Origin of the sequence: Corynebacterium sp. MSK071 (assembly GCF_030232125.1) — a bacterium.
GTDB classification, from domain to species: Bacteria; Actinomycetota; Actinomycetes; order Mycobacteriales; family Mycobacteriaceae; genus Corynebacterium; species Corynebacterium kefirresidentii.
On the sequence record NZ_JASPJA010000015.1, the window covers coordinates 1 to 44,380 of the forward strand.

Below are 44,380 nucleotides of genomic sequence, written 5' to 3' on the forward strand. Positions count from 1 at the left end.
TCCTTAACATCCTTCGGAGTCCAACGCGTCACAACTACCTCCCGGTCGAAGTGGCGCATTCACCCCTTGACAGCACGGAGTTCTCTTCTTCACTATCTTGTTCCTCTCGTCAGAAAGTGAGTGCGCGAAGGATTGTTGTGAAGCGTCAGGTAACCGTAGCAACGTTGATGGTCAGTAGCTCCGTTGTGCTGGGTAGCTGCGTTGCGGACATCGGTACGAGGAGCGCGTCAGAGGAAACCACGAATGTGGACGAAACTGGCGGCATTAGTTCGGCCGACGGTGCAGGGGAACCAACGGGGACCTGGGGGATGACGCGGACAGCAATCGGGGGGAATCGGCACGCACCGACGGTGAGAAAAATGTGAAAGGCGCCGGCCAATCGGGGGAGGCCGGCGCCACGGGGTCGGGGGAATCTTCCGGCGTCCTACCGCCACTGGGGGAATTCGACCCGACTCAGCCAGGGTTCCAAGTGTTCGATCCATGTGTAGAGATTTCGGAAGCCAAATTGCAAGAGCTTGGGCTGGAACGCTATGAGGACCCGGATATTGCGGAGTCTGGTCATAAGGGGTGTAGCTACAAAGCAATTTCTGAGGAGACAGTTCTTTCCATCAGTTCTACTTACGAACCATTTGATGATTCGAAAGTAAATCCAAATTTGGTGGTAGAAACTACAGATAGCGAATTGTCTGGAGTTGTAATTCAGCGGGGAGAAATTTTCCCGGAGCTCGCGTGCAGTGCGACGCTATCTACTGTGCGAGGAGTGGTTACGGTTTCAGCGAATAGCTTTGGAAACACCGAAAGTAGCGCTTGCGAAAAAGCTGGAAAAGTGACGAAAGATTTAATTTAACTGAAATTCGGGGGAATAAATGAAAATTAATGTTGCTAATGTAAGCAGAAATATAAATCAAATTGAGCGGTTGAATCAAGGCATTGCTGGCAACACTATTGCTGCTGAAAGCCCTCTAACCGGCAGCTTTTCTTCGGTGACTGGAATCGATCATGTTGGTGCAATTCATGACCGAGTTTTGAGTTCGGATCCTGGATCTGCTCGGAATTCCATTTCCAGCTTTGTTAAACAGCTTGATTGGCTTTCTGATTCTTTGGGGAGGGAAGCACGTGGCTTTCAGGCGCAGGAGGACGCGAATAGCAGGGGAATGGAGATTGCGGATGCGGGTGGGGACATAGGCATTGAGTCTATGCCGATTATGAACCAGCCGGAGCCAGGGTACAGTCCCTTCGGGTTTTCTATGCCGGTGGTGAATGTGGGTACAGACATCGTGAAGCTTGCGACGGACCTGATGTCGACACAGATTTGGAATGTGTCGGAGGCAAATGCGCGGTGGAGCTCATTGGCGTCGGAAGTCGACGATATTGTCAGCGGGTTAGAAGAAGCAGCCGGGTCTTTGGAAAGCGAGAATGATAGCGAGGCTACGTCGAGGGCTGCGGCGAAGATTCGGGAGGTGGCGGCGTCGGGAAGCCATTTTGTGGCAAATGCAAAGGTCATGGGGGAGAAGCTAACCGGATTCCATGCCAAGCTCATGGGGATGCAGCCGGCGGCGATGGCTATGGCTATGGAAGTGATGGCAATCCCAGAACCGGTGGAGCGTGAAATTGCGGAAAAGGCCGCATTGGCCATGCTGCAACCAGACCTGCAGCGGTTCGCCATAGAGGCCATGCCTTACCAGCATGCATTGATGGAGCAATCGCCGGCGTCGGGAGGCGGAGGCGTCGATGCGGGACTCGTCGGAGTAGAAGGTGATGGTCAGCGCTACACTACCGAAGCAGTGGTGTGGCCGAAAAAGATTGCGGAGGCGATTGCGCGAGGCGATTTGGGCCCCGGAAACTTTGACGTTGTCAATGGAAACGTGAACGGGTTGGATGCTGTGGGGATGAGCCCGCAGGAAATCAGCGATTTTCACCAGCAGATGCATACTAGTGGCAGAAATGCGCTGGAAGGGCTGGGGCTGGGAGAACAAGTAACCATTGGGGGTAACGAAGTTTCCACCCAAGGGGCATCGATGCCGGGGGCTGTCGCAGCGAATGGGGTGATGGGGCAGGTTCCTAGTGGCACAGCACATCCCGTTGGTGCTGGAGTGAGTACGGGGGCGCTCAACGGTAGCGGCCCGGTTGCGCCACCAGCTAATGCGCATTCCGCGAGCGGGAGTATGGCACCGATGATGGTATCCGGAAGGCCTGCAGATGCCGGTCGCGGTGCTCTTGGTAAGCAACAGCCACTGCGTGGTGGGTTCGGAGCCGGCCCGGGAATCTTAAGCAGTAGCGCCGATATAAGGCATGCCGGAAGAGGTGCGCAACTGGGCCAAAGCCTTGGACGCGGAACTGGCGCGGCAATTCCCTACGCTGGAGTTGGTTCGCGCGCAGGTCTTGGCGCCAGTACAGGAACCGTAGGAGGACCCGGTATGCGTGCCGGTGCGGGCGGCAGCCTTGGTATTGGAACCGGAAGCGGCGAAAACAGCGCGGCAACGCGCGGGGGCAATGCCGGTCGTTCTACTGGCGGGGCGCGGGCTTATGGCCCGATGATGGGGATGCGCGGTAAGGATAGTGAGAAAAAGCGCGTAAAGTCCGTGACTACGCAGGTCGAAAGGGACCCCAATAAACGCGACCTATTAGGCGAGCCGCCCGCTGTAGTGCCCGGCGTAATCGGGGACTGGGTGCGGGAAGTAAACGTGGAAAAATAACATGAAAAAGGGCCGAGGAAACCCTCGGCCCTTCCGTCTTTTTACTGCTGCGGCAGCTCGGTGGCGGTACCATTCAGGTGCGGCTGTGCTGGCTCCTCAGGGACACCGGACTCAACTACAGGCTGCTGCTCTTGAACAACGGACTCAGGTGCGGAAGAGCTGGTGTCAGCGTCCTTTTGCATTGGGGCCTCACCAGTGAAGGTAGAAGCATTTTCTACCTTGGAATCAGAGTCCTGCTGGTTGGGTGGGTGGCAAGCAGCGAGGGAGAGGCCGGCGGTGAAGACGAGACCAGCGGCAGCGTAACGGGAGAACTTCTTCATGGGGATATGCTCTTTCTCCAAAGTGGTAATTGGCTTAAAGTTTAGGACTCGCGCGGAGTAGCGGCCTTAGCAGAATCATACGGCGCAGCGGATTCGATGGTGACGGAAATGGTCTTGCCATTCGGAGCGGTGTACTCGCGGGTCTCACCTTCCTGCGCGCCGAGGATGGCAGCGCCCAGTGGCGACTGCTCCGAATAGGTTTCCAAATCCTTGTTGTCAGAAGCAGCGGCGCGGGTACCGATGAGGAAGGTCTCCTTATCGTCCTTGTTGCCGTTGTAGTAAACGTGAACTACGGAACCAGTGTGGGCTACACCCTCCTGAACAGCACCGCGCTCGGTGGTGGCATTCGCGAGGACCTCAGAGATCTGCTTGATGCGGGCCTCTTCCTGGTCCTGCATTTCACGAGCAGCATCGTAACCGGCGTTCTCCTTGAGGTCGCCTTCCTCACGGCGCTCGTTGATCTCAGCCGCGACTACTGGGCGATGATCGATAAGCTCCTGCAGCTCGGCCTCGAGCTTCGCCTTGGTTTCTGGGGTGATGTACTGCTTTTGCTGCTCAGCCATTCTGCAACCTTCCGTAGATAGGAATTGTGGTCAAAGCCCCTAGTTGTCCCTGGGGCCATAAGTAAAAGTGGAACTAGGCAAATGCCCAGTTCTAGGCGCTACAAATCCTAGCACACGCGGCTAGCGGCTTTCCGCGTAGTCAGGGTTATCCATATCCAAGTATTCGGGGATATTGCCAGAGCAACCATAAGCGCCGCCAGCGACGGCGCGGGCGTTGGTCGGGACGTCAACAGCGATACGCTGGGTTTCATTTCCGCCAGCGGGAACAGGAAACTCGCGTCGGCCTACTTCGGACTTGGAATAATCAAAGGCTTGGACAATGCAATAAGCCTCTTCATCGGTGTGGTTACGGGTGACGTCGACCCAGACGCGGGTGGTGTCATCGCTCAAAACCTCTTGGGTCACGATGGAAACCTGCGCGTTCACGCGCTCCTTTTGTTGAAAGTACCGGAAGCCAAAGAAGATGAGCGCGATAAAAATGGCGATAAAGATCAGCACCAGCGCCTTATTAGTCCAGCTACCTGAGTTCTTTTCAGAAGGCCCCCGAGAGCCATAGCGGGCGGCTGAGCGAGATTTTCCGGCGGAAGTCATGCTTCCCACTCTAGCCGAGGACCACTGTTTTCCAATTATCTACTAGGATAATCATCTGTTCAAAGAACCTAGATTTATAAGGGGATGGATTTTCAGTGAGCGATTTTCGCCTACTAGCTATCCACGCGCACCCGGACGATGAGTCTTCCAAGGGGGCTGCAACCACCGCGCGCTATGCCGCAGAAGGCAACGAGGTTTTGGTGCTGACCTGTACCGGCGGCGAGCGCGGCGATGTGATTAACCCCGCCATGGACCGCCCTGGGATCAAGGAACATATGGGCGAGGTTCGTCGGGAAGAAATGGCTAAAGCTGCGCGTGCGCTAGGCGTGCACCATCGCTGGCTGGGCTACGTCGACTCCGGTTTGCCGGATCCGGTTGAAGGCAAGTCTATGGAAGAGCTGCTACCGGAGGGCTGCTTTGCGTTGCAGGGAGACGACACCGTTGCGCAGGAATTTGTCCAGGTGATCCGCGAGTTTCGCCCACACGTCATCATCACCTATGACGAAAATGGCGGGTATCCGCACCCAGATCATTTGATGGTGCATCGGGCCTCGATGATTGCGTGGGAAAAGGCCGGCGATGCCGAGTATCACCCAGAGTTGGGTGAGGCGTGGACGCCGCTAAAGCTGTACTACTCGCATGGCTTCGTCTATCAGCGCATGAAGATATTCCATGATTTGCTCTTGGAGGAGGGCAAAACTAGCCCCTATGGGCCGATGCTGGCGCGCTGGGACACCGCGTTTGGAGATATCATGGCGCGTGTAACGACCCAGGTGGAATGCGCAGACTATTTCAGCAATCGCGAGGAGGCTCTGCGTGCGCATGCCACGCAGATTGATCCGGCTGGTGCTTTCTTGGCGACGTCGGTGGAGGTACAGCAACGCCTGTGGCCCACCGAGGAGTTTGAGCTGGCGAAAACCCGCGTTTCTACCTCCTTGCCAGAAAACAACCTTTTTGCAGGCATCGAAGAAAAAGAGGAGGCTTAAGACATGAGCGTGTATGGCTCTTTCGTTCTAGCCGCAAATGATGCATTTGTACTTGCTCAAGGCACCCAGGGCGCCGAAGGCGGTCCAATGGGTCCTGAATTTGGCAAAGCTTCGCCCATCGGCTTGCTGATCTTGGCCCTAATGGGAGTTGCAGTGTTAATCGCGGGATGGAATTTTCACCGCCGTTACTCACGCTTCCGCCGCCGCATGATGTTTGCGGAAGACCACGGTATCGATCCATTTGATGAGGAAGCCGTGGATGAGGCGATGAAAGAAGCTGGCATTTACGATAACCGCAAAAAGTCCATTTTCTAGGCGGATAGACTAATGAGCGTGAGTTCTCTCAAACAGCTGGCTTACCCGGCTTATGAAGCGCGTCTGGCGCGCCTTATTAAAGGCAAGCCGCAGCCCAAACACATTGCCATCATGGCCGATGGCAATCGCCGGTGGGCGCGCGAGGCTGGTTTTACCGATATCAGCCACGGTCACCGCCAAGGCGCGAAGAAAATTGGAGAGATGATCTCATGGTGCAGCGATACCGATATCGAAGTAGTCACCATCTATTTGCTGTCCACGGAGAATCTAAAGCGCAGCGAACAAGAAGTAGAGCTGCTATTTGACATCATCTCGGATGTGGTTATGCACCTATCCCACAGCGATGTCGGTTGCCAAGTCCGCCTTGTCGGCCACCTTGATCTGCTCCCGGATGATATTCGCCAGCGCATGGTGGCGGCGGCAGCGGAAACTAAGGACAATACCGGAGTCATCGTCAATGTGGCAGTGGGATATGGCGGACGCCAAGAAATCGTAGACGCAGTGCAGAACTTGGTGCGCGCGGAAGCCGAGAAAGGAACCTCTGCTGCGGAGATGGCGGATCGCGTCACCGCAGAATCTATTGGTGAGCACCTGTACACTAAGGGGCTTCCGGACCCAGACCTGGTTATCCGTACCTCTGGTGAACAACGACTTTCGGGCTTTCTCCTATGGCAGGCCGCGTACTCGGAGATCTGGTTTACAGATACCTACTGGCCGGCATTCCGCAAGGTGGATTTTCTCCGTGCCCTGCGGGACTATTCCCAACGTTCGCGCCGCTTTGGTAAATAAGCGCTAGAGCTTGCGCATCCGCACTTGTTCCACCAAGTGATGCGAGCCCTTTTTGAGTACGAGGGAGGCTCGTATGCGGGTGGGCAGGATATTTTCTACGAGGTTGGGCAGGTTGATGGACTGCCAAATTTCACGGGCTTGGGCGCGCGCTTCCTCATCGTCCATATCTGCAAAGGCAGAGAAGTGGGCATTAGGTTCGCGGAAAGCGGTGTGGCGCAGGGTGAGGAAGCGATTAATATACCACTGCTCGATATCATCGGTGCGGGCATCAACGTAGACTGAAAAGTCAAAGAGATCCGCCACGGTGAGCGTAGGGCTTGTTTGCAACACATTGAGACCCTCTAGGATCAGGATGTCAGGTTGATGGACTTCCTGGTATTTTCCGTCCACGATGTCATAGCTGATATGCGAATACAGTGGAGCCTTGACCAGTGGCTTTCCTGATTTTACGTCGGTGACAAAGCGGAGCAATGCGCGCCGGTCATAGGATTCCGGAAATCCCTTGCGCTGCATGAGACCGCGTTCTTTTAAGGTCTTGGTGGGGAAGAGGAAGCCGTCGGTAGTAACGAGCGCGACCTCGGGGTGAGAATCCCAACGCTGCAGAAGCACCTGTAGAAGACGGGCAGTGGTGGATTTTCCTACCGCCACCGAACCTGCCACGCCGATGACAAACGGAACGTGCGTTGGAGGATTTCCTAAGAAGGATTCAGTAGCTGAGGTGAGCTGCTGGCGCGCTGTGACCTGCATGTGGATAAGGCGGGAGAGAGGGAGGTAGACATCAGCCACCTCATCTAGGTCAATGCGGTCTCCTAGGCCGCGAAGTTTTTCAACCTCGGTCTCCGTGAGCACCTGGGGCATGGATTTACGCAAACCACGCCAGGTCTCGCGGTCAAAATCTAGGTAGGGACTCGAATCCAATGTGCGCGCCATGGCTCTATTGTCGCACTTGCCTAATCCATGGGTAAAAGTATGCCCCCTTCGGGTGCTGGGCACGATAAGATATGCAGCAGCCCATACCGCTTGATATTGAGAAGGGGACCACACTTTATGGCTTCTTTTACCTCTGACCTCCGCGACCTTGACCCGGACGTATTCGGCGCTATCCAGGGAGAGATTTCCCGCCAGCGCGAAACTCTGGAAATGATCGCTTCTGAGAACTTTGTGCCTCGCGCCGTGCTCCAGGCGCAGGGCTCCGTGCTCACCAATAAGTACGCTGAAGGCTACCCAGGCCGCCGCTACTACGGAGGCTGCGAGCATGTCGACGTCGTGGAGGACCTGGCTCGTAACCGCGCGAAGGAGCTTTTTGGCGCGGAATTCGCCAATGTTCAGCCACACTCCGGTGCGCAGGCGAACGCTGCGGTGCTGTCCACCATTGCTGAGCCAGGAGACAAGATTTTGGGCTTGTCCCTCGCTCACGGCGGTCACCTGACTCACGGCATGAAGTTGAACTTCTCCGGCAAGCTTTATGATGTTGCCGCCTACGAGGTGGACCCAGAGACCATGCGCGTGGACATGGATAAGCTGCGGGAGCAAGCGCTGAAAGAGAAGCCAAAGGTTATTATTGGTGGCTGGTCTGCTTACCCGCGCACCATGGATTTTGCGGCCTTCCGTGAAATTGCTGATGAGGTCGGCGCTTACCTATGGGTAGATATGGCTCACTTCGCTGGCCTCGTGGCCGCCGGCCTGCACCCGAGCCCGGTGCCGCACGCTGATATCGTGTCCACCACCGTGCACAAAACCCTGGGTGGCCCACGCTCCGGCATGATTTTGGCCAAGCAGGAGTATGCCAAGAAGATCAATTCCAACGTCTTCCCAGGGCAGCAGGGCGGACCGCTGATGCACGTAGTCGCTGCGAAGGCCATTGCCATGAAGATTGCCGCGACCGAGGAGTTTAAGGAGCGCCAAGAGCGCACCTTGGAGGGTGCTCGCATTCTGGCGGAGCGCCTTACCGCGGAGGATGCTAAGGCGGCTGGCGTGGACGTGCTCACCGGCGGCACCGACGTGCACTTGGTCTTGGCTGACCTGCGAAATTCCGAGTTGGATGGCCAGCAGGCAGAGGATCTGCTGCATGAAGTAGGCATCACTGTTAACCGCAATGCCGTCCCGAATGACCCTCGTCCGCCGATGGTCACGTCTGGCCTGCGCATTGGTACCTCTGCGCTGGCAACCCGCGGTTTGGATGCTGAGGCCTTTACCGAGGTCGCAGATATCATCGGCACCGCCTTGGTACAGGGCAAGAACGCCGATGTGGAGGCCCTCCGCGCACGCGTGGACAAGATTGCCCAGCACTACCCGCTGTATGAGGGCCTCGAGGACTGGAAGCTGGTCTAGTCTTTTACCTCATGTCCACGGGCCTGCGCCATGGTGGCGCGGGCCTGCTGGAGCCATTCTGGTTGCTCTTGGAGGAGCTGATTGATTTCCGCTGTGGTTAGCGGCTTATCCATATCGTTTTTCTTGAGCGCGGTAACAGAGATGCCTAGCTTATGAGCGACTTCCGGGCGGGGGTGAGGACCCTCGCGACGCAAGGTTTGCAGCCACTCGGGCGGGTTATGCTGCAATTCGCGCAGCTCTTCGTGGCTAATGGCACTATTTTGAAACTCGTCCGGCGCAGCGGGCAGGTAGATGCCAAGCTTCTTCGCTGCGGTCTGGGCACGCATGGCGGTGCCGGATGGTTGCTTATGTTCTTCAGTCACGTAATTACCGTAGCACTTTCAGTAGACTGTCCTCTATGCTGCGCTTAGCTTTTGCCACCGGTACGGAGCCTGGAAAGTGGTTCCGCCGATTCGAAGAAAATACTGCTCATGGTGGTTTATACACCGTTGATGCAGACGATGCGCTAGCTCCGCTGCTAGGTGGAGAGGTGGATGTGGCCCTCGCGCGTCTGCCGGATGCCCGCGTGGATGACTCCTTTCATGTGGTGCGCCTTTATAAAGAGGCTCCAGGAATTGCGGTTCCGAAGGACTCGGTCTATGCCGAAGTAGGCGAGGAACTCACGCTTGCCGACGTCGCAGATGAACACCTCAACTACCGCCTCGCCGATTCCGGGCTCGTTGATGTCCCCGCGGTCCGCGATGCCCTCCAAGTGGTGGCAGCCAATGTGGGAATCGCGATTGCACCGCGCCCCCTGCTCAAGGTGCTCAGCAAGAAACAGGTGGTGCCACTCGGGCTAAAGGATGAGTCCGTGCCGGTGACGGAGATTGCCCTGGTATGGCGCAAGGAGGATGACGGAGAGGCAATTCAGGACTTCGTGGGCGTCGCCAAGGGCCGCACCGCACGGTCCTCACGGCAGGAGAAACCGAAGCGAAGCGCCAGGGAAAAGGCGAGGGCTAAGCAAGCGCGAAGAAACGTTAACAATTCGTTACAAAATAAAAAGAAGGCTTTTAAGCAGCGCAAACGGAGGTAGTACTTTAGTATTTGCTGTCTGCTTCCTGTCCGTGTGGGTGGCGCCCGCTGGGTGGTGTCATTACGGTGGGTTTCGTTCGTCATGAAGGGCGATTTAATAAAAATTAGAATTAACTTACTTTCTTGATGAAAGGATGATGCAGAAATGCAGAAGATGACTCGTCGTATCGTAGGTGGCTTTGCTGCCGCAACCCTGTCCGTTGCTCTCGTAGCTTGCTCCGATGCTGAGGATGCAGCTAACGACGCTAAGGACACCGCCGGTTCCGTAGCAGCTGATGCTTCCGACGCTGCTGGCTCCGCCGTTGATGAAGCTACCTCCGAAAAGGATAAGGACGCGGAATCCTCCGAGTCTGAGGATGCGGATGGTTCCGAGTCTGAGGATGCTGATTCCAAGGACGGCGACACCAAGACCGTCTCCACCGCCAATGGCGACCAGGAGGTTCCGGCAGCTCTGGCGTCTGCCATCGAGGAGAAGAAGGCTGAGTGGGGCGACGTACAGAGCGTAGAGTCCTCCGATAAGGGTTCTTTGGCAACCTTCGATGGCGGCAACCTGCTGGCTATGGCTAAGGATGACGATGAGGCTCAGCCAATCGTCGGCAAGATCGCTGAAACCTGGAAGGAGCAGGGCGGTCTGGACGCAGAGGTAGGCCTGCCTAAGGCTGCCGAGGAGAAGGCTACTGAGGGCAAGGGCTGGACCCAGCAGTTCGACAATGGCGTTATCTCCTGGCTCCAGGATGAGAGCGGCAAGTTCACCTCTTCCGTAGAGAAGTAAAAAGCTCTTTTTGAGGTAATCCCTTCGCAGCATCTGCTGCGGAGGGATTTTTCGTTTTCTTAAAGTTCATCTTGCACCCATGTAATTTCAACCTTCGGTGCCTACGTTGGGTGGCAACCCCGGATTTTGGGGCTATACGGAAGAAGTTTGATCTACCGCATTTCAAGGGAGAACCCTGCCACCATGACTCGTCCCTCTGTACTTTCTACTCCGCTTGCCACAACCGATAACACCGTCGCTACCAAGACTTATGTAGTGGATACCTCGGTCTTGCTTTCTGACCCTTGGGCTCTGCGCAAATTCGCAGAGCACGATGTGGTCCTTCCCGTTGTGGTTATTTCTGAACTGGAAGGAAAACGTCATCACCCAGAGCTTGGCTGGTTCGCCCGCCAAGCTCTTCGCTTTTTGGAGGAACTGCGCGCTACCTATGAGGCGCTAGACCAGCCTGTCCCCGTGAACGTAGATGGCGGCACCCTGCGCGTGGAATTGAACCATCAAGACCAATCCTTGTTGCCCTCTGCCTTCCGTGGCCCAGAGGGGGACCACCGTATCTTGGCCTGCGCCCTCAACCTTGCACACGAAGGTAAAAATACCGTGCTAGTCACCAAGGACGTGCCACTGCGCGTGAAAGCCGGCGCAGTGGGTGTACAGGCGGATGAGTACCACGCCCAGGATGTGGTTCTGACCGGCTATACCGGAATGGCAACCGTGCAAACCAGCTCGGATGTCATCGACGCCCTCTACCGTGATGGGGAAGTCATGCTAGACGGCATTCACACTGAAAAGGGCACTGCCGTGGAGGAGCTACCAGTCCATTGCGGACTTACCCTAGTAGCGGGAGCGCAGTCCGCGCTGGGGCGCATCACCGCGGAAGGTGTGGTGGAGCTCGTGCGCGGCGATAGCAATGCCTTCGGCCTGCAAGGACGCTCCGCGGAGCAGCGCATAGCTTTGGACTTGCTGATGGATCCAAATATCGGAATCGTCTCCATTGGCGGACGCGCCGGCACTGGTAAATCGGCACTCGCCCTGTGCGCCGGATTGGAAGCTGTACTCGAGCGCGGCGAACACCGCCGTATCGTAGTCTTCCGCCCGATGTATGCGGTAGGTGGGCAGTCGTTGGGATACCTTCCGGGCACCGAATCGGACAAGATGAACCCATGGGCGCAGGCAGTCTATGACACCTTGGAAGGCTTGGTGTCTGAAAACGTCATGGAAGAAATCCATGAGCGCGGCCTGATTGAGGTCTTGCCCTTGACGCATATTCGCGGCCGCTCCCTGCATGATGCCTTCGTTATTGTGGACGAGGCACAGTCCTTGGAGCGCAATGTTTTGCTCACCGTGCTTTCTCGGCTAGGCAAGGGCTCACGGGTGGTGCTCACCCATGACGTAGCGCAGCGCGACAACCTGCGCGTGGGCCGCCACGATGGCGTCCAGGCAGTGATTGAAAAGCTCAAGGGGCACGAGCTATTTGCGCATATTACGCTCCAGCGCTCTGAGCGTTCCGCCATTGCGGAGCTCGTCACCGACCTGCTGGAAGGTGGCGATTAGGCCAGACATGTTCGCGTATGGCGATCGTGATGTGTACAGCGTGGCGAAGCTGGGCATTGCCCAGTAATAATGTTGCATATGAGCGATAACGCCAAGCAGACGTCTTCGGACGAAAAGAAGAAAGATTTCCGCATCCGCCCCTTTACCGCGGCGGACTATCCCCAGATGCGAGAGATCTATGAACAGGGACTCAATACTGGGCACGCCACCTACGAGACCCGTTCCCTGACCTTTGAAGAATTCAAAGCCGGCAAAATCATGCCCTCGGTGCATGTGGCTGTTGAAGCCGATGATGATTCGAAGGTCTTGGGATGGGTGTCTGCGGCGCCGGTATCTACCCGCACCGTCTTCCACGGAGTAGTGGAGGATTCTATTTACTTGGGCTCCGAGGCGCAGGGCCGCGGCATCGGCGGCGCGCTTTTGGATCGCTTGATTGAGGTATGTAAGGACCTGCACAAGTGGGCTATCCACTCGTGGATCTTCCCTGAAAACGCCGGTTCTGCGGGGCTGCATAAGTCCCGTGGATTCGTGAAGGTGGGCACTTACTCTCACATGGCGAAGATGACCTACGGCGAGCTTGCGGGCCAGTGGCGAGATACCGATGTGTACGAGCTGCTTTTGCCCAAGCCGGAGGAAAAGAAGCGTTAGCTTTTCCCAGCGCACAGGAATAAAGTTAAGAGAGTATTCGTACGCTATCTCTCTAAGGCTTTTAAATGTCTGTGCGTACTCGTGCCCTTGCTTTGTCCACCGTTGCGGCTATGACGGCAGGGGCGCTTTCTGTTCCTACAGCGGGAGCCGTGTCCTATCCCTCCGCAGGCTCGGTGCCTGTTGCCCAGTTGGACATCGGTTGATGGTGGTGTGGCCTATGTGTTTGCCACTCCTGAGCTACAGTCCCATATCGAGACGGTGACCCGCCAGTTGCATGAGTTGCGCGCCAAGGCCTGGGATGCCAATCTTCCGTTTGCTGGTGCTAGGCTTCGCGACGTCGCACCGGACCGCACCGCATATATCAACGGCATATCCTGGAGCAGGGGATTGAAACACTCCGCGATGCAGCGCGCTGCGGAGGAAAACTACGATTTTGATCATCGCCGTGGAGACAGGGAGGAGCCGTGGACGGTAAAGTCCGGCGCCTTTTTCGCAGAAAACCTCACCACTTCACCGATGGAACGCGCCATTGCTAACTGGTCTACTGATGGCGGTTCTGGCAGCGAGTGGAATCAGCTCATTCGCTCTAACGGTTCCTATTCTGACGGTGCGGGGTATATTTACAGCTTGCTTAACCCAGCCAACCACTATTTTGCCCAGGCACAGGTTGGCAGCACGACGGCCGGCCATTATTCCGAGCACGCGGTGTCGGGCGCCCCAGAGCGCCTCGAAGGACGGCACGCATTTCCCATTGTGGTACCGGAAGCCGCTCTGGCAAGCGCGGCTATACGTTTTAGCGGCGGTACCCATGTGGGCGATTCCGGCAGCATTGGCGTAAGCATTGCGGGATGGGACGGTGCCCGGTTAGGGGTGCCGGGGTCATCGCTAACCTCGTCCGATCCGGAGGTTCTTGCGGTGCATTCTGACGGCACATATGAGGCTTTGCAGGAAGGCACGGCCGAGGTGCGTATTACTCCATACCTGCTGCGCAACGGGGAAACTCGCCCGGCTGGAGAAGCACTGAACCAGACGGTAGCGGTCACCAAAAAGCCAGCGATAAGCGGCAGTGGTGGAGGATCGAGCGCCGGCGCGGCTATCGGCATCATTGCCGCCATCGTTGCCATTTTGGGAATTGGGTCCCAAGTTCTGCGGCAGATGGGTTTCTGGCAATAAAAAACACCCCGCCGAGAGCGGGGCGTGTGGGGCGCTACACCGTAGGAACGTCCCAGGGGCCGAACCAGCGCTGCGCCGATGAGCGCATGTTATCGCTCAAGCGGCTAAAGCGCGGGATCGGGATACCGTGTGCGCGGGCTAAGGAAACTAGATAGTCCCTAGTGCGCCATACCTCGATGGGGTTGGCATGAACATCCAATGCCGCCTGCAGGCCGCCAGGAGCATAGCCGAGGGCGGATTCAATGGGGGCGTCGGCAAGCGGGAGTGCATCGCGCAAGGCATGCAGTTCTTGGCTTGTAGCCTCAGTTTCTGCAGGTGTGAGCGACATTAGTCAATGGTTTCCTTCAGTCGCTCCTCGCGCAGAGGCAGGAGGAGAAGGAGCGCGACGATGACCAACGGAACCATCAGAGCGATAACCGGGGTCAGGCCGTCATTATAGGAATTGAGGATTGCTTCCTCGATTGGCTTGGGGAAGGACGCGACCAAATCTGGGGTGAGGCTATTGGCACCGCCGTCGGCATTGCCAAACTTTTCTGCATAGGCGGCGCCCTCAGGGCCCATCTTTTGGAAGGCTTCTGGCATGCGGGTGGCCATCTCATCCTTCATATTGTGGATGAACATGGAGCCAACCAGGGAAGCACCCAGTGCGGAACCGATCTGGCGGAAGAAGTTATTCGCCGCGGTAGCTGTACCCACCTGGGACAGTGGGAAGGAATTCTGGACGATGAGCACGAGTACCTGGATAACCATGCCCAGGCCGATGCCGAAGACCAAGAACTCGCAGCCCAGCTGCTTCAGGGAAGTCTCTACGGTCAGGTGAGACATCCAGAACAATGCACCAGCGGTAATGGCTAGGCCGATGATGGGGTAGACCTTGTAGTGGCCAGTGCGGGCGATGATGAAGCCCACACCAGTGGAGGTGCCGATAAGGCCCACCATCATCGGAATCATCATCAGACCCGCCTTGGTCGGGGTCAGGGTGTGCACCATCTGCAAGTAAGTAGGCATGTAGCCCAGAACACCGAACATTGCCAGGCCCAGTACCACGCCGGACAGGGTAGTAAGGGCCATGTTGCGGTTTTTGAATAGGCGAACTGGAATGAGCGGTTCCTTGGCGCGCAGCTCCACCAGGATGGTGATGATGGCGCCAACGATGGTGATGGCACCCAAGGTGAGGATCATGGACGAGCCCCACTCGTACTCGGTGCCGCCCCAGGTGGTCATGAGAATAAGGGAAGCGGTGGTGATGGCGATGAAGGTGGCGCCGAGCCAGTCGAAGCGCTTCATGTCGGCCTCACCGACGCGCAGGTGCAGCACCAAGGTGCAGACGATGATGGCGAGGATGCCAAGCGGGATGTTCATCCACATGCCCCAGCGCCAACCAGGGCCATCGGTGAACCAGCCGCCGAGGACGGGGCCGAGGACGGAAGACAGGCCAAAGACGCCGCCCATGATGCCCATGAACTTGCCGCGCTCACGGGAGGAGGTGACCTCGGCGATGATGGATTGGGAAGAGATCATCATGAATCCAGCGCCAAAGCCTTGCACGGCGCGGGCGATAATCAGCAGCGTCATGGAGTCAGCAAAGCCACCGAGGGTGGAACCCACGACGAAGGTGGCGATACCCCCAATGTAGAGCCACTTGCGGCCCAACATGTCACCCAGCTTGCCGGAGATAGGCATGGCGATGGTCATGGTGACAAGGAAGGCGGAGATGACCCAGCTCATGTGGTCGACGCCGCCGAGCTCACCAACGATGGTTGGAAGAGCAGAAGAGAAGATCATTTGGCCCAAGGAGCTCATCAGCATGGTGAGCATTAGGGCCGAGAAAATAAGCCCGAGGTTATCGGCGCGGGACTGGCCCTGCGAGGGGGCCTTAGCAGCCGTATCTACCATCGCATTCCTTTCATAAAGTCTGTTATTAGCGTGAGGGAAGTATCGAGACGCGCGCTGAGGTCTAGGCTGCAATCTGCATCCGGGGATGCCATCGCCAACCAAAGTGCCTCACGGACGAGGCCGGCGATGAGCATCGCCTCGGTGCTAGAAGAGCAGCTGTCAAGGACGCGAAGCTCCGGTTCTTTGTTAAGGCGCTCTTCAATGAGATCGATGAGCTCAATGGATTTTGCTCGCTTCCGGCTTATTGCCGCCGCAGCTGCATCTGGATCATTGGAGATGCGTTTGCGGCGATCCCGGATAGTCGGGTTGATGTGGTGGCCTTCCATGTGCTGTCTGACCAACTGGAGGACGAGGTCTACCATGCTGGTCGTTGGCTCATTAAGGAAGAGTTCCCGCATCTCTTCCGTAAACTCGGTGCTTGGAGCGCCCAAAACGGCGGATTCCTTGGAATCGAAGTAATTAAAGAAGGTGCGCCGAGAAATACCGGCTACTTCGCAGATCCGCTCAATGGTGACTGCGCTAAAGGACTGTTCATCCACCAGTTTTGTGGCGGCATCCTCTATGCGCAGGCGCGTCTCGAGACGTTTCTGCTCGCGTAGTGATAGTTCTTCTTGCACGTCATGCAACGTTACACTCGGTGCAAACTTGCACCAAGTGCAAAAAGGGTGATTTTAGAGGTGCATCCTTCTTTATGTGAGATGTGCCATTGCTCTTGCCGACGTCCCCCTTACCCCAGGCATGCGAAACCCCGCCCGGGTCCTGCCCGGGCGGGGTAGCGGTGCGGCGGATACTTAGAAGTTATCGCGGTCGCGGTTAGTCATGCTCAGCACATCGAGGCGCTTATCCAGCTCTTCCTCGGTGAGGTTTTCGCCATCGACAAAGCCCAAATCAATGACGGCCTGGCGAACAGTGATCTTCTCATGCAAGGCATGCTTGGCGGCCTTGGCCGCGTTCTCGTAACCAATAGCAGAGTTGAGCGGGGTCACGATGGAAGTGGAAGACTCCGCAAAGTGCTTCATGCGCTCCTCGTTGGCCTCGATGTGATCGATGCACTTATCGGCGAAGACGCGGGAGGCATTGGATAGCAGGCGAGCAGACTCGAGCACGTTGCGTGCCATCATCGGGATGAAGACATTGAGCTCGAAGTGGCCCTGGGCACCGCCGAAGGCGACTGCGGCGTCATTGCCCACCACCTGGCCGGCAACCATGGTGACGGCCTCCGGAATGACCGGGTTGACCTTACCCGGCATGATGGAGGAACCTGGCTGCAGGTCCTTCAGGTGAATCTCTGCCAGGCCGGTCAGTGGGCCAGAGCCCATCATGCGGAGGTCATTAGCAATCTTATTAAGGGACACAGCAACCGCGCGCATGGCGCCGGAGAACTCCACCAAGCCATCGCGTGCGGCCTGTGCCTCAAAGTGGTTCCCTGCTTCCTTTAGTTCCGCAACACCGGTGAGCTTCTTGAGCTCTTCGGTGACCTTAGCGCCAAAGTCCCCAGAGGTATTCAGGCCGGTGCCGGTGGCGGTACCGCCGATGGCCAGCTCGCCCAAGCGTGGCAGGGTGGCCTCGATCCGCTCGATGCCCAGCTCAATCTGGCGGGCGTAGCCACCGAATTCTTGACCGAGGGTAACCGGGGTGGCGTCCATCAAGTGGGTACGGCCCGCCTTGACCACGTCGGCGAATTCCTTGGCCTTCTTGCTCAGGGACTCGTGCAGAACCTTCAAGCCCGGAATGAGGTCATTAACGGCGGCCTCAGTAGCGGCAACGTGGGTGGCGGTGGGGAAAGTGTCATTAGAGGACTGGCCCATATTCACGTGGTCATTCGGGTGAATCTCCACGCCATTCTGGTGTGCCAAGGAGGCGATAACCTCATTGGTATTCATATTGGACGAGGTGCCCGAACCAGTCTGGAAAACGTCGATAGGGAAAGCATCATTGTGCTTGCCCTCGGCGATTTCAGTAGCGGCGGCGATAATGGCATCGGCCTTGTCCGCGTCCAACTTGCCGGAATCCTTATTTACCTGAGCACAAGCTGCCTTAAGGAGGCCAAGTGCGCGAATCTGCGCATTTTCGAGGCCGCGGCCGGAAATAGGGAAGTTGTCCACTGCGCGCTGGGTCTGTGCTCGCCACAGGGCATCTGCAGGAACCTTTACTTCGCCCATGGTGTCATGTTCGATGCGGTATTCAGTCATGTGAAGATCACCTCAGTTAATTGGGTAGTGTGTGCTTTCCAGTATGGCGGAGATCTACCAGGAGGGCCGCCTTCGGGGGTGCCCCCTAGTTTTTGGTCGGGGTGGTGTAATCCACTACGGAATATTCCTGCAGCTTGGATAGCTTATGGATGGAGTCGATGTAGCGGATGGTGCCGGACTTGGAACGCATAACCAGTGAGCGGGTAGTAGCGCCGGAATTGCGGTAGGAAACACCGCGCAGCATGTCACCATTGGTCACGCCGGTGGCAGCGAAGTAGCAGTTTTCGGAGGAGACCAAGTCAGTGGTCTTAAGGACGCGGTCCAAATCGTGGCCTGCTGCGCGGGCCTTTTCTGCTTCCTCTTCATCCTTTGGCCACAGCTTGCCCTGGATTTCGCCGCCCATGCAGCGCATAGCGCAGGCGGTGATGATGCCTTCTGGGGTGCCGCCGATGCCCATCATCATGTCGATGGAATTGGAATCCTGGCAGGTGGCGATGGCGCCTGCAACGTCGCCATCCATAATGAGGCGCACCTTTGCGCCGGCGGCGCGAATTTCAGAGATGAGCTGCTCGTGGCGCGGGCGGTCAAGGACCACGACGGTCAGATCTTCCGGGCGGATATTCTTCGCCTTGGCCACGGAGTTGATGTTCCACTCCACTGACTCGTTGATGTCGATAGCGCCGACTGCTTCTGGGCCAACAGCAATCTTTTCCATGTAGAAGACTGCGGAAGGGTCATACATGGTTCCGCGCTCTGCGGCCGCGATGACGGAGATAGCGTTGGGGCGGCCTTCTGCCATCAAACGAGTTCCGTCAACGGGGTCCACGGCGATATCCATGGCGGCGCCCTCGCCGGTGCCTACCTCTTCGCCGTTAAATAGCATAGGGGCCTCATCCTTTTCGCCCTCACCAATGACAACGACGCCGTTCATTGCAACGGAGTTGATGAGCTTACGCATGGCGTCGACCGCCGCGCCATCGCCCTCATTCTTCTGGCCGCGGCCTACCCAACGGCCGGATGCGAGCGCTGCTGCCTCAGTGACACGGACCAGTTCCATCGCCAGGTTGCGGTCAGGAAGATAAGACGTATTTTCGGACATGTGTAGTGGTTGCCTTCCATAGTTTTCTCATCGAGGGGTGTTCCCCTTGATGCTCTACCTTTCCATTCTCGCACTTTTTTGCTCTAATGGGTCTGATTTTGCGCCCCATTTGTGGGGGATTCATCAAACTTTCGGGGGAGAATGGGCCGTGTGGCTTTTTGGAAGCACACCGTGCGATACTAAGGCGCGTGGCTGCAGAAGAAAGACCAAAGATTTTTGAAGGCGCGAAGGATATCTCCCTGTCCCTCGCCGTCGTGGTGATCATGATGCTGCTGGCCGTAGGAGCGACCGGCCTATGCTCGATCAATTCCGAAACTCAACAGGGAGCGGTGCAGGAAGTGGATGAACAAACCTTCCTTGAAACCCAAGCTCGCGCAGGAATTGGCGCTATTCGCAATCCTGATATGCCAGAGGGCTGGGAGGCTAATGCTGCCCGCCGCGTTGATATGGGAGGAGAAAACGCCACCGTGGTCAGCTGGGTGACCGCTGACCAAGGGTTTGTGGAGTCTACTCAGACACAGGTGGCGGCCGATGATGCGGGTAAGGAATACGACGCCAACTACCGCGGCATCGAATCTGCCCGTGAGGTCAAAGGGCACCAAGTGCGGGTACTAGAAAGTGATGACGACTCCGTGCGCCGCCTGTGGGTGACAGATTTGGGCGACGCCCGCCTCATTATCTCCGGTGCCGCAGACGATAGCGATTTTGAGGCTGCTACCGCTGCGTTTATCGACGCCGCACCTATAGCCGAAAAATAACCTCGCCCAATCCTTCTGCCGCAGCGGTGGCGCTAAGACCGTCGCCGGCCTGGGCAATGACCTCTGCGAGGGATTCCTCATCTAAGCCGCTAAGGCGCGTCTTTCCTACAAAAACATCGATGCGCTCACGCTGGGAACGCTGCGGATAAATAGCGATTTCGCGTACCTTATCGCCTGTAAAGCGCAGCACCACGGATTGGGAGAAATAGCTCACCTCGTCATCATCGCGGGTATGTGCTGGGCCAAAGAATTCCTCTACGAATTCCCGGGAGTCTCCCGCCATGATGGAACCGGCGGCCGCAGACCTCGACACAAAATCCACCCGCTCACCTGGATACCCATAAATCTGCACTACTCGTCTCCTTCTGCGTCTGCTTTTTCGGCCCTCTCGAGCGCTGCTTCAACGCGCTTTGCTGCGCCGTCGAGATGTGCCTCGCACGTTCGGGCAAGGGCCTCGCCGCGCTCCCAATACTTCAGTGACTCATCCAAGCCCATCTGCCCGAGCTCTAAGATCTTTACGGTTTCAATGAGCTCGTCTCGGGCTTGCTCATAACTCAATTTTTCTACTGGGGTAAAAGCATCCTGGCCTGGTTGACCGGTGCCAATGGTGTCCTCTGACATTGTTTTCTCCTTGTTCGGTGATTAATCGGCGGCCTGGGAGGCCATAGAAACAGCGGTAATAGACCCATCGCCCACGCGGATGCGCAGTTGCGCGCCGGGAGGGGATTGCTCATAAGAGGTGACAACTTCGGGGCCGGAGCCATCTTTGGGTACCACTTGGACGATGGAATACCCGCGGGCGAGAGTAGCTGAAGGTCCCAAAGCTGAAACGCGAGCACGCAGCGACTCCACGTGGCGGGTCTCGCGTTCTACCATGACCTCAATTTCCCGGCGCATGGTGGCACGAGTCCGCTCTATTTCCTCGCGGCGCGTACGAATGGGGGTCATGGGGTCTGCCATGACGGGCCGGGAACGAATATTGTCCAGGCCGCGTCGCTCCCTTTCCACCCAGCCGCGCAAGGCGGCAGCCATCCGGGAGCGTGCCTCTGCGATAACGGCACGCTCCTCGGCCACGGAGGGGACGACGCGCTTTGCGGCGTCGGTAGGCGTGGCAGCGCGCAGATCCGCGACGTTATCGAGCACCGGGCTATCCGGCTCATGGCCGATGGCGGAGACCACCGGAGTGCCAGCAGCCGCGACCGCGCGTTGCAGCGCTTCTTCTGAGAAGGGAAGCAGGTCTTCTACAGAGCCACCACCGCGGGCGATGATGATGACGTCTACCTCTGGATCCGCATCTAGCTGCTGGAGGGCATCGATAACCTCTGGAACGGTATTCGCACCTTGAACCGCGGTATTGAGAACTCGGAATTGTACCGCTGGCCAGCGATCATGAGCTACCGCCATCACATCTCGCTCCGCGGCCGAACCGCGGCCGGTAATCAGCCCGATTTTGTGCGGTAGGTAAGGCAGTGGCCGCTTGCGAGCAGGATCAAAAAGTCCCTCTGCCGAAAGCTGCTGGCGCAATTTCTCAATGCGCGCGAGTAGATCACCTATGCCCACATGACGAATCTCCGTGGTCCACAGTGAAAAAGAACCGCGGCCGGCATAAAAAGCCGGCTTGCCATGGACAATGACGCGGTCGCCGTCTTTTAGCGGTGCTGACAATGACTGCAACATTGATGATGGGCAGGTCAGCTGCACGGACTTTTCCTGCTGTACATCACGCAGCGTGAGATAGGACAGCTTCCAGGTGGGTTTGAAATTAATTTGGGTTAATTGACCCTCTACCCACAGGTAGCCCAGGCGCTCGATCCAGCCCTTGACTTGGTCGTTGACTTTACCAACGGGCCAGGGAGTATCCGGAGTATTTGCCGGTTGATTCACACAGCCTCCCTTTCTTCAGTCTGCCGTATTCTTCCGCCTAGTTTAGGGGCCAGCGCAGATGATTGCCCCGCTCGGGGCAGCCGGAATGGTGGCGGTGGGCCCCACTATTGTTTTGGGTGCTGTTTCGATACTCTGGGAGCCATGACTGAAGGTAAAAATGTTCTCCTCGCGGCGCCGCGCGGATACTGCGCAGGCGTAGATCGCGCGGTTGAAACCGTAGAAAAGGCGCTGGAAAAGTACGGCGCGCCCATTTATGTACGCAAGCAAATCGTGCACAACCGCTACGTCGTAGAGTCTTTGGCAGAACGCGGCGTCATCTTTGTTGACGAGGCCTCTGAAGCCCCAGAAGGTGCCCACCTAGTCTTTTCCGCCCATGGTATTTCCCCGGCCGTTCGGGCAGAGGCAACGCAGCGCAAGCAACTAACGTTGGACGCCACGTGCCCATTGGTAACCAAGGTGCATAAGGAAGCCCAGCGCTTCCAGCGCGATGGCTATCACATCCTCTTGGTTGGCCACGAAGGACATGAGGAAGTGGAAGGAACCGCCGGCGAAGCACCGGAGGTTACCCACCTTGTGGATGGCGTCGAGGGCGTTGCTAAGCTGCCGGATTTCCTGCAGGACGAGAAGCTTATTTGGCTGTCCCAAACCACGCTCTCGGTGGATGAGACGATCACCATCGTCAATAAACTGCGCGAGCGTTTCCCGCATCTGGAAAATCCGCCTTCAGACGATATTTGCTACGCCACCCAAAACCGCCAAGAATCCGTCAAAGCCATTGCCCCCAAGTGCGACCTGATGATTGTGGTGGGGTCTAAAAACTCCTCTAACTCGGTGCGCTTGGTCGAAGTCGCGCTCGAGGCTGGTGCTAAGGCTTCACACCTCGTAGATTTTGCCAAGGAGATCGACGATGCCTGGCTGGAAGGCGTGCGCACCGTCGGAGTCACCTGTGGTGCATCTGTACCAGAATTGCTGGTACGCGAGGTATTGGAATTTCTCGATGCGCGTGGCTATAGCGACGTAGAACAGGTAACTACCTCTACGGAGACGATTACCTTCGCCCTGCCGCGCGACCTGCGCCCAGCACGCACTTAAACAGGCGCGCGCTTAAACTACATCTAAAAAAAGAAAGGCCCGTTTCCGGGCCTTTCTTTTGTTTTAGTCCTCGTCATAGAGGTTATCGTCCCAACCTTGCTTGGGCGCTTGCTTGTGCTCCTGAGACGCCGGTACCGAATCGCCGGCGCGCCGGGTTGGATCCGGGCGCATTGGATTTGCGCGTTCCTCTTGCTGGAGGCGGCGGCGTTCCTCTCGGTCGCGCCCACGCAGGCGATCTTTGGGCGTGGGGCGGGACTTCCTTAACGTGTGAGAAGCGCGGGCGCGCTGCGGAGTGGCTGGAGTTTTAGTAGGTTCCTTTGCCAGCCTATCGCGCGCCATCAAGTCAGCGACCGATAAACGCTCAGCGCGATTGCGGCGGTCTTGCTCAGCATCGGAACGGCGGGAGGAAGTTTCCATTTTAGCGGTGCGACGTGCCGTCTTACGGTAGCGGACCCATCGCAACCAGCCGATGATTCCTGCGCCTACTAAAGCGATGAGGAGCCAGAGAAAGCTTTGGACAAGGGGGAAAGCTGCGGTTACGGTAGCCGTCTTGGAAAACGGTGATGCTCCCTCTGGCAAGTTGGCCTTGGTAATAAAGAATCCGGCCAGTACCACCGTGATGGCATACAAGATGGGGATGGAAGCCACCGTGAGGAAGAGGCCGCGTTCTTCTACGATGAGCGCCACCAGCAGCGAGCCGATGACGAGGAAGGCGAGGTAAGCCCACCCGATGGTACCCATCAGGATGGAAATCAACGCGCCGGTGAGCAAAATTGCCGCGAGCAGCCCAAGGCCCGTGCCCAGCGTGATGCTGGGGAGTCCAGAGCTTTGGGCGGCGGAAGACTTTCTTTGCTTGGCTTGTGACACGTCGGAAGATCCTACCGGTTCGTGCCTGCCCATGGCTATTTCCACGCACTAAGTCGCCGGATTTATAGTGGCGAATGCCCGCGCGGCCACGTATCGATGGCTATGGGCTCCCGTGGCGTGCGGTCCGTGCGGCCTGGGATATCCATCTCGTGCAATTTGCGGGCGGTGACGCCGACCCGGGAATCTAGCGAGGACAGTGTGGCATTGTAGGCTTCGACTGCCTTTTCCAAGTTGTGGCCCACCCTGCCATAGTGATCAGAAAGTGTATTCAGGCGCGTGTACAGTTCGCGCCCTAGGCGCTGAACCTCCTTTGCCTTGGCTGAGATGTCTTCTTGGTGCCACCCCATAGCCACCGTGCGCAGGAGGGCGAAAAGCGAGCTGGGGGTGGCAATTACTACATTGCGTTCAAAGGCATACTCGATGAGTTCTGGGTCCACTGACAATGCAGCATCGAGGAAAGGATCTGCAGGGACAAACAGGATGACGAATTCGGGTGTAGGTTGAAACGCTTCAATATAGTCTTTGTGCGATAGTGCTTGGACGTGGCCACGCATCAAGTGTGCGTGGCGGCGCAAGAAGCCGGCGTGTTCTTCTGGGTCATCGGTCTCCAGCGCGTCGAGGTAAGAAGTAAAAGGCACCTTGGCATCGACAATGATATGGCGGCCACCAGCCAACTTGATAACCATGTCTGGGCGAACGATGCGACCACCCAGCGGAGCAGAAACCTGGCAGTCAAAGTCCACATGTTTGGTCATGCCGCCTATTTCAACCACCCGCTCCAATTGCACCTCGCCCCAACGACCGCGGGTATTGGGCGAGCGCAAGGCACTAACAAGTTTGTCAGTGCGTTCAGTCAGACGAGAGGAGGTACGGGTTACCGCCTGGACCTGGCTAGAAAGGGAAGCGAGCAGCGCGGTGCGGTCTTCCTCAATTTCTTGGAGCTGAAACCCCAAGCGGTCCATGGCCTTTTCCAGCGGCTGGAGCTCAGCTTGGCGACGCTGCGATTCTTGCAGCGCGCGGTGTTCGGCACTTGGCGCCGAACGAGCAGCGGAGTAGGAATGGGCCAACCAACCCATTACCGCGCCGAGGGTGAGGCCGATAAAAAGTAGCAGCACGGGCAATGTGGAAGTCATGGAACCCAGCATGGCACGTACAGCCGACACAGCCCACTATTTTTTCGAATCTCCGTTCAAAAGGCCCTCGAAGGCATCGCGGGCACGGCGCAGGTTGGAGCGCACGCCGGGCTTCTCATGCTTTTTCGGGGTGGATTCCACGTTGAGGGCAGCGTCGAGGGAATTGGAGTTGCCGTCCGCGGCTACGTCCGCCACTGCGCCTTCTGGGGCTGCGTAGTCCGGCATTTTAAGCCACGCCTCGCGCTTATAGCGCCCTTGTTCCTCCGTATAACGGCCGATGAGGTAGCCAGCTACGGTGGAAAAGTCCAGCTCCGCGGCGGTCTTTTCGCCCGACTGGAGCTTCATCATATCTTGGCTGTAGCGATAGGCCACCGCGAACATCGCGGCTGCCGGAACCGCGAGGAAACCTCCCACCAGGCCAAATAGCGCAGAGCCTACGGTCACAGAAACCAAGACGATGACGGGGTGCAGGTCCATGGCCTTGGACTGCAGCCAAGGGGAAAGGACATTTCCCTCCAGCTGTTGGACCAGCAAGACCAGTCCAAGAACGAGCAAGGCCTTGGTAATACCAAGGGACACCAGTGCGATGGTGACGGAAAGGGCACCGGCCACAATTGCACCGACGAAGGGGATAAAGCCGGCGATGAAGGTGATGATTGCCAAAGCCATGGCCAGGGGGACGCCGATGAGGGCGAGGCCGATGCCGATAAAGACGGCGTCGACAAGCGAGACAACTGCCTGCGCACGAATAAAGCCTCCAAGCGTGGTCCATGCGCGGGTGAGTAGCTCAGTAAGGTGCCAGCCGGCGCGTTTACCGGTGGCATCGCGCAGCCAGGGGAGGAACTTGGCGCCGTCCTTGAGGAAGAAGAAGGTCAGCACCAACACAATGAAGAGGGTGACCAAGATGGAGGTAGCGGTGCCGATACCGGTAAAGACGGAACCCGCGATGGCGCCAGCGCGCTGCTGCAGCCAGGAAGCCGCTTCATCGATGTAGCTGCTCATATCCTCGCTATCGAGGTTGAGGGGTGGGCCCTGTGCCCAGAGCTGCAGGCTTTGGATGCCGGAGACCGTCTGCAAGTACAAAGAGCGGGATTGGCGCATGAAGTCCGGGGCAACGAAGGAAATGAGTCCACCCACTGCCGTGAAAGAAACCAAAATGGTTACGGCAGCCGCCAACGCGGCGGGGAGGCCAATGCTGCGCAACTTCTTAGCCACTGGGGCTAGGACGGTGCAGATGATGAGGGCCAAAAGCACTGGCAAGATGCCCTGCCAGAAATTGCCGAGCAAGCGGTAGAGGGCGTAGAGGAAAACGCAGATGATGAGCAGGCGGACCGCCCATAGGGACGCAGACTTAACTACCTCGCCGGCAATGACAGAGCGATCTACCTGATCGCCCGGTGGATGTGGCGATACATCCTCCAGCTTGCTGGTATCGAAGCTTTCATCAAACTTATCGCCCAGGCCCGTCTTGGGAGCCTCGGGCAGCGGTTGGTTATCAGAACTCACCCCACCATCTTGCCTTAAAAGAAGGTGGGTGAGTTAGGATTGGCCCCGTGAGTCTTACACTAGGAATCGTCGGCCTGCCCAACGTGGGCAAGTCCACATTGTTTAATGCCCTGACCCGTTCCGAGATCCTGGCGGCGAACTACCCGTTTGCCACCATCGAGCCCAACGTGGGCCTGGTGGAGCTGCCGGACTCCCGCCTGACCCACCTGGCGGAAATGTTTAACTCGGAGCGTATCCTGCCCGCTACCGTGTCCTTCGTGGATATTGCCGGTATCGTCTCTGGCGCTTCGCAGGGTGAAGGCATGGGTAACGCCTTCCTAGCCAATATCCGTGAGGCAGATGCCATCTGCCAGGTGGTGCGCGCTTTTTCCGATGACAATGTCATCCACGTTGATGGCAAAGTTGACCCGCGCAATGACATCTCCGTTATTAATACCGAGCTCATCCTCGCGGACCTCCAAACCATTGAAAAGGCTCTGCCGCGCCTTGAAAAAGATGCGCGCAAGAATAAGGACCTGGCTGCCGAGGTGGAAGCCGCCAAGAAGGCGCAGGAGATTCTAGAAGATGACCGCACCCTCTTCGCAGCAGCTAAGGAGGGCGAGATTGACCTCTCGCTCGTGCGCGATCTGCACCTGATGACGGCAAAGCCTTTCCTCTATGTCTTTAACTCGGACGAGGCCGTGCTTACCGACGACGCAAAGAAGGAAGAGCTTCGCCAGCTCGTCGCCCCGGCCGAAGCCGTGTTCCTTGACGCCCAGACAGAAACTGAGCTGCTTGAGCTGGAAGAAGACGAAGCGCGCGAATTGCTTGAGTCCGTGGGCCAAGATGAGCCGGGGTTGGCTACTTTGGCCAAGGCGGGTTTTGCCACGCTGGGGCTGCAGACTTATCTCACCGCCGGTGAGAAGGAAGCCCGCGCGTGGACCATCAAGCAGGGCTTTGCCGCCCCGCAAGCCGCCGGCGTTATCCACACTGACTTTGAAAAGAAGTTCATCAAGGCCGAAATCGTTTCCTACGATGACCTAGTAGCCGCCGGCTCTATGGCCGAAGCTCGCGCGCACGGCAAGGTCCGCCAAGAAGGCAAGGACTACATCATGCAAGACGGCGACGTGTGCGATTTTAAGATCGGCGGTTAATTCCGCGTCTTCTAAGTCATGGGCCTCCTAACGGAGAAGGCACTGCCCGCGCAGGCGGAGAAATTGTAGCGATTGAGAATCTTCCGCGTTATTGTGGGCGAGGTACCCAAACAATAGGAGGTCACATTATGGCTGAACTAGACAACAAGACCATTGCAATCATCGCTACCGATGGTTTCGAAGACTCCGAGCTGACTTCCCCGTTGGAGGCCGTGAAGAACGCTGGTGCTACCGTGCGCGTCATCGCCCCTAAGGCCGGTACTATTACCGGCAAGAAGGACACGGAGATTTCCGTTGACGCCGTTACCGCTGACTCAACCGGCGAGTCTTTCGATGGCATTATCTTGCCTGGCGGTACCGACAATGCCGACCTGTTGCGCTTGGACAAGGCCGCAGTAGAAATCGTGCGCAACCACATGAGCAAGGATCTCCCGCTTGGTGCTATCTGCCACGGTGCATGGATCTTGGCCGATGCTGAAGCTCTTAAGGGTCGTACCTTGACGTCCTTCCCCTCCTTGCAGACCGACCTGCGCAATGCGCGCGCTACGTGGGTAGATGAGGAAGTCCACTGCGATCAGGGCTTGGTGTCCTCCCGTACTCCCGATGACCTGCCAGCCTTTAATGCCAAGCTGGTTGAGGAGTTTGCAGAGGGACAGCACTAAAGCTCCTCGCTTGCACGCCACGGGTATCACCCGTGGCTTTTTTGATCTTGCGCCAGAGTTCCTACCCCTATAAGGTTTTAGTTTCCTGAAGGGGAGTAGTTCCCTCGGATGATCCGAGATGCCTGGTCGACATACTGGCGTTTAGCCCGGCCAGCCAGCGTCCGCAATTTACGCGGGCGTGAACGAGACCTTCGGTCAGCAACCGCGCCGAAGGGAAAGACTATGTCTTCAATTACCTCTGAACAGCGCATTCTTGAGCGCTTTATGCAGCTTTCCATCGCTGCCGCCTTAGCCACCATCGTCCTCAAGGCTTTGGCAGCGTGGCTTACCGGCTCGGTGGGCTTCCTATCTGATGCTCTGGAATCCGTAGTGAACCTCGTGGCGGCCGTCGCCGGTTTTTATGCCCTCCGGATTGCTGCCAAGCCGGCCGATGATAACCACCAGTTTGGCCATGGCAAAGCGGAGTACGTCTCCGCCTTGGTGGAGGGCGCGATGATTTTCATTGCGGCCGGCATGATCATCTATACGGCCATCCAGCGCTTCTTTATTCCGCAGCCGATTGCGGAGGCAGGCTGGGGATTGGCATTATCGACGCTTTCGTCCGTGCTTAACCTGGTGGTGGGTATCGCGCTCATCCGCGCCGGCAAACGTTACCGTTCTGCCACCTTGGATGCGGATGGGCATCACCTGCTTACCGACGTCTGGACTTCCGTCGGCGTCCTTGTCGGTATCGCCGCCGTTTACCTAACCGGCTGGATGTGGCTAGACCCTGTCGTAGCACTCGCTGTGGGTATCAATATCTTGTGGACTGGTTACACCCTCCTGCGCGATTCCGTGAGCAGTTTGCTTTCTGAAGCACTTCCCGCGGATGAGCGCCAGCAGATTCGCCAGCTGCTGGCCCGGATGGAAAAGGAGCAATCGGTTACCTTCACGGACCGGCGTACTGTCGCTTCCGGCCGTCAGCGCTTGGTCTACCTGACCATGGAGGTGCCAGGAGAGTGGAGCGTTATGCATTCCCACGAGGTTGCTGACGTCGTGGAAATCGCCCTAGATGAGCTGTATCCAGGCTGCAGTGCGTTCATTCACGTGGAGCCGGCGGGCGTGGAAAACCGCCGCCCGTACCTATTTCGCTAGGCCTTAATTTTCTAAGTTTTCGGGCGGTCACTGTGGCTGATTTTTAGACCGACATGTGTGTAGACCCGTTCGAGTGAATAGGGCCTGTACATAACCTGTGCTTTTCCGCAGAAAGCATACACCCTTCTGAAAGGGCTCTGTGGGTTTAGTGGCACCGCCTTTTGGGGGTGGGGTAAGTCTTGAATGATTTGGAGAAAGTCGAGGGTGTTGACTACGGCGCTGCGGGGTCGTGAAACGACATCTATTTTTTAGATTCGGGCCATTTATGGTGCAGAATTCTTAACGTTATGAAAATGTTATTGATTGCTCTGAGCTGCATGAAGCCTTCTCTGGGTGAGTAAAACGGCAAAAATTTCTTGCTGGCGGTCGAAAAATTTTGAATTCTCCGTATGGTGGTTGTCACACCAAGCAAGGTGGTTGTCACACCAAGCAAATAGCGATTCTCACCCCCGCATTCCACATGTGGGGGCAAGAATATGTCCTTTTGATTGGCTGAAGAGAGCTATACCAATAGCAGAAAGGATTTACTGACAATGGGTAAGAACATCAAGGATCTGTTTAACGCAACCGCATACGACAAGGACGGCGAGAAGCTGGGCAACGTTAACGAGGTATTCGTTGATGACCAGTCCGGCCAGCCTACCTTCGTTGAGGTTAACCACGGCCTGTTCGGTATGAACTCCAGCCTCGTTCCGCTGCGCGGCCACGACTTCTCCGGCGATGACCTGAAGCTGGGCTTCTCCAAGGACCGCATCAAGGACGCCCCAGACTTCGATTCCGATAAGCCGCTGACCCCAGAGGCACAGTCCGATATCTTCAAGCACTACGGCCTGGATAATGCACAGGACGTTACCGATTACAAGGACTCCAACCTGGACTCCAAGCGCGACGTTCAGGCTGGCGCTGACAAGGACCACAACTTGGCCGCAGGTGCCGGCGTTGCTGGCGCTGGTGCAGGCGTTGCTGGTGCACACGCTAACGAGAAGAAGGAAGCTACCCACACCACTGATGCGGCTGCTGAGCGTAAGGCTGGCGTTGCCGATAACGCTGCTTCCAAGAACACCGCAGCTGCGCACACCAACAATGACGGCGAGCTCATCCGTTCTGAGGAGCAGATGAACGTCAATAAGGAGCGTGTGGCTACCGGCGAGGCTCGCCTGCGCAAGTACGTTGTAACCGACACCGAGACCGTTGAGGTTCCGGTTGAGCGCGAAGAGGTCAGCGTTGAGCGCACTCCGATCAGCGCTGAAGATGCCAAGAACTACAACGGCACCATCTCCGGTGACACTGAGGAAGCTTCCGTCACCCTGCACGAGGAGCAGGTTAACGTGAACAAGGAAACCGTTCCGGTTGAGAAGATCAACCTGAAGAAGGACACCGTTCGCGACACCGAGACTCACACCGAGGAGCTGCGCAAGGAGCAGATCGACACCGATGGTGTTGATGGCCTCAAGAAGTAAAAGCGCATAGCTAAACGCCCGCAAGGTTTTCCTTGCGGGCGTTTATTATGTTTGAGGGCTTATTTAAGCCTTGGCACCGATGGCTGCGGCCGAGTCGGAATCCATAATGTCTTTGACGCCGCTTTCTGCTGCGTCCCAGGTTGTCTTGTCTTGGATGCCGGCACGTTTAGCAACGACGGTGGCGCACAGTACCTGTCCGGTGACGTTGAGTGCAGTGCGTCCCATGTCAATAATCGGCTCAATGGCCAGCAGGAGACCGACACCAGCCAGCGGAAGGCCAAGTGTAGATAGCGTCAGCGTGAGCATAACCGTTGCGCCTGTGGTGCCTGCGGTAGCAGCGGAACCAATGACGGAAACAAAGATGATGAGCAGGTATTGGGTGAAGTCGAGGTTAATGTCGTAGAACTGGGCAACAAAGATGGCTGCGATGGCCGGGTATACGGAGGCGCAGCCGTCCATCTTGGTGGTTGCTCCTAGCGGAACGGCAAAGGAAGCGTATTCAGAAGGAACACCCATGGCCTTTTCGCTAAAGCGCTCGGTAGCTGGCATGACACCCATGGAAGAACGGGTAACAAAGCCCAGCGAGGTGACCGGCCAAACGCGCTTATAAAAGCCCATGACTGGAATCTTGTTGAACTTCAGTACGGCGGGGTAGACCACGACAAAAACCAGACCAAGGCCCACGTACATGGCCAGCACAAACTTGCCCAGCGAGCCCAAGGCGTCCCAGCCGTAGGTTGCTACTGCCTTACCGATAAGGGCGGCGGTGCCAATCGGTGCAAGGCGGATGATCCACCACAAGATGACCTGGATGACCTTGAGGAAGGACTCGGTAAAGCGCAGAAACGGCTCGGCGGACTTTCCGGTCTTGACTGCGGCGATACCAATGGCCAGTGAGATGACAAGCAGTTGTAGCGCGCCAAAGCTGAGGGATACTTCGCCGTCGGAAAGCGAGGCAGAAAGTCCTACGAAGTTCTGCGGCAGAAGCTGCTCAAAGAACGCGGTCCACGAGCCGACGTGGGAAGGATCCTGCGCAGTGGCGGCATCGACGCTCGTGCCGACGCCCGGCTTCATAATGACGGCAACGAAAATGCCCATCAAGACAGAGAAGAATGCGGTAATGGCGAACCACACCAGTGTGGAAATCGCCAGGGAAGCCGCGTTAGCCACCTTGCGCAAATTGGCGACAGAGGTAACAACAGCGGCGAAGATCAGCGGCGGGATCATCACCTTGAGCAGCTGGACGTAGGCGCTACCGACTCCCGTGAGCAGGGTGGTCAACCAACCGGGGTTGTCTGGGTCAGTATCCATGTTAGAGGCGATGAAACCCAAGATGAGGCCGATGATAAGGCCGGCGATAACTTGCGCGCCGAATCCTGTGGCCCAGCCTGGGAGCCCAGAGCGCGAAGATTCCTGTTGAGACATAAAGGTTCCTTTGAAAATAAAAATGGACAGATCGGACTAGTTTTCAGATACTGTCCTGTTCAACTTCAACTTCGCTCAGTTTATTCCTTCGACGTCTTTAGGAACAAGACGTGGGGATTCTCCCGTGGCTGCGACCTCATCCTTCGCGCTCACCGGGTGGCTTCCTAATACCTGGGGTTCTTTTCCCACTGAGCGCGAGAGGGAGGAGGAATTGCGGTGTGCGCCCTCGGCGCTCACCAGAGCGGGGTGGAAGCATCACCTTTACGCTGCTGGTGAGCGCGAAGGGCGGAGGGGGGGAAGGGCGGAGCGCGAGGTGCAGAGCGAGGAGGGGCTGTGATTTCTGGAATACTGGCGGCATGAAAATCCTCGTGACTGCATTTGACGCCTTCGGCGGAGAAAACATTAACCCTACAGAACAGGCGCTGGAGCAATTACCTGGGGAGATTGGGGGAGCGGAGCTTATCAAGGCGGTGATTCCGACCAAGTTCGGGGAATCCCTGCGCCGAGTAATTGCACTCGCAGAGGAATCATCGGTCGATGCAATTGTGTGCTTGGGACAGGCAGGCGGCCGGAAACATATCACCCCGGAGCGGGTCGCCATTAATGTGATGGATGCCGAAATTCCTGATAACGCGGGTTATCAGCCAGTGGATGTACCGGTCGTAGAGGGTGGCCCAGTGGCGTATTTTTCCACGCTACCGGTAAAGGAAATGGTCGCGGCGATGGAAGATTGTCCTGCGCGAGTGTCGAATACGGCGGGAACTTTCGTGTGCAATCAGCTCCTTTATGGTCTTTTGCATCACTTCGCGGGGACGGAGGTGCACGCGGGATTTGTACATGTTCCCTATATTCAGGAGCAGAACAAAGCGGATAAGCCCATGATGGCGTTAGCTGAGATAGTCGAGGGGATAAAGCGGGCACTCTGGGCGGTGCAGGCTAGTTAGGGTAGCCTTTGTGGCTTTTTGGACCAGCGAAATATAGATTTATGGATATGTCTCGCTTTAGCCCTCTCAACTGGCCGGTTGTGCGCCAGCTGCGCAGCGGCGATCCCTTTGGCAGGGACGTCAATACGCAGTCTCAAAAGAGCAAGGATAAACATGGACGCACCGTGGAAGCGGACCGCGTGGTGCAGTCAGTGTGCCCGTACTGCGCGGTCGGTTGCTCGCAGCGCGTGTATGTCAAAGATGACCGTGTCATCCAGGTAGAGGGTGATCCGGATTCGCCCATTTCTCGTGGGCGATTGTGCCCGAAGGGATCTGCGTCGGAGCAGCTCATTAACTCCGCTACGCGCCTGACCAAGATTAAGTACCGCGCGCCTTACTCTTCGCAGTGGCAGGACCTTGATGAAGATACCGCGATGGAAATGATAGCGGATCGCTTCCTTGAGGCTCGCCGCAACGGCTGGCAGGATGTCGACGATGAGGGACGTACCCTCAATCGCACGATGGGCATCGCCGGTCTCGGCGGTGCGACCTTGGACAATGAGGAAAATTACCTTATTAAGAAGCTGTTTACCGCAGCCGGTGCGATACAGCTCGAGAACCAGGCGCGCATATGACACTCCGCCACCGTTCCTAGTCTAGGAACTTCGTTTGGCCGCGGCGGCGCAACCCAACCGCTGCAGGATATGGCGAATGCGGACTGCATCGTCATTGAGGGTTCTAATATGGCCGAGTGCCACCCAGTGGGATTCCAGTGGGTAGTAGAGGCCAAAAAGCGTGGGGCACGCATCATTCACGTGGATCCGCGCTATACGCGTACGTCCGCGTTTGCGAATCGCCACATTGGTATTCGCGGTGGCACGGATGTCGTGCTATTGGGTGCAGTGATTAACTATCTGCTGGAAAATGAGCTGTACTTCCATGACTATGTGGTGGCGTATACCAATGCGCCGATGATCATTTCGGAGGACTACCAGGACACCGAGGATCTAGATGGTTTGTTTTCTGGCTATGACCCAGAGACCGGAAAATACGTCACGGATTCGTGGCAGTACGTGCAAAAGCCCGAGGGTGCGTCGTGGAATGTGGAACGCGATGAATCGCTGGAGCATCCCAATTCGGTTTTCCAGATTCTTAAGCGCCATTACGCACGCTATACGCCTGAGGTAGTGGAGGAGACCTGCGGTATTGCGCAAGAGGACTTCTACTACCTTGCGGAGTCGATTGCGCAGAATTCCACGCCGGATCGCACCACGTGCTTTGCTTATGCTTTGGGCTTTACTCAGCACACTCTGGGTGCGCAGTTTATTCGTACCGCGGCAATTTTGCAGCTGCTGACCGGTAATGTGGGCCGACCAGGCTCGGGCATTATGGCGTTGCGTGGACACGCGTCTATTCAGGGTTCTACTGATATTCCGACCCTGTTCCACTCCCTGCCGGGGTATTTGCCGATGCCAAGCGTCGACAAGCAAAGCTGGCCTGAGTATGTAGATGGCATCCGCAATGAGTCGCAGAAGGGCTTCTGGCAGATCGGAGAGAACTATGCGGTCTCGCTGATGAAGTCCTACTGGGGCGATGCAGCGACCAAGGAAAACGGGTGGGGTTATGACCTCATGCCGCGTATTTCTGGTGCGCATTCGACCTATGAAACGCTCATGGCAATGCTGGATGAGCAGGTGGAAGGCTATTTTGTCTTCGGCCAGAATCCGGCAGTGGCGCAATCTAATGGCGGCATGCAGCGCCGTGGCTTAGCAGCGCTTAAATGGCTGGTTGTGCGCGATTTCCAGGAGATTGAGACTGCCTCTTTCTGGAAGGATTCGCCGGAGATTAAAAACGGCGAGCTCAAGACCGAAAATATCGGCACCGAGGTTTTCTTGCTGCCAGCGGCAACCCACGTGGAAAAGGCCGGTACCTTCACCCAAACCCAGCGCATGTTGCAATGGCGTTTCCAGGCGGCACCGCCGCCAGGTGACGCCAAGAGTGACCTGTGGTTCTTCTACCAATTGGGCAAGAAGATTAAGGAGCGTCTGCGCGATTCCACTGATCCGCGGGATCTGCCTTTGCAGAAGGTCACCTGGGATTACGTGGAAACCGAGGAAGGCGAGCCGAATTCTGAAGACGTCCTCAAGGAAATCAACGGCTATTACCTTGAGGGCCCGAAGAAGGGCGAGCTTTTGCCTGCCTTCGTGGAGATGAAAAATGATGGCAGCACCTCGGGTGGCTGCTGGATCTACACTGGCGTGTTCAAGGATGGTATTAATCAGTCCGCGCGCAAGGTTCCTGGTTCGGAGCAAAATGAGGTTGCTCCGGAGTGGGGCTGGGTGTGGCCGGCAAACCGCCGCCTGCTCTACAACCGCGCTTCGGCGAAGCCGGATGGCACTCCGTGGTCGGAGCGCAAGAAGTATGTGTGGTGGGATGCTGACCAAGGGAAGTGGGTTGGCGATGACGTGCCGGACTTCCAGGTAAATAAGGCCCCTGACTACAAGGCTCCGGTCGACGCCGTGGGGCCGGACGCCCTCGATGGCACCGATGCCTTCATCATGCAGGCTGATGGCCGCGGTTGGCTCTTTGCGCCGACCGGGCTTTCCGACGGCCCTTTGCCCACCCACTATGAGCCGCACGAGTCCCCGGTACACAATGTGCTGTACAAGCAGCAGCAATCGCCGACGCGTCTGACCATTAAGCGTCCAGATAACCTGTCGCGCCCCGAGCCGGGCGAGCCGGGCGCGGAGGTTTACCCGTTCGTCTTTTCCACGTATCGCCTCACGGAGATGTACACCTCGGGTGCGATGTCACGCCGTTTGCCGTATCTGGCGGAACTGCAGCCAGGCCTATTCTGCGAGGTTGATAAGGCCTTGGCAGAAAAGCGTGGGCTAGAAAATGGAAAGTGGGCCACCATCGTCTCGCCTCGCGGCGTGATTGAGGCGCAGGTCTTGGTCACTGACCGCATGCAGATGATGAAGATCAATGGTGAGGAGTTCCACCAAATTGGTTTGCCGTATCACTATGGCGAGTCCGATTCCACAGCCGTAGCTGGCGATGGTGCCAATGATTTGCTGGGGCTCACGCTAGAGCCGAACGTATTCATTCAGAATTCCAAGATCGGTGCCTGCGATATCCAGCCGGGGCGTCGTCCTCGTGGTGAGGCCCGTGTGGAGATGCTCAAGGAATACCAGAAGCGTGCGCACCTGAACCTAGATTCCGGCAATGATCTACTCACCGTGGATGATTCCTTCACCTATAACCCAGAGCCGCAGCAGCCCGTGGATGCGGACACGCCCGGCGAGAAGGGCGAGGAAAGCGAAGAAGGTAAGTAAATGACAAATCTACTGACCGAGAACGCGAGCCGGCACGGCTACGATAAGTACCGCCGCATGGCCTTTTTTACCGATACCTCCATTTGTATTGGTTGTAAGGCCTGCGAGGTGGCGTGCAAGGAGTGGAACCGCAATCCGGTAGAAGGCTATGACGTCACCGGTGATTCCTATGACAACACCGGTGCGCTGGGCGCTAATACTTGGCGGCACGTGGCCTTCGTGGAACAAAATAATGACCGTATCGAGCACGCCCGCGAGGAGGGAAAGAAGCTCATTTCTTTGGGCATGCCTTCGGTCGGGGCGCAGCCGCAAGAAGTTGATACCACTCCGCCAGATACCGATACCTTCCGGTGGCTGATGTCCTCGGATGTCTGCAAGCACTGCACGCATGCAGGTTGCCTTGATGTCTGTCCTACCGGCGCACTGTTTCGCACCGAATTTGGCACTGTGGTAGTGCAAGATGACGTGTGCAATGGCTGCGGGACATGCGTAGCCGGTTGCCCGTTCGGTGTCATTGAACGCCGCGATGATGGCGGTGTGGCGCTGAAATATGACAAGACCGCCACGGTGGATCACGTGGATAATTCCCATGCCGGCGTCAACGTGTTGAAAAAGCTCAAGCAACTTGCCCCGCAAGGCCCGGACCATACACCGGGCGAGGCGATGCCGATCAAGAACTTGGGCGTGGCCCAGAAGTGCACTATGTGCTATGACCGCTTGGAGCAGGGCGAGCAGCCAGCGTGTTCTAAGACCTGCCCGACCGATTCCATCCAGTTTGGCCCTTATGAGGAGATGGTGGCAGCCGCCAAGGAACGCGTGCGGGTACTGCACGAGCAGGGGATTACCGAGGCCCGGCTTTATGGTGCTAATCAAGACGATGGTGTCGGTGGAACCGGATCCATCTTCTTGCTTTTGGATTCGCCAGAGGTCTATGGGCTTCCGCCTGATCCACGCGTGCCGACGGCGGATTTGCCGCAGATGTATAAGACCGCAGTGAAGGCTATCGGCGGTATGGCGCTGGCCGTGGCCGGTTCCTTCCTGATTGGGGGACGTAAATGAGCAACTTTGATGAGTACCGCCCGCCGCAGCCGGAGCGTCGTAACCGCTACCGGAAATTTGATGGCACCAAGCCTAAAAAGAAGCGCAAGCGCCCAGGCGCGGGCGCGCAGGATGGTTCCAAAGAAGAGCGCATGGCGCAGGATTTCGAGTTCTCGTCCTACTACGGCCGGCCAGTGGTTAAGGCGCCGCCGTGGGAATGGCCAATCGGTGCGTATCTCTTCTTGGGCGGCGTCAGTGGCGGATCAGGGCTTTTGGCCGCCGGCGCACAGGCCGTGGGCAATGCACCGCTGCGTCGTACCACCCGCCTTTCTGCCTTTGGCGCGGCGGCCGCGGGATCAGTCTTTTTGATTCTGGATTTGGGCCGCCCGGAGCGCGCGCTGAATATGTTCCGCGTCTTCAAGGTGACCTCGCCGATGTCTCTGGGATCGTGGATCCTGTCGGGCTTTGCGAGCGCGGCCGCGCTGCCGGCCGCAGCGGAAATGGATGCAGCGACTGGGCATAAGCTGCCCCTGCCTAAGTTCGTGCGCACGGCGCTGCAGAAAGCGGCTGGACCGGCGGGCGCAGTCGCGGGAGTGCTCGGTGGTCCGCTGGCGGGGTATACCGCGGTGTTGCTGTCGAATACCTCGAACCCGGTGTGGAATGACATGAAAAAGCACCTGCCGTATGTCTTCGTTTCCTCGGCAGCGGCGGCGTCATCAGGAATGGCTATGGTGACCACCCCGGTCGAGCACGCAGGTCCTGCCCGCGTGTTGGGCATGGCCGCCGCGGCCAGCGATCTAGCGGCGACCAAGGTCTTGGAAGAAGGCATGGAGCCGGAGCCGCGCGAGGAGCTGCACGAGGGTAAGCCGGGCACGCTGATGAAGGCTTCGGAATACCTCATTGCGGCCGGTGGCGTGGGGAGCATGCTGGCTGCGGCCACAAAATCCCGCGCGGTATCGGTGGCCGCGGGGCTATCGCTATTGGCAGGATCGGCGTGCACCCGCTTTGGTGTGCTCAACGCCGGCCTAGAAGCAGTGAAAAATCCGGAGACTACCATCGGCCCGCAAAAGCGCCGGGCGGAAAAGCGCCGGCGCGAGCAGGGTCTCGACCACGATGTGGTGAGCTCGGACTAGTCCACCTCCTGTAGGGCGGGAGCGAGTTCCGCGCCGATATCTTCCCTGCGTTGTTGCTCGGCTGCGGAGCAATAAAAGTGCCGGTCGGTGGACCCGAATGGGAGGGGAGCATGCGCTTGGCGATGCCCCCTCGGTTGCACACCCCATCAACCCCAGCGCGGCTAGGGGCGCTGGGGAGGAGAAAATTTAGGCCTTGATATAAGCATCGCCCGTGCGCTCGGTGGTGTGGCCGATGACGGGGTAGCCGGGGACCTCGCCGATGAGGAGGAGTCCGCCGGAAGTTTGGGCGTCGGCAAGCAGCACCAGCTCTTCCTCGCTCAAGGAGGTTTCCAGGTGTGGGCGTACCCAGTCGAGGTTGCGGCGGGAGCCACCGGGGATGAATCCTTCCGCCAAGGCCTCCTTCGCGCCGTCGATGGTGGGCACGGCGGAAAAGTCGAGCTCCGCGGCGATGCCAGAGGCGCGGCACATCTTATAAAGGTGGCCGAGCAGGCCGAAGCCGGTGACATCGGTGGCCGCACGCACGCCTGCCTCCACCGCGGCACGGGCGGCCTCGCGATTCAAGGTGGTCATGGAATCGACTGCGGCTTGGGATACCTCGCCGGTGGCCTTGTGTTTATTGTTGAGGATGCCTACGCCGATGGGCTTGGTGAGGGTAATGGGCAGGCCGGGCTCGGCGGCGTCGTTGCGCATGAGCTTTTCGGGCGCGACGATACCGGTGGCGGCCATGCCATAGAGCGGTTCAGGGGCGGTAATGGAATGGCCGCCGGTAACAGAGATGCCGGCTTCGGTGGCTACGTCCATGCCGCCGCGCAAGACCTCGCGCAGCACGTCGAGTCCGAGCTTTTCATTGGGCCAGCCCACGAGGTTGATGGCGGTAACGGGGGTGCCGCCCATGGCATAAACATCAGAAAGCGCGTTGGCCGCAGCCACTCGCCCCCAATCGTAGGGGTCATTGAGCATCGGGGTGAAAAAATCCGCGGTGGAAATAACTGCTAGACCATCCTGGATTTTGACGGCCGCGGCATCATCGCCGTCATCTAGGCCCACCAGTACATTAGGGTCGGCCTTGCCTATCAGGCCCTCGACGGCAGACTCAAGCTGGCCAGCGGGAATCTTGCAGGCGCAACCGCCGCCTGCGGCGAAAGAGGTGAGTCTAATATCTTCAGTCATAGCGCCATTTTACTCATCTCCAGAGATCATCTGGCTGCAAAGCTAAGGCAGGAACCCGCTTGCGGCGGCGTGTGGCGATAGGACAGAGGGCGCCGAGGTGTCGCCTTCGAGGGGCTTGGTGGGCGTAGGGATGACAGGTGTATTGGCACCGGAGAAGGCGCGTGTAAGGTGAGCACACGGAGGCGTACGTGTCCTGGTGGGCGCCCCGGTCTTCAAAACCGGTGAGGCCGAGCATCTCGGTCTGGCAGGTTCGATTCCTGTCCGTCTCCGCCACTCGCGCGCAAGGAGGAATGCCACAGTGCCCACGCCCACCCCTGCAGCCAGCCCCGATCCCCGTCGGAATATTCCCCGCATGGATGACCTGCTCCAGCTGCCAGAAGTAGAAGCCGCGCGACAGCGCCTTGCCGAGCACACCATTCGTGCAATTGTTCAGCGCACAGTTGCCCAAGCACGCCGCGGCGAGCTGCCTATCAACGATATCCCCACAGAAATTGCGCAGCGCTTGGGGCAGAAGAGGGTGCATTCCCTGCGGCCGGTCATCAACGCCACCGGCGTCATCATCCATACCAACTTAGGGCGCGCCCCTCTTCCGATAGCCGCAGTAGAGGCCCTTCATGACGCCGCCTCTTATACCGACGTGGAAATGGACCTTGAGTCCGGCAAGCGCTCGAAAAACCGCGGAGCTGGCGCCACGGCTGCGCTGCTTGCGGCCTGTCCCGGCGCAGAAGATGCCCTCGTGGTCAATAACGGCGCCAGTGCCTTGCTCTTGGCCACTGCCGCACTCGCCCCAGGCAAAGACATCATCATTTCGCGCGGCGAACTTATTGAGATCGGTGCGGGCTTTCGTTTGCCGGAGCTCATCGAGTCCACGGCCACGCGCCTCAAGGAAGTCGGCGCAACTAATCGCACGCATCTGGCCGATTATGAGCGCGCGCTGGGGGAAAATACTGGCGCCATTTTGAAGGTGCACCCTTCTAACTTCCGCATTGAGGGCTTTACTTCTGCAGTCGGGGTGGATGAGCTGCACCGCCTAGCAGCGCAGCACCATACTCGGCTCATTGTGGACTTAGGTTCTGGTTTGCTAAATCATGATCCCGCAGTGCCAGAGGAACCAGATATTCAGGCCCAGCTGCGCGCCGGCGCCGATATCGTCATTGCCTCCGGCGATAAGCTACTCGGCGGCCCGCAGGCAGGCATTTTGCTCGGTACCCAGGAGGCGATTGCTGCGGTGAAAAAGCACCCACTTGCGCGCGCCGTGCGTATAGACAAGCTGCGCCTCAACGCCTTGGAGGCTGCCATTTCCACGCCTTCGAATGCGGTGCAAGATGCACTGCATCTGGACCGGGAGACCCATCGCGCGCGCACGGAAGCGATAGCGGAGGCAGTCGGTGCGCATGTAGTGCCCCACGATGGCCGCGTGGGCGGTGGCGGGGCGCCCGAATACCCGCTACCCGGTTATGCAGTTAGCCTGCCAGAACACTTTGCGGACGCGCTTCGCCACCACGAACCACCGGTGGTAGCCCGGGTGCATCAGGGCAACTGCTTAGTGGATATACGCTGCGTTCCCGCAGACCAAGACGCCGTGGTCATTGCCGCGATTAAGGCGGTGGGCTAGGTGTACGTCGTTGCTACCGCCGGCCATGTAGACCATGGCAAGTCCACCTTGGTGCGCGCACTTACGGAGATGGACCCGGACCGGTGGGAAGAAGAGAAGCGCCGCGGGCTCACCATTGACCTAGGATTTGCCTGGACCACCTTGCCCTCTGGTGCAGATGTGGCTTTCGTGGACGTGCCCGGCCATGAAAAATTCTTGGGCAATATGCTTGCCGGCGTGGGCCCAGCCCCAGTGGTCCTTTTCGTGGTGGCAGCTGATGAGGGGTGGCAAGCCCAGTCCACCGATCATCGCGATGCCTTGCGCGCCCTGGGCGTAGAGCATGGCATTATCGCACTTACCCGCAGCGACCACGCCACCGTAGATCGCACCGCCGAGATCCGTGCGGAGCTGGCAGATACCCCGCTTGCCGACGCCCCCATTATCCCCGTCTCCGCCCCCACCGGCGAAGGCATTGCAGAGCTGCGGCGGGCGCTGGATGATGTGCTTGCTGAAGTACCTGCTCCCGATCCGACAGCCCCAGTGCGCCTGTGGATCGACCGTGCGTTTAGCGTAAAGGGAGCGGGCACCGTGGTCACCGGAACACTCGCTGCGGGCAACTTGCGCGTAGGCGATAGCCTGCAGGTGGTGACAGCTGAGGGCGAAAAGACGGTGGAGATTCGGGGACTGCACAGCGAAAATCGCGCACAGGAATCCCTTGGTCCTGTCACCCGCGCGGCCGTCAACCTGCGGGGAGTAGATGCCGCCGAGATTCATCGCGGCGACGTAGTGCTGAGCCCGGGCGCATGGCGACTGGTGGAGCACCTCGATATTCGCCGCACCTTTGGCGCCGAGCTCGATGGGCTGCCGGATAACCTCGTCGTCCATACCGGAACCGCCGGGGTAGAGGGCCACTTGCGGCCCCTTTCGTCCGATTTCGCGCGCCTTAGCTTGGCTCATCCGTTGCCCCTTCAGCTCCTCGACCGCTTCGTCATCCGCAGCCCCGGCGGCCGCCACGTCGTCGCCGGGGTAGAAGCGGTAGATCTCCGCCCGCCGGAGCTTAACCGTCGCGGTGCCGCCCGCCGCCGCGCAGAAGAGCTCAGCACCCAGGAGTCATTTAGGGATCCTGCCTCCTATCTGCGTCGCGTCGGCTATGCCCGCTTGGATGACCTCGCCCGCGATGGCTTCGATACTGCCGCGCCACCCGCAGGCATCATCGCCTTCCGCGAGTGGTGGATAGCCGCTTCCCAGGTAACGCGGTGGAAGGAAGCACTCAACGATGCCCTGCATGCCCACGCTGCCGCACATCCCTTGGCGCAGGGAATGCCTCGCAAGGCGGCCATGGATGCCCTCGGCATGCGCGACGAAGGATTGCTAGGGCTTGCGATCGCCGCTGCGAAGGCAGAAAGCAGTGAGGGAGTGCTGCGCTTGCCTGGGCAACGGGTGGATCTCGGCGCGGCCGAGCAGGGCATTGCTGCTATCGAGAAGAGACTTAAAGCGGCACCTTTTGCGGCACCGGAGGCAGATGATTTAGCGGAACTGGGCCTGGGTGCCAAGGAGCTTGCTGCCGCTGAGCGCGCCGGGCGCCTGTTGCGTCTTCAGCACGGCATCGTGCTTTTGCCCTCGGCACCAGAGGAAGCGCGTCGGTACTTGGCCGAGCTGGAACAGCCCTTCACGCTTTCTGCTGCCCGCCGGGCCTTGGGGACGACGCGACGGGTAGCCATTCCGCTCCTGGAATATTTAGATGCCCAGCGGATTACTCGCCGCGGGGAGGGAGGCTGCAGAACCCTGCGCTAGCAAGGACACTTTGGCTGGGGCCGGTAGCTATTTGCGGTGGTTTCCTCCGCGGTGGTGGGAAGTCTCGCGTGCTACGCGCCGAGCCCGCACGCGCGCGGATTCGGAAGAATAACGGCCTGGTTCCTCGGCTACTGGGAGCACGCGCCAACTAAAACTCTGCTCGCCAGGGACGGAGGAGACCAATTCTGCAAGCTTGGCGCTGGCTTGAGGCGGCGTGGCCGATTCAGCAGATTGTTGGGGCGAAGCTGGCTGGGACGGCGTAGCGGGCGCGGCTGGTTGTGTGTGCGGTCCCTGCGGGCGACGCGAGCCCGTGGGAAGCGCAGTGACGATGGTCTCGCCGGATACTGTGTGATCCCAGACTTCGGGCTGCGTGGGCATGGATGCAGGCGCGGCGGCAGGAATTGCAGGTTGAGGAGCAGACACGCGCAATGGTGGGACGGCGGGGGAGAAGATTTCCTCGGTGGTGGCGGTATCGGCGGGGATGTCGACTGCAAGCATGCCGTGGCTCGTGTAGGCACGGGCGGACAGTCCCGCCCCGGAGGCACTAGCAGCCTCGAATGCGGCATGCAGACCAGGCAGCGAGGCAATATCGCCGCAGGGGCCGAGAACCATATCGTCGCAGGTAGCTACAGCCGTGCCGGAAAGGTCTTCCAGGGTAACGAAGAATTGTTGAGTACCCATGCGTTGCAGCTGGGGGGAGGAAAGGTCGCCGGCAGCGGCGTCGATAAGTATGCCCCGTCCACCGGCTAGCAGCGCGGTTCCTTGGGGCTGGTCATTGACCGGAACCATCCACGGCCACAAGCCAAGGGACACGGCAACCTCCACCTCGCCGTCAACTACTTCCACTGTGGCAATAGTCTGTGGCTGGGCTAACGAGTTTTTCAAACGCTCTAGGGCGGGATACTCCGCGGCTTCGACCTCGTCCAAAAAACCTAGGAAGCCGAAGTCTGAGCGGATGCGCCAGCCGTTGGTGTAGGTATCGGGCTCTAGGGAGACATCGACAAGCGCTGCGTGCTCGGCCACGCCAGGGATACTCAACGCGGTGCCCAGCACGGGGTGCTCAAGGACTGCGACATGCTCCACGCCGAAGTAACTAGTCGCGAGCGGGTAAAGCGCCATAGAAAGTCACTCCCAAGGTTAAAGGCCGGTAAACAATGCTGAGCCCATTTTACGCATATGGGGGTAAGGCTGATGCCAGCTTTATATCCAGCGAGTTTTTATTAATGTGTAGACAGCTCTTTAAAAGTGACGCCTGAAAATAGAATAGGAGTAGGCGGAATCAAGCGGTGGATGCGCCACGCTTGAATAGTTCGTTAAGTATTTCACGTGGGGTTGCGCCGCCGAGGATT

Annotated in this window: 43 protein-coding genes and 1 tRNA gene; 25 read left to right on the forward strand and 19 right to left on the reverse strand. The window is 58.1% G+C overall.

Features of this window, described 5'->3' with window-relative positions; translation table 11 throughout:
- Positions 1–301 precede the first annotated feature (301 nt).
- Both QP990_RS10955 and QP990_RS10960 read left to right on the forward strand, forming a co-directional pair.
- A complete protein-coding gene (locus QP990_RS10955) occupies positions 302–847 on the forward strand; it encodes a DUF3558 family protein (protein WP_284799277.1) in 546 nt (181 codons plus the stop codon).
- 19 nt (positions 848–866) lie between these two features.
- The gene (locus tag QP990_RS10960; protein ID WP_340439513.1) at positions 867–2,696 is read left to right on the forward strand and encodes a hypothetical protein; all 1,830 of its coding nucleotides are present in this window, start codon (positions 867–869) and stop codon (positions 2,694–2,696) included.
- A 41-nt stretch (positions 2,697–2,737) separates the two neighbouring features.
- Here the strand turns inward: QP990_RS10960 and QP990_RS10965 are convergent, their stop codons facing one another.
- The 3 genes from QP990_RS10965 to QP990_RS10975 all read right to left on the reverse strand — a co-directional run bounded on the left by QP990_RS10965 (position 2,738) and on the right by QP990_RS10975 (position 4,170).
- Positions 2,738–3,016, reverse strand: coding sequence for a hypothetical protein (locus QP990_RS10965; RefSeq protein WP_023021899.1), 279 nt, complete (start codon positions 3,014–3,016; stop codon positions 2,738–2,740).
- Positions 3,017–3,057: 41 nt separating this feature from the next.
- Complete coding sequence (gene greA / locus QP990_RS10970; RefSeq protein WP_200287834.1) at positions 3,058–3,579, reverse strand: transcription elongation factor GreA; 522 nt, start codon at positions 3,577–3,579, stop codon at positions 3,058–3,060.
- Positions 3,580–3,699: 120 nt separating this feature from the next.
- On the reverse strand, positions 3,700–4,170 hold the full coding sequence (locus tag QP990_RS10975; RefSeq protein WP_023021897.1) for a DUF4307 domain-containing protein: 471 nt from the start codon (positions 4,168–4,170) through the stop codon (positions 3,700–3,702).
- A 95-nt stretch (positions 4,171–4,265) separates the two neighbouring features.
- On the opposite strand from QP990_RS10975, the gene mca reads away from it, so the two are divergent.
- The 3 genes from mca to QP990_RS10990 are packed head-to-tail and all read left to right on the forward strand — an operon-like array spanning position 4,266 to position 6,260.
- The gene (mca, locus tag QP990_RS10980; RefSeq protein WP_239205318.1) at positions 4,266–5,156 is read left to right on the forward strand and encodes a mycothiol conjugate amidase Mca; all 891 of its coding nucleotides are present in this window, start codon (positions 4,266–4,268) and stop codon (positions 5,154–5,156) included.
- A 3-nt stretch (positions 5,157–5,159) separates the two neighbouring features.
- Complete coding sequence (locus QP990_RS10985) at positions 5,160–5,471, forward strand: hypothetical protein (protein WP_023021895.1); 312 nt, start codon at positions 5,160–5,162, stop codon at positions 5,469–5,471.
- A gap of 12 nt (positions 5,472–5,483) precedes the next feature.
- A complete protein-coding gene (locus QP990_RS10990; protein ID WP_239205320.1) occupies positions 5,484–6,260 on the forward strand; it encodes an isoprenyl transferase in 777 nt (258 codons plus the stop codon).
- A gap of 3 nt (positions 6,261–6,263) precedes the next feature.
- Here the strand turns inward: QP990_RS10990 and coaA are convergent, their stop codons facing one another.
- Positions 6,264–7,190, reverse strand: coding sequence for a type I pantothenate kinase (coaA, locus tag QP990_RS10995; protein WP_023021893.1), 927 nt, complete (start codon positions 7,188–7,190; stop codon positions 6,264–6,266).
- Positions 7,191–7,307: 117 nt separating this feature from the next.
- On the opposite strand from coaA, the gene glyA reads away from it, so the two are divergent.
- A complete protein-coding gene (gene glyA, locus QP990_RS11000) occupies positions 7,308–8,591 on the forward strand; it encodes a serine hydroxymethyltransferase (protein ID WP_023021892.1) in 1,284 nt (427 codons plus the stop codon).
- Here glyA and QP990_RS11005 read toward each other — a convergent pair.
- Positions 8,588–8,917, reverse strand: a complete 330-nt coding sequence (locus tag QP990_RS11005; protein ID WP_023021891.1) for a DUF5997 family protein — start codon at positions 8,915–8,917, stop codon at positions 8,588–8,590. The two genes, glyA and QP990_RS11005, sit on opposite strands and share 4 nt — an antisense overlap.
- A 71-nt stretch (positions 8,918–8,988) precedes the next feature.
- On the opposite strand from QP990_RS11005, the gene QP990_RS11010 reads away from it, so the two are divergent.
- The 6 genes from QP990_RS11010 (at position 8,989) to QP990_RS11035 (ending at position 13,803) form a co-directional block, all read left to right on the forward strand.
- On the forward strand, positions 8,989–9,663 hold the full coding sequence (locus QP990_RS11010) for a LysR family transcriptional regulator substrate-binding protein (protein WP_023021890.1): 675 nt from the start codon (positions 8,989–8,991) through the stop codon (positions 9,661–9,663).
- A 144-nt stretch (positions 9,664–9,807) separates the two neighbouring features.
- Entirely contained in the window at positions 9,808–10,434 is a 627-nt protein-coding gene (locus tag QP990_RS11015; protein ID WP_284799237.1) for an LGFP repeat-containing protein, read from the forward strand.
- Positions 10,435–10,617: 183 nt separating this feature from the next.
- On the forward strand, positions 10,618–11,982 hold the full coding sequence (locus QP990_RS11020) for a PhoH family protein (protein ID WP_284799241.1): 1,365 nt from the start codon (positions 10,618–10,620) through the stop codon (positions 11,980–11,982).
- A gap of 78 nt (positions 11,983–12,060) precedes the next feature.
- Positions 12,061–12,630: a GNAT family N-acetyltransferase gene (locus QP990_RS11025; RefSeq protein ID WP_049361538.1), complete on the forward strand. Its 570-nt coding sequence runs from the start codon at positions 12,061–12,063 to the stop codon at positions 12,628–12,630.
- Between the two features lie 65 nt (positions 12,631–12,695).
- On the forward strand, positions 12,696–12,833 hold the full coding sequence (locus QP990_RS11030) for a hypothetical protein (RefSeq protein ID WP_284799244.1): 138 nt from the start codon (positions 12,696–12,698) through the stop codon (positions 12,831–12,833).
- Between the two features lie 16 nt (positions 12,834–12,849).
- The gene (locus tag QP990_RS11035; RefSeq protein ID WP_284799245.1) at positions 12,850–13,803 is read left to right on the forward strand and encodes a hypothetical protein; all 954 of its coding nucleotides are present in this window, start codon (positions 12,850–12,852) and stop codon (positions 13,801–13,803) included.
- Between the two features lie 34 nt (positions 13,804–13,837).
- Here the strand turns inward: QP990_RS11035 and QP990_RS11040 are convergent, their stop codons facing one another.
- The 5 genes from QP990_RS11040 to glpX form a co-directional block, all read right to left on the reverse strand.
- Positions 13,838–14,131, reverse strand: a complete 294-nt coding sequence (locus tag QP990_RS11040; RefSeq protein ID WP_284799247.1) for a DUF2316 family protein — start codon at positions 14,129–14,131, stop codon at positions 13,838–13,840.
- Positions 14,131–15,699, reverse strand: coding sequence for an MDR family MFS transporter (locus tag QP990_RS11045; protein ID WP_284799249.1), 1,569 nt, complete (start codon positions 15,697–15,699; stop codon positions 14,131–14,133). The genes QP990_RS11040 and QP990_RS11045 overlap by 1 nt, the downstream gene beginning before the upstream one ends.
- A complete protein-coding gene (locus QP990_RS11050) occupies positions 15,693–16,316 on the reverse strand; it encodes a TetR/AcrR family transcriptional regulator (RefSeq protein WP_284799251.1) in 624 nt (207 codons plus the stop codon). The genes QP990_RS11045 and QP990_RS11050 overlap by 7 nt, the downstream gene beginning before the upstream one ends.
- Positions 16,317–16,490: 174 nt before the next feature.
- The gene (locus QP990_RS11055; protein WP_284799253.1) at positions 16,491–17,891 is read right to left on the reverse strand and encodes a class II fumarate hydratase; all 1,401 of its coding nucleotides are present in this window, start codon (positions 17,889–17,891) and stop codon (positions 16,491–16,493) included.
- A gap of 85 nt (positions 17,892–17,976) precedes the next feature.
- Complete coding sequence (gene glpX, locus QP990_RS11060; RefSeq protein WP_023021881.1) at positions 17,977–18,990, reverse strand: class II fructose-bisphosphatase; 1,014 nt, start codon at positions 18,988–18,990, stop codon at positions 17,977–17,979.
- A gap of 188 nt (positions 18,991–19,178) precedes the next feature.
- On the opposite strand from glpX, the gene QP990_RS11065 reads away from it, so the two are divergent.
- A complete protein-coding gene (locus tag QP990_RS11065) occupies positions 19,179–19,748 on the forward strand; it encodes a DUF4245 domain-containing protein (RefSeq protein WP_034656435.1) in 570 nt (189 codons plus the stop codon).
- Here the strand turns inward: QP990_RS11065 and QP990_RS11070 are convergent.
- Genes QP990_RS11070 through xseA form a run of 3 tightly spaced genes read right to left on the reverse strand, consistent with a single transcriptional unit; the run spans position 19,732 to position 21,632 of the window.
- Positions 19,732–20,100, reverse strand: coding sequence for a hypothetical protein (locus QP990_RS11070; RefSeq protein WP_023021879.1), 369 nt, complete (start codon positions 20,098–20,100; stop codon positions 19,732–19,734). The genes QP990_RS11065 and QP990_RS11070 overlap by 17 nt on opposite strands.
- Positions 20,100–20,369 carry an exodeoxyribonuclease VII small subunit gene (locus tag QP990_RS11075; RefSeq protein WP_023021878.1) on the reverse strand — a complete coding sequence of 90 codons (270 nt, stop codon included), beginning with the start codon at positions 20,367–20,369 and terminating at the stop codon, positions 20,100–20,102. Before QP990_RS11075 ends, QP990_RS11070 begins: the two co-directional genes overlap by 1 nt.
- A 21-nt stretch (positions 20,370–20,390) precedes the next feature.
- Positions 20,391–21,632 carry an exodeoxyribonuclease VII large subunit gene (gene xseA / locus QP990_RS11080; RefSeq protein WP_023021877.1) on the reverse strand — a complete coding sequence of 414 codons (1,242 nt, stop codon included), beginning with the start codon at positions 21,630–21,632 and terminating at the stop codon, positions 20,391–20,393.
- Positions 21,633–21,773: 141 nt separating this feature from the next.
- On the opposite strand from xseA, the gene QP990_RS11085 reads away from it, so the two are divergent.
- Positions 21,774–22,724, forward strand: coding sequence for a 4-hydroxy-3-methylbut-2-enyl diphosphate reductase (locus QP990_RS11085; protein ID WP_023021876.1), 951 nt, complete (start codon positions 21,774–21,776; stop codon positions 22,722–22,724).
- A gap of 63 nt (positions 22,725–22,787) precedes the next feature.
- Here QP990_RS11085 and QP990_RS11090 read toward each other — a convergent pair whose 3' ends face one another.
- The 3 genes from QP990_RS11090 to QP990_RS11100 form a co-directional block, all read right to left on the reverse strand.
- On the reverse strand, positions 22,788–23,591 hold the full coding sequence (locus QP990_RS11090) for a Yip1 family protein (protein ID WP_284799255.1): 804 nt from the start codon (positions 23,589–23,591) through the stop codon (positions 22,788–22,790).
- Between the two features lie 62 nt (positions 23,592–23,653).
- Positions 23,654–24,724 (reverse strand): DNA recombination protein RmuC, encoded by a 1,071-nt coding sequence (locus tag QP990_RS11095; protein WP_034656472.1) that lies wholly within the window; start codon positions 24,722–24,724, stop codon positions 23,654–23,656.
- Between the two features lie 36 nt (positions 24,725–24,760).
- Positions 24,761–26,230: an AI-2E family transporter gene (locus QP990_RS11100; protein WP_284799256.1), complete on the reverse strand. Its 1,470-nt coding sequence runs from the start codon at positions 26,228–26,230 to the stop codon at positions 24,761–24,763.
- A gap of 47 nt (positions 26,231–26,277) precedes the next feature.
- Between QP990_RS11100 and ychF the strand changes: the two genes are divergently transcribed.
- The 4 genes from ychF to QP990_RS11120 all read left to right on the forward strand — a co-directional run bounded on the left by ychF (position 26,278) and on the right by QP990_RS11120 (position 30,619).
- Positions 26,278–27,363 (forward strand): redox-regulated ATPase YchF, encoded by a 1,086-nt coding sequence (gene ychF / locus QP990_RS11105; RefSeq protein WP_284799257.1) that lies wholly within the window; start codon positions 26,278–26,280, stop codon positions 27,361–27,363.
- A 128-nt stretch (positions 27,364–27,491) separates the two neighbouring features.
- The gene (locus QP990_RS11110; RefSeq protein ID WP_284799259.1) at positions 27,492–28,025 is read left to right on the forward strand and encodes a type 1 glutamine amidotransferase domain-containing protein; all 534 of its coding nucleotides are present in this window, start codon (positions 27,492–27,494) and stop codon (positions 28,023–28,025) included.
- Positions 28,026–28,247: 222 nt separating this feature from the next.
- Positions 28,248–29,159 carry a cation diffusion facilitator family transporter gene (locus QP990_RS11115; RefSeq protein ID WP_239208026.1) on the forward strand — a complete coding sequence of 304 codons (912 nt, stop codon included), beginning with the start codon at positions 28,248–28,250 and terminating at the stop codon, positions 29,157–29,159.
- A 533-nt stretch (positions 29,160–29,692) separates the two neighbouring features.
- Entirely contained in the window at positions 29,693–30,619 is a 927-nt protein-coding gene (locus tag QP990_RS11120; RefSeq protein WP_239208027.1) for a PRC and DUF2382 domain-containing protein, read from the forward strand.
- Positions 30,620–30,682: 63 nt separating this feature from the next.
- On the opposite strand, the gene QP990_RS11125 is transcribed toward QP990_RS11120, so the two are convergent.
- On the reverse strand, positions 30,683–32,044 hold the full coding sequence (locus tag QP990_RS11125; protein ID WP_284799261.1) for a dicarboxylate/amino acid:cation symporter: 1,362 nt from the start codon (positions 32,042–32,044) through the stop codon (positions 30,683–30,685).
- A gap of 356 nt (positions 32,045–32,400) precedes the next feature.
- Between QP990_RS11125 and pcp the strand changes: the two genes are divergently transcribed.
- Genes pcp through nrfD form a run of 4 tightly spaced genes read left to right on the forward strand, consistent with a single transcriptional unit; the run spans position 32,401 to position 38,473 of the window.
- Positions 32,401–32,988: a pyroglutamyl-peptidase I gene (gene pcp, locus QP990_RS11130; protein ID WP_284799263.1), complete on the forward strand. Its 588-nt coding sequence runs from the start codon at positions 32,401–32,403 to the stop codon at positions 32,986–32,988.
- A gap of 47 nt (positions 32,989–33,035) precedes the next feature.
- Positions 33,036–36,302 carry a formate dehydrogenase-N subunit alpha gene (gene fdnG, locus QP990_RS11135; RefSeq protein WP_284799264.1) on the forward strand — a complete coding sequence of 1,089 codons (3,267 nt, stop codon included), beginning with the start codon at positions 33,036–33,038 and terminating at the stop codon, positions 36,300–36,302.
- A complete protein-coding gene (locus QP990_RS11140; RefSeq protein ID WP_284799266.1) occupies positions 36,303–37,361 on the forward strand; it encodes a 4Fe-4S dicluster domain-containing protein in 1,059 nt (352 codons plus the stop codon).
- Positions 37,358–38,473, forward strand: a complete 1,116-nt coding sequence (gene nrfD / locus QP990_RS11145; protein WP_284799267.1) for an NrfD/PsrC family molybdoenzyme membrane anchor subunit — start codon at positions 37,358–37,360, stop codon at positions 38,471–38,473. Before QP990_RS11140 ends, nrfD begins: the two co-directional genes overlap by 4 nt.
- A 186-nt stretch (positions 38,474–38,659) precedes the next feature.
- On the opposite strand, the gene selD is transcribed toward nrfD, so the two are convergent.
- Positions 38,660–39,643 carry a selenide, water dikinase SelD gene (gene selD, locus QP990_RS11150; protein ID WP_284799269.1) on the reverse strand — a complete coding sequence of 328 codons (984 nt, stop codon included), beginning with the start codon at positions 39,641–39,643 and terminating at the stop codon, positions 38,660–38,662.
- Between the two features lie 178 nt (positions 39,644–39,821).
- On the opposite strand from selD, the gene QP990_RS11155 reads away from it, so the two are divergent.
- The 3 genes from QP990_RS11155 to selB all read left to right on the forward strand — a co-directional run bounded on the left by QP990_RS11155 (position 39,822) and on the right by selB (position 43,031).
- Positions 39,822–39,916, forward strand: a tRNA-Sec gene (locus QP990_RS11155).
- Positions 39,917–39,995: 79 nt separating this feature from the next.
- The gene (gene selA / locus QP990_RS11160) at positions 39,996–41,258 is read left to right on the forward strand and encodes an L-seryl-tRNA(Sec) selenium transferase (protein ID WP_396127286.1); all 1,263 of its coding nucleotides are present in this window, start codon (positions 39,996–39,998) and stop codon (positions 41,256–41,258) included.
- Entirely contained in the window at positions 41,259–43,031 is a 1,773-nt protein-coding gene (gene selB, locus QP990_RS11165) for a selenocysteine-specific translation elongation factor (RefSeq protein ID WP_284799274.1), read from the forward strand.
- A gap of 27 nt (positions 43,032–43,058) precedes the next feature.
- Here the strand turns inward: selB and QP990_RS11170 are convergent, their stop codons facing one another.
- Positions 43,059–44,150 carry a hypothetical protein gene (locus QP990_RS11170; RefSeq protein WP_284799276.1) on the reverse strand — a complete coding sequence of 364 codons (1,092 nt, stop codon included), beginning with the start codon at positions 44,148–44,150 and terminating at the stop codon, positions 43,059–43,061.
- Positions 44,151–44,380: the final 230 nt, after the last annotated feature.

What these genes read in the sequence shown, in the direction of transcription:
- QP990_RS11010 (WP_023021890.1), top strand. Translation starts at nt 8,989, where the DNA reads ATGCTGCGCTTAGCTTTTGCCACCGGTACGGAGCCTGGAAAGTGGTTC.
- QP990_RS11030 (WP_284799244.1), top strand. Translation starts at nt 12,696, where the DNA reads ATGTCTGTGCGTACTCGTGCCCTTGCTTTGTCCACCGTTGCGGCTATG.
- QP990_RS11120 (WP_239208027.1), top strand. Translation starts at nt 29,693, where the DNA reads ATGGGTAAGAACATCAAGGATCTGTTTAACGCAACCGCATACGACAAG.
- QP990_RS11110 (WP_284799259.1), top strand. Translation starts at nt 27,492, where the DNA reads ATGGCTGAACTAGACAACAAGACCATTGCAATCATCGCTACCGATGGT.
- QP990_RS10965 (WP_023021899.1), bottom strand. Translation starts at nt 3,016, where the DNA reads ATGAAGAAGTTCTCCCGTTACGCTGCCGCTGGTCTCGTCTTCACCGCC.
- QP990_RS11025 (WP_049361538.1), top strand. Translation starts at nt 12,061, where the DNA reads ATGAGCGATAACGCCAAGCAGACGTCTTCGGACGAAAAGAAGAAAGAT.
- QP990_RS10985 (WP_023021895.1), top strand. Translation starts at nt 5,160, where the DNA reads ATGAGCGTGTATGGCTCTTTCGTTCTAGCCGCAAATGATGCATTTGTA.
- selD (WP_284799269.1), bottom strand. Translation starts at nt 39,643, where the DNA reads ATGACTGAAGATATTAGACTCACCTCTTTCGCCGCAGGCGGCGGTTGC.
- QP990_RS11055 (WP_284799253.1), bottom strand. Translation starts at nt 17,891, where the DNA reads ATGACTGAATACCGCATCGAACATGACACCATGGGCGAAGTAAAGGTT.
- QP990_RS11095 (WP_034656472.1), bottom strand. Translation starts at nt 24,724, where the DNA reads ATGACTTCCACATTGCCCGTGCTGCTACTTTTTATCGGCCTCACCCTC.
- QP990_RS11170 (WP_284799276.1), bottom strand. Translation starts at nt 44,150, where the DNA reads ATGGCGCTTTACCCGCTCGCGACTAGTTACTTCGGCGTGGAGCATGTC.
- QP990_RS11015 (WP_284799237.1), top strand. Translation starts at nt 9,808, where the DNA reads ATGCAGAAGATGACTCGTCGTATCGTAGGTGGCTTTGCTGCCGCAACC.
- nrfD (WP_284799267.1), top strand. Translation starts at nt 37,358, where the DNA reads ATGAGCAACTTTGATGAGTACCGCCCGCCGCAGCCGGAGCGTCGTAAC.
- selA (WP_396127286.1), top strand. Translation starts at nt 39,996, where the DNA reads ATGGATGACCTGCTCCAGCTGCCAGAAGTAGAAGCCGCGCGACAGCGC.
- coaA (WP_023021893.1), bottom strand. Translation starts at nt 7,190, where the DNA reads ATGGCGCGCACATTGGATTCGAGTCCCTACCTAGATTTTGACCGCGAG.
- QP990_RS11075 (WP_023021878.1), bottom strand. Translation starts at nt 20,369, where the DNA reads ATGTCAGAGGACACCATTGGCACCGGTCAACCAGGCCAGGATGCTTTT.
- QP990_RS10960 (WP_340439513.1), top strand. Translation starts at nt 867, where the DNA reads ATGAAAATTAATGTTGCTAATGTAAGCAGAAATATAAATCAAATTGAG.
- glpX (WP_023021881.1), bottom strand. Translation starts at nt 18,990, where the DNA reads ATGTCCGAAAATACGTCTTATCTTCCTGACCGCAACCTGGCGATGGAA.
- QP990_RS11020 (WP_284799241.1), top strand. Translation starts at nt 10,618, where the DNA reads ATGACTCGTCCCTCTGTACTTTCTACTCCGCTTGCCACAACCGATAAC.
- QP990_RS10975 (WP_023021897.1), bottom strand. Translation starts at nt 4,170, where the DNA reads ATGACTTCCGCCGGAAAATCTCGCTCAGCCGCCCGCTATGGCTCTCGG.
- pcp (WP_284799263.1), top strand. Translation starts at nt 32,401, where the DNA reads ATGAAAATCCTCGTGACTGCATTTGACGCCTTCGGCGGAGAAAACATT.
- glyA (WP_023021892.1), top strand. Translation starts at nt 7,308, where the DNA reads ATGGCTTCTTTTACCTCTGACCTCCGCGACCTTGACCCGGACGTATTC.
- QP990_RS11005 (WP_023021891.1), bottom strand. Translation starts at nt 8,917, where the DNA reads ATGCGTGCCCAGACCGCAGCGAAGAAGCTTGGCATCTACCTGCCCGCT.
- QP990_RS11115 (WP_239208026.1), top strand. Translation starts at nt 28,248, where the DNA reads ATGTCTTCAATTACCTCTGAACAGCGCATTCTTGAGCGCTTTATGCAG.
- QP990_RS11125 (WP_284799261.1), bottom strand. Translation starts at nt 32,044, where the DNA reads ATGTCTCAACAGGAATCTTCGCGCTCTGGGCTCCCAGGCTGGGCCACA.
- QP990_RS10990 (WP_239205320.1), top strand. Translation starts at nt 5,484, where the DNA reads ATGAGCGTGAGTTCTCTCAAACAGCTGGCTTACCCGGCTTATGAAGCG.
- QP990_RS11045 (WP_284799249.1), bottom strand. Translation starts at nt 15,699, where the DNA reads ATGGTAGATACGGCTGCTAAGGCCCCCTCGCAGGGCCAGTCCCGCGCC.
- QP990_RS11040 (WP_284799247.1), bottom strand. Translation starts at nt 14,131, where the DNA reads ATGTCGCTCACACCTGCAGAAACTGAGGCTACAAGCCAAGAACTGCAT.
- greA (WP_200287834.1), bottom strand. Translation starts at nt 3,579, where the DNA reads ATGGCTGAGCAGCAAAAGCAGTACATCACCCCAGAAACCAAGGCGAAG.
- QP990_RS11085 (WP_023021876.1), top strand. Translation starts at nt 21,774, where the DNA reads ATGACTGAAGGTAAAAATGTTCTCCTCGCGGCGCCGCGCGGATACTGC.
- QP990_RS11140 (WP_284799266.1), top strand. Translation starts at nt 36,303, where the DNA reads ATGACAAATCTACTGACCGAGAACGCGAGCCGGCACGGCTACGATAAG.